The sequence below is a fragment of the Micromonospora sp. NPDC048830 genome (assembly GCF_043198215.1).
Classification (GTDB): Bacteria; Actinomycetota; Actinomycetes; order Mycobacteriales; family Micromonosporaceae; genus Micromonospora.
In genome coordinates this window covers 54,828-110,766 of sequence record NZ_JBICUP010000019.1, presented here as the reverse complement: position 1 = coordinate 110,766, position 55,939 = coordinate 54,828, and the positions used below count along the sequence as shown (strand labels likewise).

Here is a 55,939-nt window from a genome sequence, read left to right as displayed (position 1 = left end):
CGCAGCGACCGGCCGAGCGAGCGGGCCGCGTCGGGGAGCCGCTTCGCGCCGAAGAGCAGGATCAGCACGACCACGAGTACGGCGATGTGCCACGGCTTGAGGGCACCCATGGGAAGCTCCCGTCCTTACGTCCTTGAGGGGTGTACCGCAGCCCATCGTACGTGCGCGACCGGCCGTTGCCACCCGCCAAGCCGCTGGTGATCGCGGCTGGCCGGTGAAGTCTTGACCAACGCCGCGCATCCCGTCAACCACCTGCCGTAGATCGATCCTGCGCGCTACGGCCCCGGAACGCGCAGGCCGCCGCAGCGGCACCGACCGGAATCGATCAGCCGCCCCGCTTCGCCTTGATCACGGCGAGCCGCCGCTGGGTGACGGCGACCCGGGCCTGCAGGGCCTCGGCCCGCTCCTGGAGCGCCTCGGCGGTGACCCGCAGCGCCTCCGCCTCGGCCTGCCGGTGCTGCAGCCGCACGGCCGCCCGGCCCAGCAGCGGCAGCCGCGCCACCACCGGCCGCACGACCAGGGCCAGCACCAGAAGCGCCAACAGCACCACCGCGACCACGATCCACGTCACCACGGCGGCCAGCCTACCGGCGCGACGCGGACACCGCCGGGTCGGCAGCCGGCGCGCCGTCGGGCACGGCGTACGCCTCGAGGGCCGCGACCGCCGCGCCGCGGACCTGCTCGGCCAGCTCCGCCGGGGCGACCACCGTGACGTCCGGGCCCAGCCCGAGCACGAACCGGCGCGCCCAACCCAGGTCCGTCACCCGCAGCGACACCAGCCACCGGTCACCGTCACCGGCCTCCACGTGCTCGCACGGGTAGTACTCGGTGATCCACCGCTCGCCCCGGCCCACCCGCAGCGTGATCAGCGGCAGGTCCGGCGAGGGACGGAACACCCCCTCGGTGAGGTCGTACGGGCGGGCCTGCGGCGGCACGACCGCCGGCTCGTCCAGCTCCGTCACCGCGTCGATCCGGTCGGCCCGGAACAGCCGGACCGCCTCCGCCCGGCGGCACCACGCCTCCACGTACGCCCGGCCGGCGACCATCAGCATCCGCAGCGGGTCGATCGTGCGCTCGGTGGTCTCGTCCCGCGCCGCCGTGTAGTAGGTGATCCGCAGCGCCCGGCCCCGCTCCACCGCCGCGCTCAGCTGCTCCACCCGCCGGCCGTCGGCCGGGAGCCGCACCTCCACCGGGGCGGCTACCAGGTCACCCGCCGCGCTCTCGATCTTCGCGAGGGCCCGCTCCACCGCCTCCCGGTTGGCCACCCCCGGCGTCTCGGCCAGCATCCGCAGCGCCACCACCAGCGCGAGCGCCTCGTCCGGGGTCAGCCGCAGCGGCCGGTCGATGCCCGCGTCGTAGGTGATGGTCACCCGGTCGCCGTCGAACGCCATGTCGATCAGGTCGCCCGGGCCGTAGCCGGGCAGCCCGCACACCCACAGCAGCTCCAGATCCTCCCGCAGCTGCCGCTCGGTGACCCCCAGGTCGCCGGCCGCCTCAGCGATCTCGATCCCCGGCCGGGCCAGCAGGTACGGCACCAGGTTCAGCAGCCGGGCCAGCCGGTCCGCCGACGCCCGGCCGGCACCCGCGCGGGCGCCCCCGCCCGACCGGACCGCCGGACGGTTGGCCGGGCGGGTCATCGGGCACCTCCGGTCACGGTCAGCTCCTCGTGCCGCGCGGCGATCTCCTTCAGCCGCTGGATGACGGCCTCGCGCGCCTCCGGCGGATCCAGCACCCGCACGTCCGGGCCGTACCCCACCAGTTGGCCGGCGAGGACCTCCGGGTCCGCGTACGGCAGGACCAGCCGGTCGCCGTCCGGCCCCGGCGTGGCGCCCACCGCCCAGCGGCGCAGCCCCGCCGCCCGGCCCGGCGCGACCAGGACCGTCGCCCGCCCCGTCCGCTCCACCGGCCCCGACCAGCGGGCCACGTGGCTGATCAGGTCCACCCCCGCCGGGGGCTCGTAGCCGCCCCGCTCGCCGGTCGCCCGCACCGCGCCCACCACCCGCGACAGCCGGAAGCACCGCGCGGCCTGCCGGTCGAGGTCGTGGCCCACCACATACCACCGGCCCCGCCAGCACACCACCCCCCACGGCTGCAGGCGGCGGCGGCTCGGGGCGTCCCGGTCGGGCACCCGGTAGTCGAAGCTCACCTCGCGGCGGTCCCGCGCGGCGGCCGTCAGCGGCGCGAACGCCGGGTCCACCGTCACCATCGGCTCCAGGCCGAGCGTGGCCTGCGGGTCCACGTCCACCCCGGCGGCGCGCAGCTTCGCCAGCCCCGACGACGCCGCCGCGGCGAGCCCGGCGTGCTGCCACAGCCGCGCCGCGATGCCCACCGCTGCGGCCTCGTCCGGCTCCAGGGGGATGTCCGGCAGCGCGTACTCCCGGGGGGCGATCCGGTAGCCGGGCTCGGAGTCGAAGACGCTGGCCGTCCCCGTCTCCAGCGGCACCCCCAGCTCCCGCAGCTCGGCCTTGTCCCGCTCGAACTTGCGCTGGAACGCCTCATGGTCCTTCGCGTCGTCCGGATCGTGCTCGTAACCGGGCACGGTCGCGGCGATCTGCGCGGCGGTCAGGAACCGTCGCGTCGACAACAGGCAGATCACCAGGTTGACCAGGCGTTCGGTGCGGGTCCGCGACACGTCTGCACGCTAGCAGCCCGCGCCGCGCACGCGTGCACCCACGCGGGCGCGGCGCGCGAACCCGCCGTGTGTCCGGGTCACGACCGCCGCCGCGGCCGGCGCCCGACCGGTCCCGCGCGGCCGGCCGCCGGCCCGGGGGTGCGCACGGCGGAACCCGGCCGCTCGCCGGGCGACGGCCGCCGGGCGGCCATATGGTGACCCCATGTCGGAAGCCGAAGCCAAGGCCGAGAGCGTCGGCACCGTCGTCGTGGCCGGCGCGGCGAACCTCGCCATCGCCCTGGCCAAGCTGGTCGCGGGGCTGATCTCCGGCTCCGCGGCGATGCTCTCCGAGGCCGCGCACTCGGTCGCCGACACCACCACCGAGGTACTGCTCTACCTCGCGCTGCGTCGCGGCGCGCGCCCCGCCGACGTGCACCACCCCTTCGGGTACGGCAAGGAAAGCTACGTCTGGGCGTTCCTCGCCGCGCTGTTCACCTTCGTCGCCGGAGCCGGCTTCGCCATCACCCACGGGGTGACCACCATCCTCGTGCACGAGCACAGCGGTCAGTACCGGGTCGCGTACATCGTGCTGGTCGTCTCCTTCGTGATCGAGTCGGTCTCCCTGGCCAGGGCGGTCCGCCAGGTACGCCGCCAGTCCCGCCGCTGGCGCACCACCCCCCGCCGGTTCCTCCGGCTCACCCCCGACACCACCGTCAAGGCCGTCTTCCTCGAGGACTGCGCGGCCCTGATCGGCATCGTGCTGGCCGGGATCGGCCTGGCCCTGTCCCAGCTCACCGGCGACGAACTCTACGACGGCCTCGCCTCCATCGCGATCGGCCTGCTGCTGCTGGTCGTGGCGGTCGTCCTGGCCAAGGCCAACACCTCGCTGCTGGTCGGCCGGTCGATCCCCGAACGGCTGCGCCACGAGGTCGAGCAGGAACTCGCCGAACTACCCACCGTCGACCGCGTCGACACCCTGCTCACCATGCAGCTCGGCCCCGAGGACATCCTCGTCGCCGCCAAGGTCGACTTCCACAACGACGTCACCGGCGCGGACATCGAGAACGCCGCCGACGAGGCCGAGCGCCGCCTCACCGACCGCTACCCCGAGATCGCGTACGTCTTCCTCGACCCCACCCCGTCGCGCCCCGGCACCCGGGCCCGCCGCACCCGCCACACCCAGGACCCCTCCGCCTGACACCGCACCCGCCGCCGATAGCGTTTCGCACCATGGTGCGATGGCGGTCCGGAACCGTGACAACCCTGCGGCGGGCGTGGACCGGGGCGGTGGAGCTGGACGTACGGCTCGCCGACGGCACGACGATGCGCGCCCTGGCGTACCCGGAGCTGGTCGGCTCGCCCGAGCCCGGCGACCGGGTCCTGCTCAACGCCGGCGCGCTGCTGATGGGCCTCGGCACCGGCGGGTACGCCCTCGTCGTGGCCCTGCCCGACCGGCTGCCCCCCGACCCGCCCCGGGCCGGCGACACCCGCGACGCCGGGCACCTGGTGAAGGCCCGCTACACCCCCCTGCAGCCGATCCTGCTCGGCGTCGACGAGGAGGCCAGCCCGCACCGGGACGTCCTCGCCGCCGCCGACGACCTCGCCGGCCTGCCCGTGGTCACCGCCGACCTGCACTCCGCCCTCCCGGCCATCCTCGCCGGGATCCGCGCCGACGCCCCCGACGCGCGGGTCGCGTACCTGCTCACCGACGGCGGGGCCCTGCCCGCCTGGTTCTCCCGCACCCTCGACGGGCTGCGCGACCACCTCGTCGGCACCGTCAGCGTCGGGCAGGCGTTCGGCGGGGACCTGGAGGCCACCACCGTGCACAGCGGCCTGCTGGCCGCCCGGCACGTGCTCGCCGCCGACGTGGTGATCCTCGCCCAGGGGCCCGGCAACCTCGGCACCGGCACCCGCTGGGGCTACTCCGGCGTGGCCGTCGGCGAGGCCGTCAACGCCGTCGCCACCCTCGGCGGGCGGCCCGTCGGCTCGCTGCGCATCTCCAACGCCGACCCCCGCACCCGGCACCGCGGGGTGTCCCACCACAGCCTCACCGCGTACGGCCGGGTCGCCCTCGCCCCGGCGGACCTGGTGGTGCCCGACGGCCTGGCCCCGGCGCTGGCCCGCGACGTCGATGCCGCCCTCGCGCCGCTCGCCGCCCGGCACCGCCTCGTCCGGGTGCCCACCGACGGGCTCGACGCCGCGCTGCGCGCCAGCGCCGTGCCGCTGTCCACCATGGGCCGGGGGCTCGACGCCGACCACGCGTACTTCCTGGCCGCCGCGGCCGCCGGCCGGCACGCCGCCGCCCTGATCCGCTGACCGGCCCGCGCCTCGTCCGCGCCGACCGCCGGGCGCGCAGGTCCGCGGCCTGCGAACACGCAGGTCCGCGGCCCGGAACCACGCAGGCCCGCGGCCCGGGGGCGGCGACCCGGACCGTCAGGCCAGGAAGATCAACGCCAGCCAGGCGCCGACGATCACCACCAGCGCCACCGCCAACACCCACGTCGGCACCGTGTACTCGCCGCGCCGGTTCCGCTCGACCTCGGCACGGATCTTCTCGCGGCGGCGCTCCACCCAGTTCGGCTTCTCGGTGTTCCGGCCGCGGCCGGGAGGTTCAGACGTCGTCATGGCACGGCCAGCGTACCCGTGCGGCCCCCGCCCGCCGTGATCAGCACCGCGGGACGGGGGCCGCCGACGGTCACATGCTCGCGATCAGCCGCTCCACCCGCTCGTCGTACGCCCGGAACGGGTCCTTGCACAGCACGGTGCGCTGCGCCTGGTCGTTGAGCTTCAGGTGCACCCAGTCCACCGTGAAGTCGCGCCGCTTCTCCTGCGCGTGCCGGATGAACTCACCCCGCAGCCGCGCCCGCGTCGTCTGCGGCGGCGTCTCCTTGGCCTCGAAGATCTCCGGGTCGGTGGCCACCCGATCCACCTCGCCGCGCCGCTCCAGCAGCCCGTACAGGCCACGGCCGCGCCGCAGGTCGTGGTACGCCAGGTCCATCTGGGCCACCCGCGGATGCGACAACGGCAGGTCGTGCTTGCGCTGGTACCGCTCGATCAACCGCAGCTTGGTCACCCAGTCGATCTCCCGGGACACCGGCTCCAGGTCACCGGTCTCCACCGCGCGCAGCACCCGGCCCCACAGCTCCACCACCCGCTTGGCCGTCTGGTCCCCGCCCCGGCGCTCCACGAACTCCGTCGCCTTCGCCAGGTACTCCTGCTGGATCTCCAGCGCGCTGACCTCCTTGCCGGAGGCCAGCCGCACCTTACGCCGGCCCGTGATGTCGTGCGACACCTCGCGGATCGCCCGGATCGGATTCTCCAGCGTCAGGTCCCGCATCACCACCCCCGCCTCGATCATCCGCAGCACGATGTCCGCGGAGCCGACCTTCAGCAGCGTGGTGACCTCGTTCATGTTCGAGTCGCCGACGATGACGTGCAGCCGCCGGTACCGCTCCGCGTCCGCGTGCGGCTCGTCCCGCGTGTTGATGATCGGCCGGCTCCGGGTGGTCGCCGACGACACGCCCTCCCAGATGTGCTCGGCCCGCTGCGACAGGCAGTACACCGCCCCGCGCGGGGTCTGCAGCACCTTGCCCGCACCGCAGATCAACTGCCGGGTGACCAGGAACGGAATCAGCACGTCCGCCAGACGGCCGAACTCCCCGTGCCGGGACACCAGGTAGTTCTCGTGACAGCCGTACGAGTTGCCGGCCGAGTCGGTGTTGTTCTTGAACAGGTAGATCTCACCGGCGATGCCCTCGTCGTGCAGCCGCTTCTCCGCGTCGACGAGCAGCCCCTCCAGGATCCGCTCGCCCGCCCGGTCGTGCGCCACCAGGTCCACCACCGAGTCGCACTCCGGCGTCGCGTACTCCGGATGCGACCCGACGTCCAGGTAGAGCCGGGCGCCGTTGCGCAGGAACACGTTGCTCGACCGGCCCCACGACACCACGCGGCGGAACAGGTACCGGGCAACCTCGTCAGGGGACAGCCGCCGCTGCCCGCGGTAGGTACAGGTGACGCCGTACTCGGTCTCGAGGCCGAAGATTCGCCGCTCCATGATGTGACATTAGCCTTCCGAGGCCCCAGTTGGGCAGCGCTGAACGCACCGGACCACAACGGCCCGTCACGGGCGGGCACGCTCCGCGTGACCGAAAGACGGCGCCCCCTGACCGCCTGAGGTCGAAGAGGGCACGCCTCGGCGTGCCGTCTCCTCTCCCATCAGACGATCAAGGGCGCCGGTCGCGCCCGCGCGGGACGGCGCGGCGACTACTCGGCCTGGCCCTCCAGGTCCGCCGAGCCGGCCGACGTGGTCGGCTTCTTCGCCTCCTCCGTCGGCGTCGCCGGGGTCTCCGGGCGCTCCTGCGCCGACTCCGCCGCGGAGTCGCCGTCCAGCAGCGCGGCCAGCGCCGCCCCGGTGATCCGCCGGAACGCACGCCCCACCCGGCGCCGGTCCAGGACCGCCACCTCCAACTGGTTCGCGGCGATCGTACGGGCCGCCCCGCCCTCGCCGCCGACGCTGCCCAGCGCCTTCACGGCCACCTTGACCGCCTCGCCGAGCGACATGTCGGCCCGGTGCTCCGACTTGAGCACGCCGGAGATCGCCTCGGCCTGCCCGCCCATCGCCATCCGGCCCGGCTCGTCGTTGACCGACCCGTCGTACGTCAGCCGGTACAGCGCGTCCTTCTCCGGCGTCGCGCCCACCTCGGCCACACAGATCTCCACCTCGAACGGCTTCGACTGCTCGGTGAAGATCGCGCCGAGGGTCTGCGCGTACGCGTTGGCCAGCGCCAGACCGGTCACGTCGCGCCGGTCGTAGCTCAGGCCGTTCAGGTCGGCCATCCGGACGCCGGCGCGACGCAGGTTCTCGAACTCGTTGTACCGGCCGACGGCCGCGAAGCCGATCCGGTCGTAGATCTCGCTGACCTTGTGCAGGGTGCTGGACAGATTCTCCGCGACGAAGAGCACCCCGCCCTCGTAGCTCAGGACCACCGCGCTGCGCCCCCGGGCGATGCCCTTGCGGGCCAACTCGGAGCGGTCGCGCATGATCTGCTCGGGCGAGGCGTAGAACTGCATGGCCACGGCGGCGGTTCTCCTTAGGGAGCTGTGCTGACGACTGCTGACAGGGTGCGGACGGGACGGCTCAGCCGCCCGGGTTCTCCATCCGGCCGGCGACCACGGCCTCGGCGATCGCGGCCGTCTCGGCGTCGGTGAACCGGTGGGTGCCCTCCGCCGTCGCCGTCATGACCACCGGGTAGATCCGGCGGGTCAGGTCCGGGCCCCCGGTCGCCGTGTCGTCGTCGGCCGCGTCGTAGAGCGCCTCGACCGCGAGCCGCGCCGCGTCGTCGACCGACAGCCCAGCGCGGAACCGCTTCTTCAGCGCCGACTTGGCGAACAGCGAGCCGGAGCCGATCGCGTCGTAGCCGGTCTCCTCGTACGGGCCGCCGGTGACGTCGAAGCTGAAGATCCGGCCGGCCCTCGCCGGGTCGGCGGCGGCCAGGTCGAAGCCGGCGAAGAGCGGAACGACCGCGAGGCCCTGCATCGCCGCGCCGAGGTTGCCGCGGATCATCGAGGCCAACCGGTTGGCCTTGCCGTCGAGCGAGAGCATCGCGCCCTCGATCTTCTCGTAGTGCTCCAGCTCCACCTGGAACAGTCGCATCAGCTCGATGCCGATGCCCGCCGTGCCGGCGATGCCGACCAGCGAGTACGCGTCCGCCGGGTGCACCTTCTCGATGTCCCGCTGGGCGATCAGGTTGCCCATGGTGGCCCGGCGGTCGCCGGCCATCACCACGCCACCGGCGGCCGAGATGGCCACGATGGTGGTCGCGTGCGGCGCCAGGTCGGCGGCCATGCCCGGCGGCAGCGGCCGGCGGCCGGGCAGCATCTCGGGGGCCACCTTGCTCAGGAACGCTGTGAAGGAGGACGTCCCCGCGTTGGTGAACACATCTGGTAGACGCCCGGATGGATCAAAACCCGCTGCCACGTGGTTCCTCTCAGATACGTGATCGCCCTGGCCAGCCTCGTAGGACTGTCACGGAACTGGCCAAGACCACCGTTGCAGTTGAAGCAGAGTATCCCGCGCACCCAGCCGGTGCGATGATCGTGGTCCACATGTTCCGGATCGGGGTCGCCGCAGACCGCGCAGACGCCGCCCTGCTCGGCGAGGAGCTCCTGGACCTCCTTCTCCCCGATCCCGTAGCGCCGCCGCAGGTGGTACTCGCGAGTGCCGCCGTAGAGCCGCTGCGCCGTCTCCTTGCCACGGGCGTTGTGGCAGGGCTTGCAGTAGCTGTGCCGGCCACTGGCCTTCCTCGTGCGGGGGAAGTCCGCCAGGGGCTTGACCTGGTCGCAGTCCGGGCACCACTTCATCCCGCCGGGCACCGCGACGGCCGCCTTCCTCTGCGGGCCGATCCCGCGCCTGCGGCGGCTCGCCTCTGAGCGGGCCGCCGCGCAGGACTTGCAGTAGAAGGCGAGCCCGTCGACCCGACGCCGGTTGCGATGGAACTCCGTCGTGGGCAACAGGCGCCGGCATTGCGGGCAGGTCTTGTCCGATTCGTTGGGCAAATCGGACATTTGACCCTATTCTCCCCCTTTCTGGACATAGCCCCTCACAAATTCCTCGGCGTTCTCCTCCAGGACGGAGTCGATCTCGTCGAGCAGGTCGTCGACGTCCTCGGTGATCTCGGCGTGCCGCTCGGCGACCTCCGGGTTCGCCTCGGTGGTGACGTCCTCGATCTCCTCGCCCTGCCGGGACTTGCCCGACTGCGACTGCCCGCCGCTGTCACGAGTGGCCATAGCTGCCTCCTCCACGATCGTCTCCGATGAACTTACCTCGCGGAGGCGACGAAAAGCCCGCCCCGCGCCGGCTTCCGGCGCGCGGCGGGCCCCCGTCGGCGACGGCTCAGCCGCCCGTCAGCGTCTCCAGCAGATCCTTGGCGCTGGCGCACCGGTCGAACAGCGCGCCGACGTGCTTGCGGGTGCCCCGCTCGGGCTCCATCATCGGCACCCGCACCAGCGACTCCCGGCCCACGTCGAAGATGACCGAGTCCCAGCTCGCGGCGACCACCTCCGAGGCGTACTGCGCCAGGCAGCGGCCCCGGAAGTAGGCCCGGGTGTCCTCCGGCGGCTCCGTCATCGCGGTGCGGGTCTGCTCGTCGGCCAGCAGCGTCTTCATCGCCCCCCGGGACACCAGCCGGTGGTAGAGCCCCTTCTCCGGCCGGACGTCGGAGTACTGCAGGTCGACCAGTTGGAGCTTGTGCGCGCCCCAGCCCAGCTTCTCCCGCTCCCGGTAGCCCTCCAGCAGCCGCAGCTTCGCCACCCAGTCCAGCTCGTCGGCGCACAGGAAGGCGTCGCGGCCGAGCCGGTCCAGCACGCTCTCCCAGCGGGCGAGCACGTCCACCGTCTGCTCGTCGGCGTCGGCGCCGTACCGGTCGTCCACGAAGGACTTCACCCGTTCGAAGTACGCCCACTGCACGTCCAGGGCCGTCAGCCGGCGCCCGTCGCGCAGCCGCATCAGGTGCTTCAGCGACGGGTCGTGGCTGACCGCGCGCAGCTCCGAGACCGGGTCGGCGATGCCGAGGTCCGGCCCGAGCGCCTTCTCCTCGATCATGGTGAGGATCAGCGCGGTGGTGCCGACCTTCAGGTACGTGGAGATCTCCGACAGGTTGGCGTCGCCGATGATCACGTGCAGCCGCCGGTACTTGTCGGCGTCGGCGTGCGGCTCGTCCCGGGTGTTGATGATGGGCCGCTTGAGGGTCGTCTCCAGCCCCACCTCGACCTCGAAGAAGTCGGCGCGCTGGGAGATCTGGAAGCCGCTCTGGCCGCCGTCCTGGCCGATGCCGACCCGGCCCGCGCCGGCGACGATCTGCCGGGTGACGAAGAACGGCGTCAGGTACGCCACGATGTCGGAGAACGGCGTCTGCCGGCGCATCAGGTAGTTCTCGTGTGCGCCGTAGCTGGCGCCCTTGTTGTCGGTGTTGTTCTTGTACAGGTGGATGGGCTGGGTGCCCGGGATGGTGGCCGCCCGCCGGGCCGCCTCGGCCATCACCCGCTCGCCCGCCTTGTCCCACCGCACGACGTCGAGGGGGTTGGTGACCTCGGGGGTGGAGTACTCGGGGTGGGCGTGGTCGACGTACAGCCGGGCGCCGTTGGTGAGTATGACGTTGGCCAGGCCCAGGTCCTCGTCGGCGAGGGCCTCGGCCGGGTCGTACGCGGCGCCGGAGTAGGTGAAGCCGCGAGCGTCGCGCAGCGGCGACTCCTCCTCGTAGTCCCAGCGGGCCCGGCCGCCGCGGTTGAGCTCGGGGCGCGCCCCGTACGCGTTGACCACCTGCGAGGAGGTGACCATCGGGTTGGCTCCGGCCTGGCCGGGCACGGAGATGCCGTACTCGACCTCGGTGCCCATGATCCGTCTAACGCTCATCGACCTACCGCTCCACTCGCCCGACCCGGTCCCCCCGTCACGTCGAGCGTAGTCGGCGCCACGCGGTGTGGGGGTACGGCGGGCATGCCGGCGACCGGGTGTCGCCGGCGGGCGGCGATGCGACGGGGCCCGCGACGGCGTGGTCGCGGGCCCCGGGCGTGCCGCTGTCCTACAGGTACTGACCGGTGTTGCTGGCGGTCTCGATCGACCGGCCGGCCTCGGCGCCCTTGCCGCCGGAGACGAGCGTGCGGATGTAGACGATCCGCTCGCCCTTCTTGCCGGAGATGCGGGCCCAGTCGTCGGGGTTGGTGGTGTTGGGCAGGTCCTCGTTCTCGCGGAACTCGTCGACGCAGGCGTCGAGCAGGTGCTGCAGGCGCAGCCCCTTGCGCCCGGAGGTGAGGAACTCCTTGATGGCCATCTTCTTGCCCCGGTCAACGATGTTCTGGATCATCGCGCCGGAGTTGAAGTCCTTGAAGTAGAGGACTTCCTTGTCGCCGTTGGCGTAGGTGACCTCGAGGAAGCGGTTCTCCTCGGTCTCGGAGTACATCCGCAGCACCACGGCGTCGATCATGGCGGCGACGGTGGCGTTGGGGTCGCCGCCGTGTTCGGCCAGGTCGTCGGCGTGCAGTGGCAGGCCCGACAGGATGTACTTGGAGAAGATGTCCTTGGCCGCCTCGGCGTCCGGCCGCTCGATCTTGATCTTCACATCGAGCCGGCCCGGGCGCAGGATGGCCGGGTCGATCATGTCCTCCCGGTTGGAGGCGCCGATGACGATGACGTTCTCCAGCCCCTCCACGCCGTCGATCTCGCTGAGCAGCTGCGGGACGATCGTGTTCTCCACGTCCGAGGAGACGCCGGAGCCGCGGGTGCGGAACACCGAGTCCATCTCGTCGAAGAACACGATGACCGGGGTGCCCTCGCCGGCCTTCTCCCGGGCCCGCTGGAAGATCAGCCGGATGTGCCGCTCGGTCTCGCCGACGTACTTGTTGAGCAGCTCCGGGCCCTTGATGTTGAGGAAGAAGCTGGTGTGCTTCTCCTCGCCCCGCTTCTCGGCGATCTTCTTGGCCAGGGAGTTGGCCACCGCCTTGGCGATCAGGGTCTTGCCGCAGCCGGGCGGCCCGTAGAGCAGGATGCCCTTGGGCGGGCGGAGCTGGTGCTCCCGGAACAGGTCGGCGTGCAGGAAGGGCAGTTCCACCGCGTCGCGGATCTGCTCGATCTGCGCGTGGAGGCCGCCGATGTCGGTGTAGTCGACGTCGGGCACCTCCTCCAGGACCAGCTCCTCGACCTCGCTCTTGGGAATCCGCTCGTACGCGTACGCCGAGCGGGGCTCGATCATGAGCGAGTCGCCGGCCCTGATCGGCGAGCCGATCAGGGAGTCGGCGAGGTGCACGATCCGCTCCTCGTCGGAGTGGGACACCACCAGCGCCCGGTCACCCGGGGCGCCGCCGGGGCCGGCGAGCACCTCCTTGAGCATGACCACCTCGCCGACCCGCTCGTAGCCGAACGCGTCGACGATGTTGAGCGCGTCGTTGAGCAGGACCTCCTGGCCGCGCTTCAACTCCGTCGCGTCGAGCGAGGGCGAGACGGCCACCCGCAGCTTGCGACCGCCGGTGAAGATGTCCACCGTGCCGTCGTCGTGCCGCGCCAGGAAGACACCGTAGCCGCTCGGCGGCTGTGCAAGGCGGTCGATCTCCTCCTTGAGCGTCACGATCTGCGCCCGCGCCTCCTTGAGGGTGCTCACGAGCCGTTCGTTGTTCTCGGTCAGCCGCGCCAACTGGGCCTGGGTGGCCGCCAGCCGCTCCTCGAGCTGCCGGACGTGTCTGGGGCTTTCGGTCAACTTGCGCCGCACCAGAGCGAGTTCCTCTTGAAGGAACGCGACCTGCGTGGAGAGATCGTGGGCCTCCTTCTCCCACCGTGCGGCGCGCGAGTCCGCGTCGTCGCTGCGTGCCACGTCCCACCTCCCCGGGGGGCTTGAACGTTCTGCCCTAACACTAGCCGCTGTGAGGCCGATTCGGCCCCACGCAACGCCCTCATCACCGAACCTTGATCGCCGCGGGTGGCCGGAGGGGCTGGTCCGGGCGTTCGGGTACCGTCAGGGCGTGGGACGGGAGAACATGGGGGGTGCGCCGGTGGCCGAGGTCGCGACGGACGAGCTCCAGGTCTGGGTGGATCAGGACCTGTGCACGGGCGACGGGCTGTGCGTGCAGTACGCGCCGGAGGTCTTCGAGTTCGACGTCGACGGTCTGGCCTACGTCAAGGGTGCCGACGGCGAGCTGCGGTTGACCCCCGGCAGCCGGGTGGACGTGCCCGAGCACCTGCGCCTCGAGGTGATCGACTCGGCGAGGGAGTGCCCGGGCGAGTGCATCCACGTGGTGCGCGCCGGCGACGGCGTCGAGGTGGCCGGCCCGGACGCCGAGGACTGATCCGCCCGGGCGAGGAGGCACGCGCCCCTCACCCCCGCCGCCGCCCGACGGCGGGGTGAGCCGTTCAGAGCACCGGACGGCCGACCACCGAGGCGACCAGCCGGGCGAACTCCTCCAGTCGGGCGATCTGCCCGGCCCCGCCGTCGTCGAGGGTCTTGCCGAAGCGCAGCGCGTCGTGTCGGGGCGCGCCGACGACCTCGTCGCCCGGCGGCGCCTCGTCCAGCGAGGTGAGCAGCAGGTACACGTCGATGCTGTCGACGCGGACCGCGCCGCTGTCGGCCCTGGTGAGCCGCCGCCGGCAGCCCACCTCCGTGACGGTGGAGACCGGCACCACCCGCAGCGACGACGTCATCGACCCGGGCGGGCCCTCCCCCGGCGGCACGTCCTCGCCGTGCCAGAGGACGAGGCGGCTGCCGTCGCAGACCACCACCTCCTGCCACACCCCGTTGACCTCGTTGACGAAGCGTTCCAGGGTGAAGCCCAGCACGGACGCGCCGCGCAGCACCCCGCCGAGGGCCTCCAGCGCGATGTCCGGGTCCCGCAGGTACGCCCGCGCCGCCGACTCCAGGTCCTGGTACGGCGACCAGTCGGGAAACACCGCCGGCACGTCCTGACCGCCGTAGCCCGGCTGACTCATGCCGGCACCTCGCTGCGCTCGCTCATGCCGCCTCCCCGGCTCCCGACTGCGGGGCTAGCAACCCCACTCACTCCTCACGCTCACCGCGACATCTTGGTTCGCGCTGCGGGGCCCGCAGAACCCGCTCACCCCCCGCGCTCACGGCGCCACCGGGGGCTCGGCCTCGCCGGCCGGCGCCGCGACCGCCTGCCGGGCCGTCTCGGCCTCCCGCAACGCCTGCCGCCGCTGCGCGTACGCCTCGGCGCCCTTGCTCGGCTTGCGCCGCCGCGGCGGGGCGGTGACGCCGGGGGCGAGCTTGCGGGCGGAGACGAGGAACGCGGTGTGCGCGATCATCCGGTGGTCGGGGCGCACCGCCAGGCCCTCGGCGTGCCAGTCGCGCACCAGCGACTCCCAGGCCCGCGGCTCGGTCCAGCCGCCGCGCTCGCGCAGCGCCTCCACCAGCTCGGACAGTTGCGGGGTGGTGGCGACGTACCCGATGAGCACCCCGCCGGGCAGCAGCGCCCGCTCGACCATGTCGAGCATCTCCCACGGGGTGAGCATGTCCAGGATGATCCGGTCGAAGCCGGTCTCGCGGCACTCGGCGACGTCGCCGACGTGCAGCCGCCACGCCGGGTGGGGCCCGTTGAAGAACGCCTCGACGTTGCGCCGGGCGATGTGGGCGAAGTCCTCGCGCAACTCGTACGAGTGCAGCTCGCCCGTGGTGCCGACGGCCCGCAGCAGGGAGCAGCTCAGCGCGCCGGAGCCGGCGCCGGCCTCCAGCACCTTCGCGCCGGGGAAGATGTCGCCCATTGCCACGATCTGCGCCGAGTCCTTCGGGTAGATCACCTGGGCGCCGCGAGGCATGGACAGCACGTAGTCCGCCAGCAGCGGGCGCAGCGCGAGGAAGGCCGTCCCGCCGCCGGAGGTGGTGACCACGCTGCCGTCGGGCTGCCCGATCAGCGCGTCGTGCTCCAGGATGCCGCGGTGGGTGTGGAACGCCTTGCCCGGCTCCAGGGTGATCGTGTGCATCCTCCCCTTCGGGTCGGTCAACTGCACGCGGTCGCCGGGGCGGAACGGGCCCCGGTGAACGGGCGGCGGCGCCGGGGTGTCGGCGTACGCCGGGGTGCCGGGGTCGGCCGGGAGGGCGGGGGGATGTGCGGTCACGTGTTCGTCTTCCGTCCGGGTTCCAGGAGCTGCGCCAGGTCCGCGATGTGCAGAACGCCGACGACATCTTCGCCTGCCGTCACGACGTACTGTGCGCCCGGGTGGGTCTGCACCGTCTCCATCACCCGCTCGCCGTCGAGGCCGACCGGGAGGGTGGGCAGGCCGGCCAGGGAGCGGGCCACCGCGTCGACCGCGATCCAGGGCCGGCGCGCCGGGGGTACGGCGTCGGCGGCGACCGGGTCGACCAGGGCGACCGGCCGCCCGGAGCCGTCGATGACGGTCAGGGCCGCGTCCGGTCGCCCGCTCTCGGCGCGGCGGCGCTGCGCCTCGGCCAGCGGCGTGCCGGTGGGCACCGGCAGCACCGGGCGGGCCAGCCGCGCCAGGTCGATCAGCGGGAACCGGCGGCTGATCCGGGCGAACCGGATGGACTGCCCGGCGCCGCGCCACAGGGTCACCGCGACCAGCAGCATCAGCGGCAGCGCCAGCGGCGCCAGCACCCGCTCGACGGTGAGGACGACGACCCCGGCGGCGGTGCCGAGCGCGACGGCCCGGCCGACCCAGCCGGCCACCTCGGTGCCGGTGTGCCGGTCCCGGGTGAACGCCCACACGGCGGCGCGCAGCGCCCGGCCGCCGTCCAGCGGCAGCCCGGGCAGGATGTTGAACACCGCGACGATGACGTTGCTCGCCGCGAGCTGGAAGGCCAACTGGTCGGCCACGGTGCGGTCGGGCAGGGCGAGGGTGGCGGCGACCGCGACCGCGCCGAGCGCCGCGGACACCGCCGGCCCGGCCAGCGACACCAGCAGGTCCACCCGGGGGGTGGGAGCGTCGCGGTCCATCTCCGTGTACCCGCCGAGCAGTTCCAGGGTGATCCCGCGCACACCGATGCCGTACCGGCGGGCGGTCAGCGCGTGGCCGAGCTCGTGCAGCAGCACGGAGCCGAGCAGCGAGACGACGAACCCGAGGCCGATCAGGTAGCCGCCGAGCTGGGACAGCTCGAGCTGGCGGCGGGCGAACTCGGCGTACAGGACCGTGACCAGCAGGGTCAGCAGCAGCGTGGAGACGTCCAGCCGCAGCGGCACCCCGAAGACCCGGCCGACGGTGAGGCCGAGGCGCCGCTGCGGTCGGCGGGACGGCCGGGTGGTCTGCTGCTCCATCGTCCCGATGCTACGGACCGGCCGGTGGCGGCCACCGGTCGGAGCGGCGGGTCGGCCGGTGTCGGACCGGTGGCCTAACCTTCCGGGCATGACGGCGGAACCGGCGATCGACCAGCAGCAGGCGCGGGCCACGGCGGAGGCGCCGGCGACGGTCCGGGCGTCGCTGTCGCCGTCGCGGGCGGCGGACTTCAAGACCTGCCCGCTGCTCTACCGGTTCCGCAGCATCGACCGGCTGCCGGAGCGGCCCAGCGTGGAGCAGGCCCGGGGCACGCTCGTGCACGCCGTGCTGGAGCGGCTGTTCGACCTGCCGGCCGCCGCCCGCACGCAGGAGGCGGCCGGCGACCTGGTCGCCCCGCAGTGGGACCGGCTGGTCGCCGAGCAGCCGGAGCTGGCCGCCCTGTTCGACGCCGCCGACGTCGCGGGCACGGCCGAGTTCCTGCGTTCGGCGGCCGGGCTGCTGCGCGGCTACTTCGCGGTGGAGGATCCGCGCCGGCTGGAGCCGGCGGAGCGGGAGGCGCTGATCTCCGCCGTGGTCGACGACGAGCTGTTGATCCGCGGCTACCTGGACCGCCTCGACGTCGCCCCGGACGGCGCGCTGCGGGTGGTCGACTACAAGACCGGCGGCGCGCCCCGGGAGGCGTTCGAGGCCCGCGCGTTGTTCCAGCTGAAGTTCTACGCGCTGGTGCTGTGGCGCACCCGCGGGGTGGTGCCCCGGGTGCTGCGGCTGCTCTACCTCAAGGACGCCGAGGTGTGCGACTACACCCCGGACGCCGAGGAGCTGCTGCGGTTCGAGCGCACGGTGGTGGCGCTGTGGCAGGCGATCGAGGCGGCCACGCAACGGCAGGACTTCCGGCCCCGCCCGAGCCGGCTCTGCGACTGGTGCAGCCATCGGGCGTTGTGCCCCAGCTTCGGGGGCACTCCGCCGCCGTTCCCCGCCGACGCGGGCGCGGCCGACCCGTTGGTCGACGCCCGGTCACGGCCTGCGGTCCCGGGCGCGGACGAATGAGTTCCCTGCCTGTGCAGGAGACGGGGTTCACCGCCGGCTCCGGTGATCCGGCCCCGCCGACGGCTACCGTTGCCCGATGAGCGGAGGGTCCAGTAAGTTGCCGCGTCACGACCAACCTGACCGGGGCGGGCGCGACGGGGGCAGGCGATGACCGGGGGCGTGGGCCCGGCGCGGCCGGTGCGGATCCTGCTCGCCGACGACCAGCCGCTGCTGCGCACCGGCTTCCGGATGGTGCTGGGTTCCGAGGACGACCTGGACATCGTCGCCGAGGCCGGGGACGGGCTGGAGGCGGTGGAGCTGTCCCGCCGGCTGCTGCCCGACGTGGTGCTGATGGACATCCGCATGCCTCGGATGGACGGGGTGGCGGCGACCCGGGCCATCGTCGACGCCCGGCTGCCGGTGCGGGTGCTGATCCTGACCACCTTCGACCTGGACGAGTACGTGGTGGGCGCGCTGCGCGCCGGGGCCAGCGGCTTCCTGGCCAAGGACGTGCCGGCCGAGGACCTGATCACCGCGATCCGCACGGTCGCCGCCGGCGAGGCGGTGGTCGCCCCGCGGATCCTCAAGCGGCTGCTGGACCGCTTCGCCGACGTGCTGCCCGACCCGGCGGCCACCCCGCCGAAGGCGCTCGGCGCGCTCACCGAGCGCGAGCGGGAGGTCCTCGTCCAGGTGGCCCGGGGGCTGTCCAACGCCGAGATCGCCCAGGCGCTGTCGGTCAGCGAGACCACCATCAAGACCCACGTCGGGCACGTGCTGACGAAGCTGGGGCTGCGCGACCGGGTGCAGGCCGTCGTGCTGGCGTACGAGTCGGGCCTGGTACGTCCGCGGGCGTAGCCGGCGCGGCCGCGGCTGCCGCGCCGCGCGTACCACCGGGGTCGCCGGCGGGACGACGCCCGCATTGCCTTCGTCACCTACCGTGACCAGAGACGGTCGGGCGTGGTGTGACCCTGACGTGGCGTCACGCCCTACCGTCCACCGCGGCGGCGGCGCCGCCGTCGCGGGCGGTAGCAGTCGGGGACAACCCTGAGCCGGCATCGGGGCCCACCCGCAGCGGGAAATCCGCCCCCACTCCGCCCGGAGTCGGACGGATCGCACCCGCGCGGCACCGAGGATGAGGACATGGCGCACCGGACCAGCGGGGGCCGGTGCGCGCGACCAGCCAGACACGGAAGAGGTAGATGACTTGACGGCGACGGTAGGCCGGCAGGCGCAGGCCGCGGCCCGGGCCAGCGACGTGTGGAAGGTGTACGGCAGCGGCGAGGCCCAGGTCGTCGCGCTGCGGGGGGTGACCGCCGAGTTCGAGCGGGGACGGTTCACCGCGATCATGGGCCCGTCCGGGTCGGGCAAGTCGACCCTGATGCACTGCCTGGCCGGGCTGGACGCGGTCACCCGGGGCACGGTGTCGATCGGCGACACCACCGTGACGGGGCTGGGCGACTCGGGGCTGACGAAGCTGCGCCGGGACAAGGTCGGCTTCATCTTCCAGCAGTTCAACCTGCTGCCCACGCTCACGGCGAAGGAGAACATCCTGCTGCCGATGTCGATCGCCGGGCGTAGGCCGGACCCGGCCTGGTACGACACGGTGATCGACACGGTCGGGCTGCGGGACCGGCTGGACCACCGCCCGGCGCAACTGTCCGGCGGCCAGCAGCAGCGGGTGGCCTGCGCCCGGGCGCTCGTCGCCCGCCCCGAGGTGATCTTCGCCGACGAGCCGACCGGCAACCTCGACTCCCGCTCGGGGGCCGAGGTGCTGAACTTCCTGCGCAACTCGGTGCGCGAGCACGGCCAGACCATCGTCATGGTCACCCACGACCCGACCGCCGCCGCGTACGCCGACCGGGTGGTCTTCCTCGCCGACGGGCAGATCGTCTCCGAGCTGATCGAGCCGACCGCCGACACGGTGCTGGACACGATGAAGAAGCTCGACACCCCCACCGAGGTGGGTAACTGATGTTCCGGGCGACCCTCAAGAGCCTGCTGGCGCGCAAGGTGCGCCTGATCCTCTCCGGCCTGGCCGTGGTGCTCGGCGTCATGTTCGTCTCCGGCGCGTTCGTGCTCACCGACACCCTCGGCCGCTCCTTCGACGCGATCTTCGCCGAAGGAACGTCCGAGATCGACGTCAACGTCGCGGCGAAGCCGAAGGTGGCGGTCAGCGAACTGGAGGGCGAGCAGGTCGCGAACCCGCTGCCGGCGGCCACCGTCGGCCGGGTGCGGCAGGTGCCCGGGGTGGCCGACGCGGTGGGCGTCGTGGTCGCCGACGGCGCCCGGCTGATCGGCAGCAACGGCAAGGCGGTCACCTCGTTCGGGCCGCCACAGCTGGGCGAGAACTGGACCGGCGAGAGTGACCTGCTGCGGCTGCGCGAGGGCCGCGCCCCGCAGGCCGACGACGAGATCGTCGTCAACAGGGCCCTCGCGGACGCCGCCCGGGTGAAGGTGGGCGAGCGGGTCGGGGTGCTCACCGCGTTCGAGTCGAAGCGGCGGGACTTCACCCTGGTCGGGGTCTTCGGCTACAGCGGCGACCGGGACTCCATCGGCGGGGTGAACGAGGTCATGTTCACCACCCCGACGGCCCAGCGGCTGATGCTCGGCAAGCCCGACGTGTTCAGCAGCGTCACCGTCACCGCCGCCGACGGGGTGACCCCGGAGCGGCTGCGCGACGACGTGGCCGCCGTCCTCGGCGCGGACTTCGAGGTGAAGACCGGCGAGCAGGTCGCCGCCGACCAGGCCGCCGGCCTGAAGGAGGGGCTGACGTTCTTCAACCGGATCCTGCTCGGCTTCGCCGCCGTGGCACTGCTGGTGGGCACCTTCCTGATCCTCAACACCTTCTCCATCATCGTGGCGCAGCGCACCCGGGAACTGGCGCTGATGCGCGCCATCGGCGCCAGCGGCCGGCAGATCATCGGCTCGGTGGTGCTGGAGGCCATCGCGGTGGGCCTGATCGCCTCGGTGCTCGGCCTGGCCGCCGGCGTCGGCGTCGGCGCGCTGCTGGCGTGGCTGTTCGGCCGGCTCGCCGGCGGGCTTCCCCTGGCCGGGCTGGGCGTGCCGCCGGCCGCGGTGATCGGCGCGTTCGCGGTCGGCCTGGTGATCACCGTGGTGGCGGCGCTGCTGCCGGCGCTGCGGGCGTCCCGGATCCCGCCGATCGCGGCGATGCAGGACGTGGCCACCCCGGACCGGCCGCTGACCAAGGTCACCGTCGCCGGTTCACTGGTCACCACCGTCGGGGCCGTGCTGCTCTTCCTCGGCCTCAGCGACAACGCCGGCGACAACGTCCTGCCCACCATCCTCGCCGGCGTCCTGTTCACCTTCATCGGCGTGGCCCTGCTCACCCCGCTGATCAGCCGGCCGGTGGTGAGCCTGCTCGGCGCGATCTTCGCCTGGTCGGTGCCGGGCAAACTCGGCCGGCTGAACTCGGGCCGCAACCCGCGCCGCACCGCGATCACCGCCGCCGCCCTGATGGTCGGCATCGCGCTGGTCACCGGCGTGACAGTGATCCTGGACTCGGCCAAGGGCAGCATCGGCAAGTACTCCGAGGACAACATCCAGGCGGAGCTGGTGATCTCCGGGGCGCAGAGCGGGCCGCGCCCGGCGAGCTTCGACCCAGCGGTGCTCCAGCGGGCCGCGGCCATCCCCGGCGTGCGGATGGTCGACGGCGAGTACGGCGACATGGTGAAGGTGGACGGCAAGACCACCTACGCGAGCGCGCACAGCGACCCGGCCGCACTGCGGCGGATCCTCGGCGCCGAGGCGACCGCCGGCGTCGTCGACCGGCTGGCGCCGGGGCAGCTACTGGTCAGCTCGGACGCCGCCGCGTCCCGCAACCTGTCGGTCGGCTCCACCGTGACCGTGCAGGCGCAGCGGGGTGAACCGCGCACCTACACCGTCACCGGCATCTACGCCAGCTCGTCGCTCACCAGCCCGGTGACGCTTCCGGCCGACGCGGCGAAGGAGTTCCTCGTCCCGCAGCCGATCCGGGGATTCGTCCAGCTAACCCCCGGCGCGCCGGTCGTCACCGTGCAGCCGCAGGTCGAGGCGCTGCTCGCCGATTCCCCCGAGGTGTCCGTCGCCGACCGGAACGCGTTCATCGAGCAGCAGACCAGCCAGCTCGACTCGCTGCTCACCATGATCCAGATCCTGCTGGCGCTGGCGATCGTGATCGCGGTCCTCGGCATCGTCAACACCCTGGCCCTGTCGGTGCTGGAGCGGACCCGGGAGCTGGGCCTGCTGCGGGCGATCGGGCTGCGCCGCGCGCAGACCATGCGGATGATCACCGTGGAGGCGGTGGTGATCTCGGTCTTCGGCGCGTTGCTCGGCGTCGCGGTCGGCACCGGCCTCGGCGCGGCCGTGGTGGAGGCGCTCAAGGACGAGGGGATCACCGACCTGGTGCTGCCCTGGTCCCAGATGGGGACCGTCCTCGGGCTGGCCGCGCTGGTCGGGGTCGTCGCCGCGGTGCTGCCGGCGATCCGCGCGGCCCGGATCAACGTCCTGGGCGCGATCGCCCACGACTGATCAAGCACGGAGTCCTTCACCCGAGATGCTGGGAAGGCCCCCTGTCAACGCCCACGGCGTGGCAGGGGGCCCTCTTGGCACCCGGGGCAGGCTGGCCCGTCAGGCCGGCGGCTCGCCGAGCAGCGCGCAGAGCAGCTCCACGTCCGCGCCGGTCAGGCTCTCCAGCTGGCGTACGCCGTCGGCCGGCGCGATCGGCACCTCCGCCGGCACCGCCAGCACCGCCGCGCCGGCGGCGAGCGCGCTGGCCACCCCCGCCGGGGAGTCCTCGATCGCCACGCAGCGGGCGATCGGCACGTCCAGCAGCCGGGCGGCCGTCAGGTACGGCTCGGGGTGCGGCTTGGCCTCGTCGACCTCGTCGCCGCAGACCACCGCGTCGAAGCTGTCCCGCCCGAGGGTGTCCAGGGCGACCTCGACCAGCGGCCGGACGCTGGAGGTGACCAGGGCGGTCGGGATGCCGGCCGCGCGGACCGCCCGCAGCAGGGCCAGCGCGCCGGGCCGCCAGCGCAGCCCGGTACGGAACAGTCCCAGGATCCGCTCGTGGATCCAGTCGGCGCTGGCCTGCGGGTCCCGGTGCGGCTGGCCCAGGTCGTCGTGCAGCAGCCGCATCGAGTCGGCCATGCTGGTGCCGACCATCGCCCTGCGGGCGGCGTCGGAGAGGTTGCCCCCGTACACCGCCGCGAGCTCCTGCAACGCGACGTCCCACAGCTTCTCACTGTCGACCAGGGTGCCGTCCATGTCGAAGAGCACGGCGGCGGGGCGGTGGCTGCTCAGGGGTCCCTCCTCCGGTGGGCGCACCGGTTGATCCTCCCAGCCGGCCGCGGCCCGCCGTCAGCCGTACCCGGCGAGGGTGACCTGCGGCATCATCCACCGCCGCGGAGGTGCTTCCCGGCCACCGGCTCAGTCCAGGCCGCGCAGGATGTGCGGCTCGCCGTCGTCCTCGCCGAAGCAGCGGTGCAACTCCTGCGCCCGCACCCACAGCTCGAGGCTGCTCGGCGGTTCCGCGACAGCGGAGTCGGCCGGTACGCCGACGATGGTGGCCGTGGCCGGGGCAACCCTGACTGGCACGTTGTCGGCCATCGTCGTTCCTTCCATCTCTCACCTCGTCCGCGTCGGGACGTCCCGACGCCCGTGTCCTCCCGGGCTGACCCGGCGTGGCCCACACCCCCGCGTTTACCCCCGGCCGGCCTCTCGACACCGCGGGCGGCGGCGCGGGCGGGTTCAGCCGAGGCCGCAGGCCGACAGGCCCGACTCGTACCCCCGGAAGAAGAAGTCGGTGCGCTGCTCGGCGGTGCCGTGCGCGCCCTCGGCGAACCACGGCTGGTCGGGGTCGTCGCCGACGGCGAGCAGCCCCTCCCGGAACTCGTCGAGGTCGCCCTCTGCCAACTCCAACTGCCGGGCCTGGACCGAGCCGCCGAGGTACGCCCCGGCCATGCAGTCGGCCTGCAACTCCTGCTGGATGGTGAAGTCGTAGCGGACGCCGAGGCGCACCTGCACACCGTGGGCGTACTCGTGCCCGAGCAGGTAGTACAGGAACGCGTCGCCGACCTGCCGGAACGCCGCCACCGACCATCTGACGTCGTACGCGATGAAGTCGCCGGCCGAGCAGTAGACCGCGTTGTTGCGCGGCACCGGCTGCCCGCCGCAGGAGACCTCGCCCTCCCGCTGGTACGGGATGACCTGTCGGATCGGCTCGAACCGCCGGCCCGAGGCCCGGAACTGTTCGGCCCAGTACAGCTCCGCCTTGTCCACCGCGACCTCGAAGTCCTTGGCGAACTCGGCGACGCTGGTGGTGCCGTCTGCGCGATCGTCCTCGGCGCCGGACGGAGCGCTCGCCCGGGGCTGCTCGGGGCGGGGCCGCCCCGGCTCGTCCTGCTCCGGCCCGCCGACCGCGCAGCCGCCGGCGAGCACCAGCGCGGCCAGCAGACCGGCCAGGGTGGCCGCCGGCCGACGTTGCGAGCGTGCGGTCACAGTCCCCTCCGCGGATCGTCCGTGCCGGACCGGGTACCCCGGCCTGCCGTCGATCATGCCCGTCTGCGGCCTTTCGGGCGAGTATCCGATTGGCCCTACCCGTCGGCCCGGCCCGCGCCTGTCCGCCGCCGGCCCGGCCCGCCCACCGCCCGGCCCGGACCTGCCCCTCGGCCCGGCCCGGACCTGCCCACCGCCGGCCCGGACCTGCGCGCCCGCCGGCCTGGACCTGCCCGCCGCCCGGCCGGTCGACGGCCGGGAGGGGCTCACGGGCTCGCGGCGAGGAAGACGAACGCGGCCAGCAGCACCAGGTGCACGCCGCCCTGCAGCAGGGTGGCCCGGCCCGGCACCACGGTCAGCACACCGGCGACGACGGTCAGCGCCAGCAGGGCCATCTGGGTGCCGCCGAGCCCGAGCAGCAGCGGCCCGTCCAGCCACACCGACGCCAGGGCGATCGCCGGGATCGTCAGCCCGATGCTGGCCATCGCCGAGCCGAGGGCCAGGTTCAGGCTGATCTGCACCCGGTCCCGGCGGGCGGCGCGCGCCGCGGCCAGGGTCTCGGGCAGCAGCACGAGCAGGGCGATGACCACGCCGACGAACGCCTCCGGCAGGTTCGCGGCGGACACCCCGGCCTCGATCGCCGGGGACACCGCCTTCGCGTCGCCCACCACGGCGACCAACGCCACCAGCAGCAGCACCAGGCTGGCCAGGGCGGCCCTGGTCGACGGCGGGTCGGCGTGCCCGTCGCCGTCGGCGTCGACGACCGTCCCGTCGGCTCTGACGGGGAGGAAGTAGTCCCGATGCCGGCCGGTCTGCACCAGCACGAACAGCCCGTACAGGGCCAGGGAGGCGACGGCGGCGAAGGCGAGCTGGGCCGGGGAGAACTGCGGCCCGGGCCAGCGCCTGCGTCTTGTCCCCGCCGCTGATCATCAGGGTGACGATCAGGGCGACCTCGATCACCGTGACCGCGACGGCCAGCACCAGCGACCCGAACGGCTCACCCACCTTGTGGGCGACCACCTCCGCGTGGTGGACCGCCGCCAGCACCGCCCCCGCCAGGAACGCCGCCACGACCGCCACGAGCACCGGGGGCAGCTCCCGACCCCACGTCAGCGCCAACGCCCACCAGGCCAGCCGCCGTCACCCGGCGGCTGGCCTGCCGTCCCGCAAAAGGTGGGCGCAGGCCAGGATCACCTGGCGTTGAAGTAGTTCGCCTCCGGGTGGTGCACCACGATCGCATCCGTGGCCTGCTCCGGCACCAGCTGGAACTCCTCCGACAACTGCACCCCGATCCGCTCCGCGCCCAACAGCTCCACGATCTTCGCCCGGTCCTCCAGATCCGGGCAGGCCGGATAGCCGAACGCGAACCGGCAACCCCGGTAGTCCGTGCGCAGCAGACCCGCCAGGTCCGCCGGGTCGTCGTCGGCCACCGTACGGCCGCCCGGCAGCGTCAGCTCCGACCGGATCCGCCGGTGCCAGTACTCGGCCAGCGCCTCGGTGAGCTGCACGGACAGGCCGTGCACCTCCAGGTAGTCGCGGTACTCGTTGCCGGCGAACATCTTCGCCGTGTACTCGCTGATCGGCTGCCCGACCGTGACCAACTGCAACGCCACCACGTCCAGCGCGTCGCCCCGCGGCCGGAAGTAGTCCGCCAGGCACAGCCGCCGCTCCTGCCGCTGCCTCGGGAACGAGAACCGGGCCCGCTCGGCGCGCCCGCTCTCGTCCAGCACCACCAGGTCGTTGCCCTCCGAGTACGCCGGGAAGTACCCGTAGACCACCGCCGCCTCGAGGACCTTGTCGGCGGTCAGCCGGTCCAGCCAGTACCGCAGCCGCGGCCGCCCCTCCGTCTCCACCAGCTCCTCGTACGACGGGCCCTTTCCGCCCCGCGCCCCGCGCAGCCCCCACTGGCCCAGGAACGTCGCCCGCTCGTCCAGCAGCGCCGCGTACTCCGCCAGCGGCACACCCTTGACCACCCGGGTGCCGAAGAACGGCGGCGTCGGCACCTCCACGTCCACGGCCACGTCGGAGCGCACCGACGCGTCGTCCAACTCCGGAAGCGCCTCCCGGACCACCGCCCGCTGCCGCTCCCGGCGCTCCCGCCGCGCCGCCAGCGCCGCCTCCCGCTCCGCGTCCACCACCGGGGCCCCACCCCGCTTGGCCGTCATCACCCGGTCCATCAGGGCCAGCCCCTCGAACGCGTCCCGCGCGTAGTGCACCTGACCGGGGAACATCGCCCGCAGGTCGTCCTCCACGTACGCCCGGGTCAGCGCCGCCCCGCCCAGCAGCACCGGCCAGCGCTCCGCGACCCCCCGCGCGGCCATCTCGGCCAGGTTGTCCTTCATGATGACCGTGCTCTTCACCAGCAGCCCGGACATGCCGATGGCGTCGGCCCGGTGCTCCTCGGCCGCGTCGAGGATCGCGTTGATCGGCTGCTTGATGCCGATGTTGACGACCTCGTAGCCGTTGTTGGACAGGATGATGTCCACCAGGTTCTTGCCGATGTCGTGCACGTCGCCCTTCACCGTGGCGAGCACGATCCGGCCCTTGCCCCCGTCGTCGGCCTTCTCCATGTGCGGCTCCAGGTAGGCCACCGCCGACTTCATCACCTCGGCCGACTGCAACACGAACGGCAGCTGCATCTGCCCCGAGCCGAACAGCTCGCCGACCACCTTCATGCCGTCCAGCAGCAGGTCGTTGATGATCGACAGCGGGGACCGGCCGCCGGTCATCGCCGCGTCGAGGTCGACCTCCAGGCCCTTGCGCTCGCCGTCGACGATCCGCCGCTTGAGCCGCTCCTCCAGCGGCAGCGCCGCCAGCTCCTCCGCCCGCGACGCCCGCGCCGACGCCGCGTCCACCCCCTCGAAGATCTCGATGAACCGCTGCACCGGGTCGTACCCCTCGCGGCGCCGGTCGTAGACCAGGTCCAGGGCGGCCTCGCGCTGTGCCTCGGGAATCTTCGACATCGGCAGGATCTTGCTCGCGTGCACGATCGCCGAGGTCAGCCCCGCCTGCACGCACTCGTGCAGGAACACCGAGTTCAGCACCTGCCGCGCGGCCGGGTTGAGCCCGAACGACACGTTCGAGATGCCGAGGGTGAAGTTCACCCCCGGGTACCGGCGGGCGATCTCCCGGATCGCCTCGATCGTCTCGATGCCGTCGCGGCGGGTCTCCTCCTGCCCGGTGGCGATCGGGAAGGTCAGCGCGTCGATCAGGATGTCCTCCCGGCGCATCCCCCACCGGCCCGTCAGGTCCTCGATCAGCCGGGCCGCGACCCGCACCTTCCAGTCCTTCGTGCGGGCCTGCCCCTCCTCGTCGATGAGCAGCGCCACCACCGCCGCGCCGTGCTCCCGCACGACCGGCATCACCCGGGCGTAACGGGAGTCCGGGCCGTCGCCGTCCTCGAAGTTGACCGAGTTGACCACGCACCGCCCACCGAGCATCTCCAGCCCCGCCTCGATCACCGCGGGCTCCGTGGAGTCCAGCATGATCGGCAGCGTCGACGCGGTGGCGAACCGGCCGGCCAGCTCCCGCATGTCGACGGTGCCGTCCCGGCCGACGTAGTCGACGCACAGGTCCAGCAGGTGCGAGCCGTCCCGCGCCTGGCCGCGCGCCACGTCCACGCACGCCTGCCAGTCGGCGGCGAGCATGGCCTCCCGGAACGCCTTGGAGCCGTTGGCGTTGGTCCGCTCCCCCACCATCAGCACGCTGGCGTCCTGCGCGAACGGGACGTGGTGGTAGATCGAGGAGAGCCCGGCCTCGGAGCGCGGCTCGCGGACGACCGGCGGCCGGCCCCGCAGGCGCTCCACGAGCACCCGGATGTGCTCCGGGGTGCTGCCGCAGCAGCCGCCCACCAGCGAGACGCCGTACTCGGTGACGAACCGGTCCAGCGCCTCGGCCATCTCCTCCGGGGTCAGCGGGAAGTACGCGCCGTCCGCGGTCAGCACGGGCAGCCCCGCGTTCGGCATCACGGACAACCGGATCCGGGAGTGCTGCGACAGGTGGCGCAGGTGCTCGCCCATCTCGGCCGGGCCCGTCGAGCAGTTCAGCCCGATCAGGTCGACCCCGAGCGGCTCGATCGCGGTCAGCGCCGCGCCGATCTCACTGCCCAGGAGCATGGTGCCGGTGGTCTCGACGGCGACGTGGCAGATGATCGGCACGTCCCGCCCCAGCTCGGCCATCGCCCGCCTCGACCCGACGACCGCCGCCTTGACCTGCAGCAGGTCCTGGCAGGTCTCGATGATCAGCGCGTCCGCCCCGCCCACCATCAGACCCGCGGCGTTCTCCAGGTACGCGTCCCGCAGCGACGCGTACGACGCGTGCCCGAGGGTGGGCAGCTTCGTGCCCGGACCCATCGAGCCGAGGACGTACCGGGGCTGCTCCGCGGTGGCGTACGCGTCCGCGGCCTCGCGGGCCAGCCGGGCCCCCGCCTCGGAGAGCTCCCGGATGCGCCCCGCGATGCCGTACTCGGCGAGGTTCGGCAGGTTCGCGCCGAACGTGTTCGTCTCCACGCAGTCCGCGCCCACGGCCAGGTACGCGTCGTGCACCCCGCGGACCACGTCCGGGCGGGTGACGTTGAGGACCTCGTTGCAGCCCTCGTGCCCGTCGAAGTCGTCCAGGGTCAGGTCGGCCGCCTGGAGCATCGTCCCCATCGCGCCGTCGGCGACGAGAACCCGGTCTGACAGCACATCCAGCAACGAAGTCCGCACGGATTCAGGGTAGTGCGCGAGTCCGCCCGACGGTCGGCCCCGGTTGGCCCTCCCACATTGTGCCGACCCGTGGGCGGCCGGTGCGTGGGCCGCACCGGCGCGGCCGACGGGCCGGGTGCGGCCGTGCCACGTAGGCTGGCGGACGTGAAGGACAACAGGGACGCCACCGTGCACGGCGGGCGGACCACCGGGCCGCAGCCCGGGGCCGCCCTCTACGAGCAGGGTGAGGTGACGGCATGACCGAGTTCGACGGACTGCCGGTGCTGCGGTCCCCCGTGGCCATCGCCGCGTTCGAGGGCTGGAACGACGCCGCGGACGCCTCGACCGCGGCGGTCGAGCACCTCGAGCAGGTCTGGCAGGCGCAGCCGGTGACGGAACTGGACCCGGAGGACTTCTACGACTTCCAGGTGAGCCGGCCCACGATCACGATGGCCGACGGCGAGACGCGGCGGGTCGAGTGGCCCACCACCCGGTTCATGGTGGCCAGCCCGGAGGGCACGGAGCGGGACGTCGTGCTGATCCGGGGCATCGAGCCGAGCATGCGCTGGCGTACCTTCTGCGAGCAGGTGCTGGAGATCTGCCACAGCCTGGAGGTCGAGCGGGTGGTGCTGCTCGGCGCCCTGCTCGCGGACGTGCCATACACCCGCCCGCTGCCGATCAGCGGCAGCGCCTCGGACGCCGACGCGGCGAAGCGGTACCAGCTCACCCCCACCCGGTACGACGGCCCGACGGGCATCGTCGGCGTGCTGCACGACGCCTGCACCCGCGCCGAGGTCGACGCCGTGTCGTTCTGGGTGCACGTGCCGCACTACGCCAACAACCCGCCCTGCCCCAAGGCCACCCTGGCGCTGCTGCACCGGGTGGAGGAGGTGCTGGACCTGCCGGTGCCGATGGCCGACCTGGCCGAGGAGGCCGCCGAGTGGGAACGGCGGGTACGCAGCGCCGCCGAGCAGGACGCCGAGCTGGGCGAGTACGTCCGCGAGCTGGAGGAACGCGTCGGCGACGCGGGCATCACCCCGCTGACCGGTGACGAGATCGCCCAGGAGTTCGAGAAGTACCTGCGCCGGCGGGGCGGTTCCGCCGGCCCCACCGCCGGCTCCTGGTAGCCGACTGCCCAGCGCCGTCGGCCGCCCAGCGTCGAGGGCCCCGGACGTCCGTCCGGGGCCCTTTTCGCGCGCCGGGGTGGCGCGGTCACGCCGTCTGGGGCATCCTAGGAACCTAGCTGTCACGCAGGAGGTCGGGCATGCAGATCAACCCGGGCGCGGCCGAGTTTCCCCACCGGCAGATCGCCGCGCAGCTCAAGGCACAGGTGCGCCGCGGCGACTGGGGGCCCGGCGAGCGGCTGCCGTCGATCCCCGCCATCGCCGAGATGTTCGGCGTGGCGAAGCAGACCGTGCAGCGCGCCGTCGACCAGTTGCGGGTCGAGGGCATCCTGATCACCAAGCCCGGCTCCGGTACGTACGTCCGGGGCACCCGGCGGCGGCTCAACCGCCTCTCGCGCGGCCGGTACGGCGGTTTCCGGGGCTACCACACCGACCTCGCCGCCCGGTACCGGCAGCAGCTCGTCTCCGTCGGACGGGCACCCGCCCCGCCCGAGGTGGCCGACGCGTTCGGCGTCGCCGACGGCACCGAACTGCTGTGCCGGCGGCACCTCGTACGCACCGAGGACTCCCCGGTCGAGGTCGGCGCCTCCTGGTTCCTCCCGGCGGACACCGCCGGCACCTCGCTGGAGCGGGCCGAGGCGTTCGGCCGGCCGCTGTACCAGGAGGCGGAGGAGGCCACCGGACGGCGGTACGTCACCGCGACCGACACCATCACCGCCCGCCAGCCCAGCCGGGAGGAGGCGGAGACGCTCCAGATCCGGCCCGACACCCCGGTGCTGCACCTGCTGCACGTCGCGTACGACGCCCACCGCAAGCCGATCGAGGTGGCCCAGGCCACCTGGCCCGGGCCGGTGACCACGCTCACCGAGGAGTACCGCGTCCCTGCCCCGGCGCCGGAGCCCGACCCCGACCCGGGCCTCGTCCTCGGCTGACCCGACCGGCCCCGGGCCTCGTCCTCGGCCGCTCCTCAGGTGCCCCGGGGCGACGTCAGAGGCGGATGCCGAGGAGGGCGTCGACGGTGTCGGTGACGAGGGCCGGGGCGGAGGAGTCGTCCCCGACGCCCGCGAGGGCCCGCTCGGCCCAGCCGTCGACGGCCGCGAGGGCGCCCGGGGTGTCGAGGTCGTCGGCGAGGCGGGCGCGTACCGCCGCCAGCAGCTCGGCCCCCGGCGGCCCGGCCGGGGCCGCGGCGGCCCGACGCCAGCGCGCCAGCCGCTCCTGCGCGGCGGTGAGCACGTCGTCGGTCCAGGTCCGGTCGGCGCGGTAGTGGCCGGCCATCAGGCCGAGCCGGACCGCCATCGGGTCCACCCGGTCGGCGCGCAGCCGGGAGACGAAGACCAGGTTCCCCCTGGACTTCGACATCTTCTCGCCGTTCAGGCCGATCATGCCCGCGTGCATGTAGTGGCTGGCGAAGGGCGCCCGCCCGGTGAGCCGCTCGGCGTGCGCGGCGGAGCACTCGTGGTGCGGGAAGATGAGGTCGTTCCCGCCGCCCTGCACGTCGATCGTCTCGCCGAGCAGGTTCAGCGCGATCACGGCGCACTCGATGTGCCAGCCCGGCCGGCCGGGGCCCAGGTCACCGCCGGGCCACGACGGCTCGCCCTCGCGGGCGCCCCGCCACAGCAGCGGGTCCAGCGGGTCGCGCTTGCCGGCGCGGTCCGGGTCGCCGCCGCGCTCCGGGAAGATCTCCAGCATCTCCTCCCGCGACATGTTCGACTCGTAGCCGAACGCCGGCGCGGCGCTGATGTCGAAGTACACGTCGCCGCTGCCGTCGTCGAGCCGGTACGCGGCGCCGTCCTTGAGCAGGACCAGGACCTTCTCGGCGATGTCCGGGATCGACTCCACCGCGCCGACGTAGTGATCCGGCGGGATGATCCGCAGCGCCTCCATGTCCTCGCGGAACAGCGCGGTCTCCCGCATCGCCAGGACCTTCCAGTCCTCGCCGTCGCGCTCGGCCCGCTCCAGCAGCGGGTCGTCGATGTCGGTGACGTTCTGCACGTACCGGACACCCAGGCCGGCGTCCCGCCACATCCGCTGCACGAGGTCGAAGCTGATCATGGTGGCGGCGTGGCCGAGGTGGGTCGCGTCGTACGGGGTGATGCCGCAGACGTAGATGGTGGCCGTGCCGTCGGGCGAACTGGGACGGACACCGCGCCGCGCCGAGTCGAACAACATCAGCGCGCCGCCCCTGCCGGGCAGCCGCGGCATCTCGTGCCCCAGCCAAGACTCCATGACCGCCAGCCTAACCAGCCGTCCCGGGTGCCGGAGCCGGCCCCGCAGTGATCAACGTGACACCGACGGGCCGGCGGACGAGCACGGACACCGGCAGACGGCGCGGGCAGGTCACATGGGCGGCCAGGGCACCGCGGGCCAGTCCTGCGACGGCTGCGGGAACCGGTCCGTCTCGCGCAGCCCGTCCACCCGGGCGGCCAACGCCGCCACCTCGCCGATCGTCAGGTGCTCGGCCAACTCGTCACCCAGCGCCCCGCCGAGCTGGGCGCGGAGGCCGGCGAGCATCTCCAGCGCGTCCGGCGGCAGCTCGCGGCCCGCCCAACCCCACAGCACCGTACGCAGCTTCACCTCGACGTGGAAGCTCACCCCGTGGTCGACGCCGTAGATCCGGTCGTCGGGGCCGACCAGCACGTGACCACCCTTGCGGTCGGCGTTGTTGATCACCGCGTCGAGCACGGCGAGCCGGGCCAGGCGCGGGTCGTCGGCGTGAGCGAGGGCGTACGGCGTGCCGTCGTCGTCGCGGGCCGCGGCGATCGGGAGCCAGCGCGGCGGCAGCTCGGCGGCCGGCACGAACCCGACCAGCCGCTCGGCGTCGGACGGCTCGTCGACCCACAGCTGGCAGGATCCCGGCCCGAACGGGCCGTCGCGCAGCACCGTCGGAGGGATCAGATCCCAGCCCGTCGCGCGGGAGACGAGGTACGCCGACACCTCCCGGCCGGCGAGCGTCCCGTCCGGGAAATCCCAGAGCGGCCGCTCGCCCCGCACCGGCTTGTAGACGCAGCGGGCGCTGGCCTCACCCAGGGTGAGCGTGCCGAGCAGGGTGGCGTTGGAGGCGTCCACCAGGCGACCCTCGACGGTCAGCTCACCGTCGCGCAGCAGCCGCAGCGCCGCAGCGCCGTCCTGTCGGGGTCGCAACTCCGACGAGGTCACCGGTGGTAACCGTTGTGCCGCGGGCAGAGGTGCCCGGCGGGGTCCAACGGCTGGCCGCAGAGCGGGCAGGGCGGACGGCCGGCGTTGACGACGCGGCGGGCCCGCTCGATGAAGGCGCGGGTCGCCTCCGGGGTCAGCCGGACGCGCAGCCGGTCGAGGTCGTCGTCCGGCTCCTCGTCGTCGGCGTCCTCGTCGTCGGTGTCGTCGCCCAACTCCACCTCGGCCTCGGCCTCGCCGGCGGCGATCGCCTCGATCACCACGGTCGCGGTGTCCACGTCGAAGGCCAACCCGAGGGTGCCGACCCGGAACTCCTCGTCGACCGGCGTGTCCAGCGGCTCGTTGTCGCCCGTGGTGGCCGGCGCCTCGGGCAGCTGCACCCCGAAGCGTCGCTGCGCCTCGGTGAGCAGCTCCTCCAGCTTCTCGGCGAGCAACGCCACCTGGACCTTCTCCAGCGCGACGCTGACCAACCGGCCCCCGCCGCGCGCCTGGAGAAAGAACGTGCGCTCCCCCGGCGGCCCGACGGTCCCGGCGACGAACCGCTCCGGCGGCTCGAAGGCGTGCACCTGGTGGGTCATACCCATGACCCTATCCGGCCCACCACAACGTCGCGTACCCCACCGACACCGAATCGCGCCCGCCGGCCGCGCCCGCCGTACCCTCCCGCCCGTGCCGGCGTGGTCGCGCGCGCCGACGGTCTCACCGCACCGCCCCCGCTCCCCCGCCGACCGCGGCGTCCGAGTCCGCCGGCTTCGCCGTCCTGCGGCGTCGCTTGCGGGACGGCGGCACGAGCGCGCCCAGGTCGCCGCCGGTGTCGTTGAGCCGGAGCACGAACGGCCGCAGCGGGGTGTACCGGATCGCCGTCACCGACGCGGGGTCGGCCACGATGCGCTGGAAGAGATCGAGGTGTACGCCGAGCGCGTCCGCCACGATGGCCTTGATCACATCGCCGTGGCTGCACGCCAGCCACACCGCCTCCGGTCCGTGCTCGGCGGTGATCCGGGCGTCCCAGGCGCGTACCGCCGCGACCGCGCGGGCGGCCATCGCCGCCATCGACTCGCCCTCGGGAAAGACGGCGGCGCTCGGGTGCTGCTGGACCACGGGCCAGAGCGGCTCCTTCGCCAGCGTCTTCAGCGGCTGCCCCTCCCAACTGCCGTACCCGCACTCGATCAGCCCCTCGTCCACGACCGGGGTGGCCTGCGGCAACGCCAGCTCCAGGGTCTGCCGGCAGCGGACCAGCGGACTGGTCACCACCGCCGCGAGGGGCAGGGCGCGCAGCCGCTCGCCCACCGCCGCGGCCTGGGCCCGGCCCGTGTCGTCCAGCTCCACCGGCCGGCGGCCGGCGAGGCCGCCGTCGGCGTTGGCGGTGGTACGACCGTGTCGCAGGAGGAGAAGTGTCGCCACGCTGACCACCCTAGGTGGTTTCGCCTGCAGGGTGGGGCCGGTGGCCCCCTGGCGGGCTGGACCGGCGCTTCCTGAAGGGTGGGGCCCGCCGTGCCCGGTCCGTCGTTGGTTGCGGTTGGGGTGGGGCCCGCCGTGCCCGGCTCCGGGCGGTCAGGCTTGATCCCTGCGCCGGGCACGGCGGGCCCCACCCGGTTCGCGGGCGGTCGCCGCGTCTTGATCGACTCAATGTCGGCGACATAGGGGTGTCCGGGCACCCCGGATGCCGCCATGTCGGCGACACGGGGGTGAATTCCGACCCGGGTGCGGCGATCGGCCCCGTATGTCCGGTTCGCGGGTGGGGTGTGACCGGCGTCGGGGTGGATTCGTGGCCGGGGCGGGGTCGTGGCCGGGGCGGGGTGGATGTCGGCGTCGTAATCGACTCCATGGTGGCGACATGGGGCTATCCGAGTGACACGGATGCCCCGATGTCGGTGACACGGAGTGGATCACCCCGGCCCCCGGGATGCGGCCATTCGCCACCGTGTGTCCGGTTCGCGGCTGCTGCCGGGTGTGATCGGCGGCATCGTGGGGGCGGAATCGTGGCCGGGCCGGGGTCGTTACACCTGACGCACGACCGAGGACGGCGTCCCGCTTCCGTGACGCGGGTGTGCCGGACCCGGACCTGACGCACGACCGAGGGAGGCGTCCCGCTTCCGTGAGGCGGGTGGGCCGGGCCCGGAATGGTGACGGGCCGCCGGTCGTTGTACATGGTCCCGGCGCCGCGACGAGGCACCCCCCGCCCCGCGGTCGCACCGGCCAGATACTTCCCCTCTTTCGAGCGCCTGACGGTGCTTGCGCACGCCCGCCCGATCCCCCTCGGCGGTGTGCGCCAACCCCCGAATGGAGCTTTGATGATGAACACGATGCTGCGTAAGAGCGTTCTCGGTGTCGCCGGTCTCGCGTTCGCCGGTGGGCTGGCCGCCGGTCCCCTGCACGCCACCGCCGCCCACGCCGCCCCGCCGGTCGAGGCGAAGCCCGTTGCCGTGGCCGTGCAGGCCGACAAGCCCGACAGCGGCAAGCTGATCCCGCACGGGGTGCAGGGCGCGCAGTCCCGCATCGACCTTGACGGCGAGCAGGTGGCGAATGCTAAGGCGATCATCGCCGCGACGAAGAAGGCCGGCCTGCCCGAGCGGGCCGCCGTCATCTCGATCGCCACCAGCCTCCAGGAGTCGAAGCTGGAGAACCTCGGACACCTGGGTGACCGTAACGACCACGACTCGCTGGGCCTGTTCCAGCAGCGCCCGTCGTCGGGCTGGGGCACCCCGGAGCAGATCACGGACCCGGAGTACTCGACGACGGCGTTCCTGAAGGGCCTGAAGCAGGTCGACGGGTGGCAGGACATGCCGCTGACCGAGGCCGCGCAGACGGTGCAGGTGTCGGCGTACCCCGACGCGTACGCCCAGTGGGAGCAGCAGGCCGCCGACCTCGTCGCCCAGCACTGGAACAGCTGACACAGGGACAACAAATGCCGCTGGCCGGCACCCCACAGGACGGGGTGCCGGCCAGCGGCTTTCTCACGCGACCGCGTACCGGATGACGACCGCCACTCACGGGCGGAGGGCGACCACGACGGGCTGGGGGCGACCGTGCCCGGCGTAGGGATCAAGCCTGACCGCCCGGAGCCGGGCACGGTCGCCCCCAGCCCCAACAGCAACCAGCCGCCAACAGCCAGCAGCCAGCAGCCAGCGACCGACAACCAGCTAGCCGCGACGACGGAACCGCAGCGCCAGGTGCGCGACAGACCCCCAGATCCCACGCCGGAACAGCAGCACGACGAGCACGAAGATGCCGCCGGTCACCAGGCCGATCGCCTCGAACCCGGAGAACGACAGCCAGTCCTCCAGGCGGACGACGAGCGCCGAGCCGAGCACGCCACCCCACAGCGTGCCGATGCCGCCGAGCACCACGACGATGACCGCCTTGCCGGAGGTGGTCCAGTGCAGCACCTCGAGCGAGACGAACCGGTGTCCGATGGCGAAGAGCCCGCCGCCGAGGCCGGCGAGGAAGCCGGAGAGCACGAACGCCGTCAGTTTGTAGCGGTGCACCGGGTAGCCCAGCGCCCGCGCCCGGGCCGGGTTGTCCCGGATGCCGACCAGCACCCGGCCGAACGGCGAGTTGACGATCCGCCAGGCGGCGAGCAGGCCGAGCGCCACGATCGGCAGGATCGCGTAGTAGAAGTAGTAGTCGTCGCTCAGGTCCGTACCGAAGAACTCGCGCGGGACGCCCTGCAACCCGTTCTCACCCTGGGTGACCGAGCGCCACTCGTTCGCGATGTAGTAGACCATCTGCGCGAAGGCCAGGGTGACCATCGCGAAGTAGATGCCGGTCCGCTTCACCGCGAGGTACCCGATCGGCACGGCCAGCACCGCCGAGGCGAGCGCCCCGGCCAGCACGGCCGCCGGGAACGGCAGGCCGGCGTGGATGGCCACCATGCCCGTCACGTACGCGGAGGTGCCCCAGAACGCGGCGTGCCCGAAGGACATCAGCCCGGTGAAGCCGAGCAGCAGGTCCACCGAGACGGCGAACAGCGCCCAGCAGAGGATGTCCACGGCCACCGCCGGGTACAGCCCGTTGGGCAGCCACAGCGCGGCCACCGCCGCGACGGCGAGCAGCGCGTACCGGACCCAGCCGGGGGCGCGGGCCACGGCGACCAGCCCGGACGGCGGCGTGGGGCGGGTCGCCTCGGCGGGGGTGTCCACGGCGCTGGTCATGCCGTCACCTCGCTGCGCTCGGCGCCGTCATGACCTGTGGCACCGACCTGGCTGATTCGTTCGCTGCGCTCGCTCATGCCGTCACCTCCGGCGCCGTCATGAGCTGTGACACTGAGCTGGCTGATTCGCTCGCTACGCTCGCTCATGCTGGTGCCTCCTCTCGGCCGAACAGGCCGGCCGGCCGCCACAGCAACACGACGGCCATCACGATGAACACGACGGTCTGGGAGACGAGCGGGTAGTCCGACAGGTACGCCTCGCCCCATGCCTGGACCAGGCCGATGCCGAAGCCGGCGGCGACCGAGCCGAAGATCGAGCCGAGCCCGCCGATCACCACCACCGCGAAGACCACGATGATCAGGTCGGCGCCCATCAGTGGGTTCACCGCGCGCATCGGCGCGGCCAGCACCCCGGCGAGCCCGGCCAGGCCGATGCCGAAGCCGAAGACCGGGGTGACCCACTTTCCCACGTCGATGCCGAAGGCCCGGGTCAGCTCGGGCCGTTCGGTGGCCGCCCGGACGACCATGCCGACCCGGGTGCGGCTGAGCGCCCACCACACGGCGACGCAGAGCAGCACCGTGAAGCCGAGGATGAACACCCGGTACGTCGGGAAGTCGAACAGCCCGAAGTCGACGGATCCTTCCAGCTCGCTCGGCGTGGTGTACGGGCTGGACTGGATGCCGTACCGGGTCTTGACCAGGTCCTGCAGGATCAGCGTCAGGCCGAAGGTGAGCAGGAAGTTGTAGAGCGGGTCGAGCCGGGTCAGCCGGTGGATCACCGTCCGCTCGAGGACCATGCCGAGCAGGCCGAGGGCGAGCGGCATGATCACCAGGGCCGCCCAGAACGGTATGCCCGCCTCGGCGAGCAGCACGTACGCCCCGAACGCGCCGAGCATGTAGAAGGCGCCGTGGGCGAAGTTGACCACCCGCAGCATGCCGAAGATGACCGCCAGCCCGAGGGCGAGCAGGGCGTAGAACGCCCCGCTCACCAACCCGTTGAACGTGTTCTGCAGAAAGCCTGTCACAGCTTGCAGTCCGGCGACGGGGCGCGGAAGGCCTCCGCTGCCGGGATGGTCTTGAGGACCTTGACGTAGTCCCACGGCTCGCTCACCTCGGCCTGCGGCTTCACCTGGGCCAGGTACGCGTCGTGGACCACCCGGTGGTCCTCGGCGCGGATCTTGCCGTTGCGCAGGAAGAGGTCGTTGACCTCCTTGCCCTCCAGGCCCTTGACCACGGCGTCCGCGTCGTCGGTGCCGGCCGCCTGCACCGCCTCCAGGTACTGCATGGCGGCGGAGTAGTTGGCCGCGTGCGCGAAGGACGGCCGGGTGCCGGTCTCCTTCTGGAACCGGTCGGCCCACTCCCGGTTCTGCTGGTCGAAGTTCCAGTACCAGGCGTCGGTGTAGGTGGTGCCGGCCAGCGCCGCCGGGGTGAGCGAGTGGATGTCGGTGATGAACATCAGGCCCACGGCGAGGCCGATGCCCTTGTCCCGCAGCTTGAACTCGTTGTACTGCTTGACCACGTTGACCAGCTCGGCGCCGGCCTGCATGGTGCCGAGCACCTGCGGCTTCGGGTTCAGCGTCGGGGCCTTGAGCAGGAAGGAGGAGTAGTCGCCGCTGGTGTTCGGGAACGGCGCGCCGTCCTTGCCGACCACGGTGCCGCCGGCCGCGCCGATCGCCGTGGAGAAGCTCTTCTCCATGTCCTGACCGAAGGCGTAGTTCGGGTACAGGATGTACCAGTTCTTGCCGACCTGCTGGGTGGTCACCGTGCCGGTGCCGTGGGCCAGCATGTACGTGTCGTACGCGTAGTGGAACGTGTACTTGTTGCAGCTCTTGCCGGTCAGGTCGGTGGTGGCCGCGCCGATGTTGAAGTAGAGCTTCTTCTTCTCCTTGGCGACGTCGGCGACCTTGAGGGCGGCCGAGGAGGTCGGCACGTCGAGGATGGCGTCCGCGCCCTTGCGGTCGATCATCTCCTGCGCCTTGCTGTTGGCCACGTCCGGCTTGTTCTGGTGGTCGGCGGTCTCCACCGAGATGTTCTTGGTCACCGCCTTGTCGCCGTACTTCGCCTTGAAATCGGCGATGGCCATCTCCACGGCCTTGACCGAGTTCTTCCCGGACAGCTCCGAGTACGCCCCGGACTGGTCGTTGAGCACGCCCAGCACGATCTTGTCGCCGGTCAGCTTCTGGTCCCCCGACGACTGGGGGCCACCGCCACCGCAGCCGGCGGCCAGCACCACCGCGGCCGACGCCGCGGCCACACCCACGGTCCTACGCATGTCCGTCCCTCCATCCGCGCACCGCGCGGCTCAGCGTCGACATCAGATTCCGAGGTACGCCAGCAGCTCGCGCTCCCGCGAGCGCACCTCGGAGTTGTCCATCGCCTCCGCGATGCGTCCCTCGGCCAGCAGGTAGTGCCGGTCGGCGACGCCGGTGGCGAAGTGCAGGTTCTGCTCGACCAGCAGCACGGTCACCCCGTGTCGCTTGGCCTCGCGCAGCAGGTCGCCGACCTGCTGCACCAGCAGCGGGGAGAGCCCTTCGGTGGGCTCGTCGCACAGCAGCAGCCGGGCGCCCATCCGCAGCACCCGGGCCAGGGCGAGCATCTGCTGCTCGCCGCCGGAGAGCTGGGTGGCCGCCGAGTCGCGGCGGGCGTACAGGGCGGGGAACGCCTCGTACACCCGCTCCAGCGGCCACGGGTCGGGGCCGACCCGGGGCGGCAGGGTGAGGTTCTCGGTGACGGACAGGGTCGCGTAGCTGCCCCGGTCGTCGGGAACCCAGCCCAGCCCGAGCCGGGCCCGCCGGTGCGCGGGCAGCCGCGTGACGTCCCGGCCGTCGAGTTCCACCGTGCCGCTCTGGCCGGCGTGCAGCCCCATCACGCAGCGCAGCAGGGTGGACTTGCCGGCGCCGTTGCGCCCGACGAGGGTGACCACCTCCCCCGCGGCGACGTCGAGGCTGACCTCGCGCAGCACCCGCGCCTCCCCGTACCAGGCGGAGAGGTTCTCAATGCGCAGCATCGGCGGCTCCCAGGTAGGCGGTGATCACGCGCTCGTCGGCGCGGACCTGCTCGTACGGGCCCTCGACCAGCACCTTGCCGGCCTGCAGGACGGTGACGGTGTCGGCGAGCCGGCCGACCACGCTCATGTTGTGCTCGACCATGACCACCGTCCGGCCCCGCCGGATCCGGGAGATCAGTTCCACGGTGCGGTCGACGTCCTCCAGCCCCATCCCGGCGGTCGGCTCGTCGAGCAGCAGCACCTTGGGGTCGAGGGCCAGCGCGATGGCGAGTTCGAGGGCCCGCTTGCGGCCGTACGCCAGCGCCTCGGCCGGCGCCTCGGCCAGCTCGGCGAGGCCGACCATGCCCAGCAGCTCCTCGGCGCGGTCGCGGTAGCGGCGCATCAGCTTCGCCGAGCGCCAGAACCGCCAGCCCAGCCCGCTGGGCGACTGCAACGCCAGCTCGACGTGCTCCCGCGCCGACAGCTGCGGGAACAGGCTGGTGATCTGGAAGGACCGGGCCACCCCGAGCCGGGCGACCTGCTCCGGGGGCAGGCCGGTGACGTCCCGGCCGGCCAGCTCGATCCGCCCGCCGGTGGGCCGCAGGAAGCCGGTGAGCAGGTTGAACAGGGTCGTCTTGCCGGCGCCGTTCGGGCCGACCAGGGCGTGCACGCTCTCCGGCGCCACGTCGAGGTCGACGCCGTCGACCGCCCGGAAGCCCCGGAAGTCGCGGGTCAGCCCGCGAGCCGTCAGGACCGCTTGCCCGGCCATCGCCACACCCTCCGCAGGTCCGTCGCGACGGCCGGTCGGTGACAGTGGTCACAGGGCCGTCGCGTGCAGGAAACCTACGGCGAGCCGAAGGAGTCGAACCATGTCGATTCCGCACACATTCACCCCGACGGATACGGGTACTGCCGCCATAGGGCGCCCACCCGGGCATCCCTCTCGGCGGCCTCTGCGCGGGATCGGTTGCCGCCGATGGATGCGGACATGTGGCGGCGCCACGGCCGACCGGGCGACCCCGGGCCGCCGGCCGCGGGCAGTCCCGCGCCACCCCCGCGCCCCCCGGGCGCCTTGCCCAGGGCGGCTACCTTGATCAGCAGCTCAGCAAGCCATCCCCCGCGAAAGGCCCCGCACACATGCCGTCCGGCTTCACCCTGGCGATCGTCGTCGCCGTCGCCGCGATCATCGCCGTCGCCGTCGCACTGTTGAACCCGCGCCCGATGGTCCGGAAGCCCGCCTTCCTGGCGGCGGCCGGCGCCCTGGTCGCCGCCGTCCTGCTCACGGTCACGTCCAGCGCCCACTCGGTGCCGATCCGCTCGGTCGGGATCGTCACCAGCTTCGGCAAGCCGACCGGTGAGGTCACCGGCTCCGGGCTGAAGTGGGTCGCGCCGTGGCAGCGGGTCGGCGAGTGGGACGCCGGGCGGCAGAAGTACGACCACATCGGCAGCGACAAGTGCGTCCGCGTGCGCACCAGCACCCTCGCCGACGCGTGCGTCGAGGTGCTGGTGGAGTGGCAGGTCCGGCCCGAGAACGCCGCGCAGCAGTTCATGAACTACAAGGGCGACTTCGACAGCTTCCGCGGTCAGCGGGTCGGCGTCCAGCTCGACAGCGCCGTCAACGACGCCTTCTCCTCCTACAACCCGCTGGAGCGGATCGACTCGAAGACCGGCAACCTGAACGTCGACCTCAAGCCGTTCGCCGAGAGCATCAAGACCAACGCCAAGGGCCGACTGGCCGAGGACGTCGACATCCTGTCGGTCACCATCACCCGGGTCAACCACGACGACAAGACCGAGGGCAACATCAAGGCCTTCCAGGACAAGCTCGCCCAGACCCGCAACCTGGAACAGGACCGCCGCAACGCCGAGATCCAGAAGCAGATCACCGAGACCAACGCCAAGGTGGACAAGGTGACCCGCTGCCTGGAGATCGCCGAGAAGAACGGCAGCTCGCCGGGCCTGTGCATCAACCCGGGCATCATCACCGGCACCGACCGGTGAGCGTCCGCCCACACCGGGTGACCGGCGTGGGCGGCGTCAGGCGGTCAGCGCGTCGAGGGCGAGGTCGACGTCGGCGTCCGTGGTGTACAGGTGGAACGAGGCGCGGACCCGCCCGGCGCGCACCGCCGCCCGGACGCCGGCCCGCTCCAGCCTCTCCCGGGCACCGGGCACCTCGACGGTGACGATCGCGCTGTCCCCGGGCGGCCGGCCCAGGCCGGCGAGGAAGCGGTTGGCCAGCGCCACGTCGTACCGGTGCACCGCCGGCACGCCGATCTCGGCGAGCAGTTCCAGGGCGGGCGCGGCGCCGACCCAGCTGAACCACGCCGGGGAGAGGTCGAACCGGCGGGCGTCGTCGGCCAGCCGCAGCGGCGGACCGTAGTAGGCGGCGTGCGGGTCCGGGGCGGCGTACCAGCTCGCGGCGTCGGGGCGCAGCCGCTCCCGCAGCTCGGGCGCCAGGTACGCGAAGGCGGCGCCGCGCGGCGCCATCAGCCACTTGTACGCCCCGACCGCGACCACGTCCGCCAGGCTCGCGTCGAACGGCAGCCAGCCGCAGGCCTGCGTCGCGTCCACCGCCACGAGCGCGCCGTGCGCGCGGGCGGCGGCCACGATCGCGTCGTGGTCGGCCACGGTGCCGTCGCCGGACTGGACCAGGCTGAACGCCACCAGGTCGGTGTCGGCGTCGACCGCGTCGGCGAGCCGGGCCAGCGGCACCGTCCGCACCTCGACGCCCCGCTCGGCCTGCACCAGCCAGGGGAAGAGGTTGGAGGTGAACTCCACCTCCGGCACCACCACCGTGGCCCCGGGCGGCAGCGCCGCCGCGACCGGGGCGAGCAGCTGGGAGACGCTGCCGCCGATCGCCACGTCGGCGGCCGGGACCCCGACGATCCGGGCGAAGGCCGCCCGGGCGCGCCCGGCCGCGTCGTTCCAGCCCTCCCAGGAGGTACGCCCCACCCGCCAGTCGGCGAGGGCCTCCTGCAGAGCCGCCCACGCCGGTTCCGGTGGCAGTCCGTAACTGGCGGTGTTCAACCAGCCCGGTTCCGGCTGCCACAGCTTCCGCGCCTGTTCCAGCTCCATGGCGTGACGCTAGGACGGCGGGCGCGGGACGGTCAGCGCCCAATTCGCCACCCGTGGCCCGGCCGGCCGCCGGGACATGGTCCGCCCCGCCGCCCCGCCGGGGTCGTCCGGCGGGGCGGCGGGATCATCCAGCGGGGCGGCGGGCGTCCGGATCATCCGGCGGGCGGACCGGGTGGGCGACGCGTTCCGCCGCGGGTGGTCGACCAAGAGCACCGGCCGTGGGCTCGGCCTGGCGCTGGTCGGCCAGGTGGTCCAGCGGTACGGCGGCCGCGCCGAGGTCGGCCGCTCGGTCGACGGCGGGACACTGTTCACCGTACGGCTGCCGGTCCCCGCCCCAATCCGGGCGGTGACGCCGTGACGGACATCCGGGTCCTGGTGGTGGAGGACGAGCCGCTGCTGGCCGAGGCGCACCGCGCGTACACGGAGCGGGTGCCGGGGTTCACGGTCGTCGGGGTCGCGCACACCGCCCGGGACGCGATGGCGGCGCTGCGGCGGCGGGAGGAGCACCCGCTCGACCTCGTCCTGCTCGACTTCCGGCTGCCCGACCTGCACGGCCTGGAGGTGTGCCGGGCGCTGCGCGCCGCCGGCAGTCCCGTCGACGTGCTGGCTGTGACCTCGGCCCGGGACCTGGCCGTGGTCCGCAGCGCCGTCTCCCTCGGGGTGACCTCCTACCTGCTCAAGCCGTTCACGTTCGCGGCGTTCCGGGACAAGCTGAACCGGTACGCCGAGTACCGCCGCCAGGTCGTCGCCGAGGGCGAGGTGGCCGCCCAGCACGAGGTGGACCGGATGTTGGCCACCCTGCGCGGCCCGGCCACGCAGACCCTGCCGAAGGGCCTGGACCAGCAGACGCTGGGGGCGGTGCTCGGCTCGCTGTCGCGCGAGAGCGGCCGGTCCGCCACGGAGGTGGGGCGGCTCGCCGCATCTCCCGGGTCACCGCCCGGCGGTACCTGGAGTACCTGGTGACTGTCGAGCGAGCGGTGCGCGCCTCCCGCTACGGCACCCCGGGCCGCCCGGAGGTGGAGTACCGGACGGCGTGACCGTCGGGCGGGCCGGCCCGACGCCGCCCCGTACGGAGGCGACGGCGGGCACGGGCCGTGACCGCGCTGTCAGCTGACGTTGGCCGGGCCGAGGACGCTCTTCAGGTCGCCCATCAGCGCGGTGGTCGGCGCGACCCGGAACAGTCCCATCCGCCACGTTTCGATCTTGCCACCGCCCTTGAGCAGCTTGACGTGCACCTCGGTGTCGCCGGGGTGCAGCACCAGGGTCTCCTTCAGCCGGTCCGCCAGCGGCGGCGTGAACCGGTGTGCCGGGATGGTGAGGCTGACCGGCTTGCTGGCCGGGTTGCTGGTGACGTCGGGCATCTGCATGTCCATCGCCATGATGCGCGGGGTGTCGTCGCGGCGGTCCACCCGGCCCTTGACCACCACGATGGCGTCCTCGGCGATGTACTGGCCGATCACCTCGTAGGTGTTGGGGAAGAACAGGGTCTCCACGCCGCCGCCGAGGTCCTCCAGGGTGGCCGAGGCCCAGGCGCGGCCCTGCTTGGTGACCCGGCGCTGCACGCCGGAGAGGATGCCGGCGAGGGTGACCACCGCGCCGTCGGGCACGGTGCCCTCCTCGGAGAGGGTGGCGATGGTGCAGTCGGCCGCCGCGCCGAGGACGTGTTCCAGGCCGAACAGGGGGTGGTCGGAGACGTACAGGCCGAGCATCTCGCGTTCGAAGGCCAGCTTGTCGCGCTTGTCCCACTCGCTGTCGCCGATGGTCGGCATCACCGTCGTGGTGGTGGCCGCCTCGGTGTCGCCGAAGCCGGCGCCGAACAGGTCGTACTGGCCGACGGCCTCCTTGCGCTTGACGTCGGCGTACGCGTCGATGGCGTCGGCGTGCACGGCGAGCAGCCCCTTGCGCGGGTGGCCCATGACGTCGAACGCGCCGGCCTTGATCAGAGATTCGATGGTCTTCTTGTTGCAGACCACCGCGTCGACCTTCGACAGGAAGTCGTAGAAGTCGGCGTAGGCGCCCTTCTCCTCCCGGCAGCGCATGATCGCGCTGACCACGTTCGCGCCGACGTTGCGGATCGCGGCGAGGCCGAAGCGGATGTCGGCGCCGACCGGGGTGAACGGCCCGGCGGAGGTGTTCACGTCCGGCGGCAGGACCTGGATGCCCATCCGCCGGCACTCCGACAGGTACAGCGCCATCTTGTCCTTGTCGTCGCCGACGGAGGTCAGCAGCGCCGCCATGTACTCGGCCGGGTAGTGCGCCTTCAGGTACGCCGTCCAGTACGACACCAGGCCGTACGCGGCGGAGTGCGCCTTGTTGAAGGCGTACCCGGCGAACGGGACGAGGACGTCCCACACGGCCTGGATCGCCTCGTCGGAGTAGCCGCGCTCGCGGCAGCCGTCCCGGAACGGGATGAACTCCTTGTCGAGGATCTCCTTCTTCTTCTTGCCCATCGCCCGGCGCAGCAGGTCGGCCTGACCGAGGCTGTAGCCGGCGAGGATCTGCGCGGCGCGCTGCACCTGCTCCTGGTAGACGATCAGCCCGTACGTCGGGGCGAGGATCTCCCGCAGCGGCTCCTCCAGCTCCGGGTGGATCGGGGTGATCTCCTGGAGGTTGTTCTTGCGCAGCGCGTAGTTGGTGTGCGAGTCCACACCCATCGGGCCCGGCCGGTACAGGGCGAGGACGGCGGAGATGTCCTCGAAGTTGTCCGGCTTCATCAGCCGCAGCAGCGACCGCATCGGCCCGCCGTCGAGCTGGAACACCCCGAGGGTGTCGCCGCGGGCCAGCAGCTCGTAGGCCGCCTTGTCGTCCAGCTCCAGGGCCAGCAGGTCCAGTTCCTTGCCGTGGTTGAGCTGGATGTTCTTGACGGCGTCGTCGATGATCGTCAGGTTGCGCAGGCCGAGGAAGTCCATCTTCAACAGCCCGAGCGACTCGCACGTCGGGTAGTCGAACTGGGTGATGATCACCCCGTCGGAGTCCCGGCGCATCAGCGGGATGTGCTCGATGATCGGCTCGGCGGACATGATGACGCCGGCGGCGTGCACGCCGGTCTGCCGGATCAGCCCCTCGATGCCCTTCGCGGTGTCGATGACCTTGCGCACGTCCGGGTCGGACTCGTACAGGCCCCGGATCTCACCGGCCTCGGCGTAGCGGGGGTGCTTCGCGTCGAAGATCCCGGACAGGGGGATGTCCTTGCCCATCACCGCCGGCGGCATCGCCTTGGTGATCCGGTCACCGACCGCGTACGGGTAGCCGAGCACCCGCGCCGAGTCCTTGATCGCGGCCTTCGCCTTGATCGTGCCGAACGTGGCGATCTGCGCGACCTTGTCCTCACCCCACTTGTCGGTGACGTACTTGATCACCTCACCGCGCCGACGCTCGTCGAAGTCGATGTCGACATCCGGCATCGAGACCCGCTCGGGGTTCAGGAACCGCTCGAAGATCAGCCCGTGCGGGATCGGGTCCAGGTCGGTGATCCCCAACGCGTACGCCACCAGGGAGCCGGCGGCCGACCCACGCCCCGGACCCACCGCGATCCCCTGGCTCTTCGCCCACTGGATGAAGTCGGCGACCACGAGGAAGTACGACGGGAAGCCCATCTGCACGATGACGCCCAACTCGTACTCGGCCTGGACGACGTGGCCCTCCGGGATGCCGTTCGGGAACCGGCGGGCCAGCCCGGCGAACGTCTCCTTGCGGAACCACGACTCCTCCGTCTCCCCCTCGGGGGTCGGGAAGCGCGGCATCAGGTTGTGGAACGTGAACATCCCCGCCGGGTCGACCTTCTCGGCCACCAGCAGCGTGTTCCGGCAGCCCTCGAGCCAGGCGTCGGAGTTGTCGACCGCGCGCATCTCGTCGGCGGACTTGATGTAGTAGCCGTTGCCGTCGAAGCGGAACCGGTTCGGGTCGGCGACGTTCGCCGCGGTCTGCACGCACAGCAGCACGTCGTGCGACTCCGCCTGCGCTTCGTACGTGTAGTGGGAGTCGTTGGTGACCACCGGCGGGATGCCCAGCTTGTGGCCGATCTCGAGCAGCTCGGTCCGGACCCGGTGCTCGATGGGAATGCCGTGGTCCATGATCTCCAGGAAGTAGTTGTCCTTCCCGAAGATGTCCTGGTACCTGGCCGCGGCCTTCAGCGCCTCGTCGAACTGGCCCAGCCGCAGCCGGGTCTGCACCTCGCCGGACGGGCAGCCGGTGGTCGCCATCAGCCCGTCCGCGTGCTCGGCGAGGACCTCGGCGTCCATCCGGGGCCACTTGACGAAGAAGCCCTCGGTGTATGCCCGGCTCGTGAGCTTGAACAGGTTGTGCAGGCCGGTCTTGTTCGCCGCCCAGATCGTCATGTGCGTGTAGCCGCCGCTGCCGGAGACGTCGTCGCTCTTCTGCTCCGGCCGCCCCCAGCGCACCCGCTGCTTGTGGAAGCGCGACTCCGGCGCCACGTACGCCTCGATGCCGAGGATGGGCTTCACACCCGCGTCCATCGCCTGCTTGTAGAAGTCGTTCGCGCCGTGCATGTTGCCGTGGTCGGTCATCGCCACCGCCGGCATCCCCTGACGGCTGACCTCGGCGAACAGGTCCTTGAGCCGGGCCGCCCCGTCGAGCATCGAGTACTCGGTGTGCACGTGCAGATGCGCGAACGATTCGCCCATGCAGAGCCCCCCCGGGTCGAAATCATGGTCGGCCGGAACCGGCCGGGCACCACCCTACCGAGGTCACCGGAGTGGCTCCACCGGCGCGCCGAGGTGTGGTGCGTCTCGCCGGAGACCCCGCGTGTCCGGCACAGCGCCGCCCCACACCAGGGCGTCCAAGATCCGAACAACTTCAGGGAAAGCGTCGCCTCGAAGCGCGCGCCAGGCCACATCTTCCAAGGAGTTGCGCGCGTTCCGCAGCCTCGCCGAGGGTCAGCAGGGGACCGTGTCCCAGCCCTCCGGAAGCCGGGGCACCGGCCAGTCGGGGTCGGGGCACCAGCGTGCCCAGGCCGGGTCCCACCACCGCCGCCCCGCGTCGAGCAGCGCGGCGATCCGGTCGCCCTCCGCCCGGATGGCCTCGGCCATTCCCGGGTAGCGCCCCTCGACCAGGCGCTGGGCGAACATCTCCACGTCCTTGAAGACGTACCGGTCGGCGTCCGCCGCCCACCACAGGTCCAGCTCGTGGTCCAGGGTGTCCACCCCGATCGGGGTACGCCGCACCGGGTCCTGGAGGTTGAAGTACCAGCCGGCGAACTCCCGCCCCGGGCCGGTCCAGAACACGTCGATCGAGTGGGCCTCGCCGGGCCGGTGCAGCATCAGCTTGCCGTGCCCGTGCCACCGGCTGCGCCCCGCCGTCTGCCACGGGTGCCGCCCGCACGGGAAGCTGCCCCGCTCGGGGAACCCGAACTCGGCGCCGGGCGGCAGGTAGAGCGCGAGCAGGCCGGGCGAGTCCTCGACGCAGATCGTCGGCACGGCGAACCAGACCTCTCCGCGCAGCACCTCCCGCCGAACGACCACGTCGCCCGGCGCGAACCGCCGCCCGGCCGCCCGTCTGCCCGTTGCGCCCACCCGTTCCGTCCCGTCATCTCGCCCGGCACCAGAGACCTCCGGCCGCGCCTCGTCAGGGACGTCGAACGCGACGGGATCACCACCGCCCGGATTACCGCGCGGGCCGGAAGGGCGGCGTGATCTGTGCGAGGATCGCCAACCATGAGTGCGCCGGACCCAACGTACCTGCTCGCCCTCGCCGAGGAATGCGTGGGCCTGGTGTCCCGGCAGTTCGGCCGGCTGCTGGACTGGTCGCCGGAGAGCCTGTCGACCCTCGACGAGGTGTGCGCCGACCTGCTCGCCGACGGGCCGCTGGCCGACGAGCGCCTCGACCTGTGGTGGCGGCTGGTCGGCGCCTACACCGGCGAAGTCACCGTCCGGGCCTACGGTGGCGAGTGGGTCGAGCACGAGAGGTCGCCCGGCGCCCCGGCGGTCTCGGCGCTCGGCGTGACCGGGTTCCCGTTCGGGCTGGCCGCGCGGGTCCTCGACGGGGAATGGCGATCAGGCCGCGGGCCGCCAGATCCGACCACCGCGGATCGACCTGACGACGGACCATGCGGACCAGAGCGCTCGTGTCGACCAGGTACTTCACCGGTCAAGCTCAGTGAGCCGCTCGAAGTGGAATCCCCCCTCGTCGGCAACCTCCTGAAGGTCGACCAGGGCCCGCTGCCGACGCTCGCGGCTGGACTTCACGACCTGCCGGAGGGCCCCGTCACCGTCTCCTTCTTGGTAGCGGTGCCGAGAGCGGCCGTCGCTTCTGCCAGAAGATCCTCATCGAGATCCAACAGCGTCTTGGCCATGAAATACACCTCCCGGACGATGATATATCCGGGAGGTGTAGATATCCATGGTCAGCCGACGGCCGCCATGATCTCGTCACTGACGTCGAAGTTCGCGTAGACGTTCTGCACGTCGTCGCAGTCCTCCAGGACGTCGATCAGCTTGAAGATCTTGCGCGCGCCGTCCTCGTCCAGCGGCACGTTCACGCTGGGGATGAGGGAGGACTCGGCGGACTCGTACTCGATGCCGGCGTCCTGCAGGGCGGTGCGGACGGCGATCAGGTCGCCCGGCTCGGAGACCACCTCGTACGCCTCGCCGAGGTCGTTGACCTCCTCCGCCCCGGCGTCGAGGACGGCCAGCATCACGTCGTCCTCGGTCGTGTCGCCCTTCGGCACGATCACCACGCCCTTGCGGGAGAACATGTACGACACCGAGCCGGCGTCGGCGAACGAGCCGCCGTTGCGGGTCAGCGCCGTGCGCACCTCGGTGGCGGCGCGGTTACGGTTGTCGGTCAGGCACTCGATCAGCAGCGCCACGCCGTTCGGGCCGTACCCCTCGTACATGATCGTCTGGTAGTCGGCGCCGCCGGCCTCCAGGCCGGAGCCGCGCTTGACCGCCCGGTCGATGTTGTCGTTGGGGACTGAGTTCTTCTTCGCCTTCTGGATGGCGTCGTAGAGCGTCGGGTTGCCGGCCGGGTCGCCGCCGCCGGTGCGGGCCGCGACCTCGACGTTCTTGATCAGCTTGGCGAACATCTTGCCGCGCTTGGCGTCGATCACGGCCTTCTTGTGCTTGGTGGTCGCCCACTTAGAGTGGCCGGACATCTCCTACCTCCGTCTGTTGATCACGCCTGCGTCGACTGCCCGCGCCGGATCCACCTCTCCACCGGCGAACGCGATGGGCCGGTCGGTCGTTCCGTGGAAGGCCGCGGCGGGCGCTGGGCCCTGCCGAACCGCGGCAATCCTACCGAGGCGGCGCCGGTCGGCGTCACACCCGTCACCCGGCACGTCCCGCGCAGGGCGCCCTTCCCGGTACGGAAAGGGCCGCGCCGCCGCTCAGGCGCCGCCGCTCAGGCGGCGCGGACCAGGTCCACGAAGTAGCGGTGCAGCCGCAGGTCGGCGGTCAACTCCGGGTGGAACGAGGTGGCCAGGAGGTTGCCCTGCCGGACCGCGACGATCCGCCCGGCGGCCGGGCCCTCGGTCACCTCGCCGAGAACCTCCACCCCGGCGCCGATCCGCTCGACCCACGGCGCCCGGATGAAGACCGCGTGGAAGGGCTCGCCCTCGACCCCGGCGATCGCCACCGGGGCCTCGAACGAGTCGACCTGCCGGCCGAACGCGTTGCGCCGGACGGTCATCTCGATGCCGGCGAAGCCGCGCTGGTCGGGGCGGCCGTCGAGCACCTCGGTGGCCAGCATGATCATGCCGGCGCAGGAGCCGTAGACCGGCATCCCGGCGGCGATGCGCTTGTCGATCGGCTCGCGCATCTCGAAGATGTCGGCCAGCTTGCTGATCGTGGTGGACTCGCCGCCGGGGATGACCAGACCGTCGACCGCGTCCAGCTCCTCGGGGCGGCGTACCGGGCGGGCGTGGGCGCCCGCGCCGGTCAGGGCCGCGACGTGCTCGCGGACGTCACCCTGGAGCGCGAGCACGCCGATAGCGGGTGCCGTCACGTGTGTCACCTCTCGAAGCTTCCGTTTCCGCTCGATGCCCTGCTACGCGGGCGGGGCCCCGGCGTCGGCCGGGGCCCCGCCCCACGTCACCAGCCGCGCTCGGCCAGGCGGTGCGGCTGCGGGATCTCGTCGACGTTGATGCCGACCATCGCCTCGCCGAGGCCGCGGGAGACCTTGGCCAGCACGTCCGGGTCGTCGTGGAAGGTGGTGGCCTTGACGATCGCGGCGGCCCGCTGGGCCGGGTTGCCGGACTTGAAGATGCCGGAGCCGACGAAGACGCCCTCGGCACCGAGCTGCATCATCATCGCGGCGTCGGCCGGGGTGGCGATGCCGCCGGCGGTGAACAGCACCACGGGCAGCTTGCCGGTCTCGGCGACCTCCTTGACCAGCTCGTACGGCGCCTGCAGCTCCTTGGCCGCGACGAACAGCTCGTCCTCGGGCAGCGACTGCAGGCGGCGGATCTCCTGGCGGATCTTCCGCATGTGCGTCGTCGCGTTGGAGACGTCGCCGGTGCCGGCCTCGCCCTTGGAGCGGATCATGGCCGCGCCCTCGGTGATCCGGCGCAGCGCCTCGCCCAGGTTGGTCGCCCCGCAGACGAAGGGGACGGTGAACGCCCACTTGTCGATGTGGTTGGCGTAGTCGGCGGGGGTGAGCACCTCGGACTCGTCGACGTAGTCGACGCCGAGCGACTGCAGGATCTGCGCCTCGACGAAGTGGCCGATCCGGGCCTTGGCCATCACCGGGATGGAGACGGCGTTGATGATGCCGTCGATCATGTCCGGGTCGCTCATCCGGGAGACGCCGCCCTGGGCGCGGATGTCGGCGGGCACCCGCTCGAGCGCCATCACGGCGACGGCGCCGGCGTCCTCAGCGATCTTGGCCTGCTCGGGGGTGACCACGTCCATGATCACGCCACCCTTGAGCATCTCGGCCATGCCGCGCTTGACGCGGGCGGTGCCGACGACGGGGGTGGCACTGGCGTTCTGGGGGGTGGTTTCGGGCACGGGTCATCGCTCCTCGGCGTGCTCGGGGCTGGCTCGTTCGAATGTTACGACGGGGTCAACGCGCCACCGACAGCCAATCAGACCCAAGGTGGCCTGATTTGTGGCGGTCCTCACCCCGGCGGCGGACCTCAGGCCGGCACGTCCGCCGGCAGTTCCAGGGTGGGGTCGTCGATGTCGAAGTAGCGCGGCCACGGGTGGCGGCGCCCCATCCGCAGCAGCCGCACCAGCGGCCTGCCGCGCACCGCGCGGGCGTCCCGGACCAGGTCGGTGTGCACCTGGCGGGCCAGCGCCAGCCGCCGGCTCGCGGCGATCACCGCCGCGCAGTCCGCGTCGGCCGGGTCCAGCGGCACCGCGCGCAGCTGGCGGGTGAGGTCGTTCTCGGCCGCCTCCCGCCCCTCGGACTCCGCGTCCAGGGCGATGCGGGCAGCCGCGTACAGCTCCACGCCGTAGCGCCGCTCGGCCAGCACCGCGGCGGCCGCCGCCCGGCGCAGCAGGTGCGCGTCGAGGGCCCGGGCCGCCGACTCCGCCCGGACGCGCAGCCGCTCGACCCGACCGGCCGTCCAGACCAGGTACGCCACGACCAGCCCGACGACCAGGGTCGCGCCCACCACCCACCACATGCCCGGCATCGTAGTGCCGCCTCCTCCCACCCGGACGGGTCGGCGGTTCCGCGCGGCGCGCCCCGGCGGGGGACGGCCCGTGCCGGCGTCGCCCGTCACGGCGGCCCCGGAGGCCCCGGCAGTCACTCCGGCCCGCCCGGCTCCGCCCACTCCTGGTCGATGACCCGCCCGTCGGTCGCCTCGATCGCCGCCGCGTACACCTCCAGCACCCGGCGCGCGACCACGGGCCAGTCGAACTGCGCCACCACCTGGTCGCCGCAGGCGGTCAGCTCGGCCCGCCGCGCGGGGTCGTCCAGCAGGTCGACCAGGGCGTCGCGCAGCGCCGCCGCGTCCCCGGTGGGGAACAGCCGCCCGGCCCGGCCGCCGTCGAGCACGCGGCGGAACGCGTCCAGGTCGCTGGCCACGACCGTGGTGCCGGCCGCCAGCGCCTCGGTGAGGATCATGCCGAAGGACTCGCCGCCGGTGTTCGGGGCGACGTACAGGTGCACGCTGCGCAGCATGCGCGCCTTGTCCTCCTCGGGCACCAGGCCGAGGAAGGTGACCCGGTCGCGCAGGTCGGCGGGGAACTGGTCGAACAGGTCGTCCGGGTCGCCCGGCCCGGCCACCAGCAGCCGCAGCCCCGGGCGGCGGCGGGCCAGCTCGACGAAGGCGTCCCGCAGGATCGGGAAGCCCTTGCGGGGCTCGGTGAACCGGCCGAGGAAGCCGACGGCACCGCCCACGCCGGGCCCGCACTCCCCCGGCCAGCCGGGCAGCGGCGCCACCCCGGTGAACTTGGCGACCGTCACGCCGTTGGGGATCTCCACCGCGCCGCCGTCCAGGTGTTCGACCTGCACCTTGCGGGCCAGCGCGCTGACGGCGATGCGGGCGGTGATGCGCTCCAGCACGATCTGCAGCGCGCCCTGCGCGGCGGCGAGCACCCGGGACCGGGTGATCGCCGTGTGGAAGGTGGCCACCACCGGGCCCCGGGCCGAGAGCACGGCGAGCATGGACAGGCTCAGCGTCAGCGGCTCGTGCACGTGCAGCACGTCGAAGTCGCCCCGCGTGATCCAGCGCCGCACCCGCGCGGTGGAGACCGGGCCGAACGCGATGCGGGCGACGGAGCCGTTGTACGGCAGCGGCACGGCGCGGCCCGCGGGCACCACGTACGGCGGCAGCGGGGAGTCCTCGTCGGCGGGGGCCAGCACGCTCACCTCGTGCCCGAGCCCGATCAGCGCCTCGGCCAGGTCCGTGACGTGGTTCTGGACCCCGCCCGGCACGTCGAACGAGTACGGGCACACGATGCCGATCCGCACCTCAGAACCGGCCCTCGTCCGCGGGCCGCCGCCGCGCCGCGCTCCTCGTGCCCACCACGCCTCCCCGCCTCAGACCGTTCCGTCGGTGGCCGGGGGCGCGGGGGCGTGCGGGGCCCCCACGTCGACCGTGCCGCGCTGGTCCAGCCACATCCGCTGCAACATGTGCCAGTCCTCCGGGTGCCGGGCGATGCCGGCCGCCAGGGCGTCCGCGATCCGCTGGGTCAGCGCCCGGGCCCGCTGGTCGAGCGGTCCCTCGGTCGGGTCGGGCAGGGGCAGCGGCCCCTCCAGGGCGGCGCACGCCGCGTCCGGCTCGTACCACATGTGCGCCACGTAGAGCGGGGCGCCGGTGCGCAGGGCGAGCAGCGCCGGGCCGGGCGGCATCCGGGTCCGCGCGCCGAAGAAGTCGACCTCCACGCCCCGGGCGGAGAGGTCCCGGTCGGCCAGCAGCGGCACCACCGCGCCGGCCCGCAGCCGGTCCAGCAGTACGTCGAACGCGGGCCGGTCGCCGCCGGAGGTGGGCAGGATCTCCATGCCCAGGCTCCGGCGGAAGGCGAGGAACCGCTGGTAGACGCCCTCGGGCTTGAGCCGCTCGGCGACGGTGGTGATCGGCCAGCCGGTGGCCGCCACCCAGGCGCCGGCGGCGTCCCAGTTGCCGGCGTGCGGCAGCGCCACGACGGCGCCCCGGCCGGCGGCGACGTCGGCGGCGAGGTGCTCGACCCCCGCCGGGTCGAGCCGGAACCCGGCGAGTAGCTGCTCCCGGCTCAGCGCCGGCAGCCGGAACGCCTCCATCCAGTACCGGGCGTACGAGCGCAGGCCACGCCGGACCAGGTCGTCCAGCTCCGCCTCGGGCAGCTCGGGGCCGACCACCCGGCGCAGGTTGGCGCGCAGTCGGGCCGTACCCGAGCCGCCGGAGCGGTACGCCCGGTCGGCGCCCGCCCGGAACGCCGCGGCGGCCACGGGCCGGGGCAGCGCGCGGACCAGCCGCCAGCCGGCGACGTAGGCGAGCTCGGTGAGGTTCACCCCGGTCGCCCGCTCGGGGTGACCTCGCGTGCCTGCCGGTACACGTGCAGCATCCGCTGCCCCACGGTGAAGATGGAGACGGCGGCCAGCAGCCAGAGCGCGATCTGGAGGGCGTACGGGACGCCGAGGCCGGTGAGCAGCCCGCCGACGCCGACGATGAGCAGCCGCTCGGTGCGCTCGGCGATGCCCACGTTGCAGGTCATCCCCAGGCCCTCGGCGCGGGCCTTGACGTAGGAGACCAGGCCGCCGACGGCGAGGCAGAGCAGCGCGGCGGCGACGCCGGCGTGGTCGCCCTCGGTGGCCAGCCAGTACGCGACCGCGCCGAAGACGGCGCTGTCGGCGATCCGGTCCATGCTCGAGTCGAGGAACGCCCCGAACCGCGTCGACCCGCCGCTCATCCGGGCCATCGTCCCGTCGAGCAGGTCGGTGAGCGCGAAGACCGTCACGACGAGGGCACCGGCGACCAGGTGCCCGCGGGCGCCGAGGCCGAGCGCCCCGACGAGCACCCCGAGGGTGCCCGTCACGGTGACCGCGTTGGGGGACACGCCCGCGCGGAGCAGGCCGCGCGCGATCGGCTCGACGACGCGGGTCATCCCCGCGCGGGCCGACACTTGGAAGATCTTCGCCATGGCGGTCCCACGATAACGGCCGGCCGCCCACGGCGGTACGCCACGGTCGTCGCGCCGCCCGAAGTCTTGTGCGCGCTGCGTTACGGGTGTGAGATCGAGCGTGGGGGTGATGCAGGTCACCCGTCCGCCCGTCCCGTATTCGCTGTGCAGCAGATCACCGGAGGATATCGCCGCGGAACCCGCCCCGGGCCGCTCCCCCGTCGCGCGCGGCGGTCGCCACCAACCACCGGCTGAGGGAGGTGCGCCCCATGGCGCAGAAGAGTCAGGAGAAGGGTGTCACCGGCGGCGCGCCGGTGGTGACCGAGCCCGGCAGGGTTCGCAACGTGGTGCTCGTCGGGCACTCCGGTGCGGGCAAGACGACCCTGGTGGAGGCGCTGCTCACGG

At 72.9% G+C, this 55,939-nt stretch carries 54 protein-coding genes and 1 pseudogene (2 of these 55 only partly in view); 14 read left to right on the top strand and 41 right to left on the bottom strand.

Features of this window, described 5'->3' with window-relative positions:
- The 4 genes from tatA to ACGFIZ_RS18125 all read right to left on the bottom strand — a co-directional run.
- Positions 1-110 carry the 5' end (the start) of a Sec-independent protein translocase subunit TatA gene (gene tatA, locus ACGFIZ_RS18140; protein WP_347671312.1) on the bottom strand. The gene continues 190 nt to the left of window position 1, outside the view, so only the first 110 of its 300 coding nucleotides appear in the window; it begins with the start codon at positions 108-110; the stop codon falls past the left edge of the window.
- Between the two features lie 215 nt (positions 111-325).
- Positions 326-574, bottom strand: coding sequence for a hypothetical protein (locus ACGFIZ_RS18135; RefSeq protein ID WP_393420577.1), 249 nt, complete (start codon positions 572-574; stop codon positions 326-328).
- Positions 575-584: 10 nt separating this feature from the next.
- A complete protein-coding gene (locus ACGFIZ_RS18130) occupies positions 585-1,637 on the bottom strand; it encodes a helix-turn-helix transcriptional regulator (RefSeq protein ID WP_393420575.1) in 1,053 nt (350 codons plus the stop codon).
- On the bottom strand, positions 1,634-2,632 hold the full coding sequence (locus ACGFIZ_RS18125) for a helix-turn-helix transcriptional regulator (RefSeq protein ID WP_393420573.1): 999 nt from the start codon (positions 2,630-2,632) through the stop codon (positions 1,634-1,636). The genes ACGFIZ_RS18130 and ACGFIZ_RS18125 overlap by 4 nt, the downstream gene beginning before the upstream one ends.
- A 202-nt stretch (positions 2,633-2,834) precedes the next feature.
- Here ACGFIZ_RS18125 and ACGFIZ_RS18120 point away from each other — a divergent pair, with 202 nt between their 5' ends.
- Together ACGFIZ_RS18120 and ACGFIZ_RS18115 are read left to right on the top strand one after the other, a co-directional pair.
- Positions 2,835-3,809: a cation diffusion facilitator family transporter gene (locus ACGFIZ_RS18120; RefSeq protein WP_393420571.1), complete on the top strand. Its 975-nt coding sequence runs from the start codon at positions 2,835-2,837 to the stop codon at positions 3,807-3,809.
- 32 nt (positions 3,810-3,841) lie between these two features.
- Positions 3,842-4,927: a DUF3866 family protein gene (locus ACGFIZ_RS18115; RefSeq protein WP_393420570.1), complete on the top strand. Its 1,086-nt coding sequence runs from the start codon at positions 3,842-3,844 to the stop codon at positions 4,925-4,927.
- A gap of 117 nt (positions 4,928-5,044) precedes the next feature.
- Here ACGFIZ_RS18115 and ACGFIZ_RS18110 read toward each other — a convergent pair whose 3' ends face one another.
- The 8 genes from ACGFIZ_RS18110 to arc form a co-directional block, all read right to left on the bottom strand.
- A complete protein-coding gene (locus tag ACGFIZ_RS18110) occupies positions 5,045-5,236 on the bottom strand; it encodes a hypothetical protein (RefSeq protein ID WP_393420568.1) in 192 nt (63 codons plus the stop codon).
- Positions 5,237-5,306: 70 nt separating this feature from the next.
- Entirely contained in the window at positions 5,307-6,665 is a 1,359-nt protein-coding gene (gene pafA / locus ACGFIZ_RS18105) for a Pup--protein ligase (RefSeq protein WP_347670774.1), read from the bottom strand.
- A 209-nt stretch (positions 6,666-6,874) separates the two neighbouring features.
- The gene (gene prcA, locus ACGFIZ_RS18100; protein ID WP_393420565.1) at positions 6,875-7,687 is read right to left on the bottom strand and encodes a proteasome subunit alpha; all 813 of its coding nucleotides are present in this window, start codon (positions 7,685-7,687) and stop codon (positions 6,875-6,877) included.
- Between the two features lie 61 nt (positions 7,688-7,748).
- On the bottom strand, positions 7,749-8,588 hold the full coding sequence (gene prcB, locus ACGFIZ_RS18095; protein ID WP_393420563.1) for a proteasome subunit beta: 840 nt from the start codon (positions 8,586-8,588) through the stop codon (positions 7,749-7,751).
- Positions 8,507-9,175 carry an endonuclease VII domain-containing protein gene (locus tag ACGFIZ_RS18090; RefSeq protein ID WP_393420561.1) on the bottom strand — a complete coding sequence of 223 codons (669 nt, stop codon included), beginning with the start codon at positions 9,173-9,175 and terminating at the stop codon, positions 8,507-8,509. Before ACGFIZ_RS18090 ends, prcB begins: the two co-directional genes overlap by 82 nt.
- Before the next feature lie 6 nt (positions 9,176-9,181).
- Positions 9,182-9,397 (bottom strand): ubiquitin-like protein Pup, encoded by a 216-nt coding sequence (locus ACGFIZ_RS18085; RefSeq protein WP_088993750.1) that lies wholly within the window; start codon positions 9,395-9,397, stop codon positions 9,182-9,184.
- Positions 9,398-9,503: 106 nt separating this feature from the next.
- Complete coding sequence (gene dop, locus ACGFIZ_RS18080; protein ID WP_393420559.1) at positions 9,504-11,021, bottom strand: depupylase/deamidase Dop; 1,518 nt, start codon at positions 11,019-11,021, stop codon at positions 9,504-9,506.
- Positions 11,022-11,190: 169 nt separating this feature from the next.
- Positions 11,191-12,972, bottom strand: a complete 1,782-nt coding sequence (gene arc, locus ACGFIZ_RS18075; RefSeq protein WP_145776163.1) for a proteasome ATPase — start codon at positions 12,970-12,972, stop codon at positions 11,191-11,193.
- A 178-nt stretch (positions 12,973-13,150) separates the two neighbouring features.
- On the opposite strand from arc, the gene ACGFIZ_RS18070 reads away from it, so the two are divergent.
- A complete protein-coding gene (locus tag ACGFIZ_RS18070) occupies positions 13,151-13,444 on the top strand; it encodes a ferredoxin (RefSeq protein WP_393420601.1) in 294 nt (97 codons plus the stop codon).
- Positions 13,445-13,508: 64 nt separating this feature from the next.
- On the opposite strand, the gene ACGFIZ_RS18065 is transcribed toward ACGFIZ_RS18070, so the two are convergent.
- The 3 genes from ACGFIZ_RS18065 to ACGFIZ_RS18055 all read right to left on the bottom strand — a co-directional run bounded on the left by ACGFIZ_RS18065 (position 13,509) and on the right by ACGFIZ_RS18055 (position 16,378).
- Complete coding sequence (locus tag ACGFIZ_RS18065; protein ID WP_347670769.1) at positions 13,509-14,081, bottom strand: hypothetical protein; 573 nt, start codon at positions 14,079-14,081, stop codon at positions 13,509-13,511.
- Between the two features lie 138 nt (positions 14,082-14,219).
- A complete protein-coding gene (locus ACGFIZ_RS18060) occupies positions 14,220-15,224 on the bottom strand; it encodes a tRNA (adenine-N1)-methyltransferase (protein WP_393420556.1) in 1,005 nt (334 codons plus the stop codon).
- Entirely contained in the window at positions 15,221-16,378 is a 1,158-nt protein-coding gene (locus ACGFIZ_RS18055) for a M50 family metallopeptidase (protein ID WP_393420554.1), read from the bottom strand. Before ACGFIZ_RS18055 ends, ACGFIZ_RS18060 begins: the two co-directional genes overlap by 4 nt.
- An 88-nt stretch (positions 16,379-16,466) precedes the next feature.
- Between ACGFIZ_RS18055 and ACGFIZ_RS18050 the strand changes: the two genes are divergently transcribed.
- The 4 genes from ACGFIZ_RS18050 to ACGFIZ_RS18035 all read left to right on the top strand — a co-directional run bounded on the left by ACGFIZ_RS18050 (position 16,467) and on the right by ACGFIZ_RS18035 (position 21,890).
- A complete protein-coding gene (locus ACGFIZ_RS18050; RefSeq protein WP_393420552.1) occupies positions 16,467-17,384 on the top strand; it encodes a RecB family exonuclease in 918 nt (305 codons plus the stop codon).
- 147 nt (positions 17,385-17,531) lie between these two features.
- Complete coding sequence (locus ACGFIZ_RS18045) at positions 17,532-18,218, top strand: response regulator (protein WP_393420550.1); 687 nt, start codon at positions 17,532-17,534, stop codon at positions 18,216-18,218.
- A gap of 349 nt (positions 18,219-18,567) precedes the next feature.
- Complete coding sequence (locus ACGFIZ_RS18040) at positions 18,568-19,335, top strand: ABC transporter ATP-binding protein (RefSeq protein ID WP_393420548.1); 768 nt, start codon at positions 18,568-18,570, stop codon at positions 19,333-19,335.
- Positions 19,335-21,890 carry an ABC transporter permease gene (locus ACGFIZ_RS18035; protein WP_393420546.1) on the top strand — a complete coding sequence of 852 codons (2,556 nt, stop codon included), beginning with the start codon at positions 19,335-19,337 and terminating at the stop codon, positions 21,888-21,890. The genes ACGFIZ_RS18040 and ACGFIZ_RS18035 overlap by 1 nt, the downstream gene beginning before the upstream one ends.
- A 99-nt stretch (positions 21,891-21,989) precedes the next feature.
- On the opposite strand, the gene ACGFIZ_RS18030 is transcribed toward ACGFIZ_RS18035, so the two are convergent.
- From ACGFIZ_RS18030 to metH, 5 genes and pseudogenes are all read right to left on the bottom strand, one after another.
- Entirely contained in the window at positions 21,990-22,637 is a 648-nt protein-coding gene (locus ACGFIZ_RS18030; RefSeq protein WP_393420599.1) for an HAD family hydrolase, read from the bottom strand.
- A 150-nt stretch (positions 22,638-22,787) separates the two neighbouring features.
- The gene (locus ACGFIZ_RS18025; protein ID WP_347670762.1) at positions 22,788-22,967 is read right to left on the bottom strand and encodes a hypothetical protein; all 180 of its coding nucleotides are present in this window, start codon (positions 22,965-22,967) and stop codon (positions 22,788-22,790) included.
- A 141-nt stretch (positions 22,968-23,108) separates the two neighbouring features.
- The gene (locus tag ACGFIZ_RS18020) at positions 23,109-23,858 is read right to left on the bottom strand and encodes a neutral zinc metallopeptidase (protein ID WP_393420544.1); all 750 of its coding nucleotides are present in this window, start codon (positions 23,856-23,858) and stop codon (positions 23,109-23,111) included.
- Between the two features lie 263 nt (positions 23,859-24,121).
- Positions 24,122-24,989: pseudogene (locus ACGFIZ_RS18015) on the bottom strand (calcium:proton antiporter).
- Between the two features lie 56 nt (positions 24,990-25,045).
- Positions 25,046-28,561 (bottom strand): methionine synthase, encoded by a 3,516-nt coding sequence (gene metH / locus ACGFIZ_RS18010; RefSeq protein ID WP_393420542.1) that lies wholly within the window; start codon positions 28,559-28,561, stop codon positions 25,046-25,048.
- A gap of 236 nt (positions 28,562-28,797) precedes the next feature.
- On the opposite strand from metH, the gene ACGFIZ_RS18005 reads away from it, so the two are divergent.
- Together ACGFIZ_RS18005 and ACGFIZ_RS18000 are read left to right on the top strand one after the other, a co-directional pair.
- A complete protein-coding gene (locus tag ACGFIZ_RS18005) occupies positions 28,798-29,667 on the top strand; it encodes a PAC2 family protein (protein WP_393420540.1) in 870 nt (289 codons plus the stop codon).
- 137 nt (positions 29,668-29,804) lie between these two features.
- The gene (locus ACGFIZ_RS18000) at positions 29,805-30,596 is read left to right on the top strand and encodes a GntR family transcriptional regulator (RefSeq protein ID WP_393420538.1); all 792 of its coding nucleotides are present in this window, start codon (positions 29,805-29,807) and stop codon (positions 30,594-30,596) included.
- A gap of 55 nt (positions 30,597-30,651) precedes the next feature.
- Here the strand turns inward: ACGFIZ_RS18000 and mshC are convergent, their stop codons facing one another.
- The 4 genes from mshC to ACGFIZ_RS17980 form a co-directional block, all read right to left on the bottom strand.
- Positions 30,652-31,890 (bottom strand): cysteine--1-D-myo-inosityl 2-amino-2-deoxy-alpha-D-glucopyranoside ligase, encoded by a 1,239-nt coding sequence (mshC, locus tag ACGFIZ_RS17995; RefSeq protein ID WP_393420536.1) that lies wholly within the window; start codon positions 31,888-31,890, stop codon positions 30,652-30,654.
- Positions 31,891-32,001: 111 nt separating this feature from the next.
- Entirely contained in the window at positions 32,002-32,820 is an 819-nt protein-coding gene (locus tag ACGFIZ_RS17990) for an SCO1664 family protein (protein WP_393420534.1), read from the bottom strand.
- Entirely contained in the window at positions 32,817-33,395 is a 579-nt protein-coding gene (locus ACGFIZ_RS17985; protein WP_347670752.1) for a DUF3090 domain-containing protein, read from the bottom strand. The genes ACGFIZ_RS17990 and ACGFIZ_RS17985 overlap by 4 nt, the downstream gene beginning before the upstream one ends.
- 121 nt (positions 33,396-33,516) lie before the next feature.
- Entirely contained in the window at positions 33,517-34,230 is a 714-nt protein-coding gene (locus ACGFIZ_RS17980) for a histidine phosphatase family protein (RefSeq protein WP_393420532.1), read from the bottom strand.
- Between the two features lie 884 nt (positions 34,231-35,114).
- Between ACGFIZ_RS17980 and ACGFIZ_RS17975 the strand changes: the two genes are divergently transcribed.
- A complete protein-coding gene (locus ACGFIZ_RS17975; RefSeq protein WP_393420597.1) occupies positions 35,115-35,711 on the top strand; it encodes a hypothetical protein in 597 nt (198 codons plus the stop codon).
- Between the two features lie 249 nt (positions 35,712-35,960).
- Here the strand turns inward: ACGFIZ_RS17975 and ACGFIZ_RS17970 are convergent, their stop codons facing one another.
- Genes ACGFIZ_RS17970 through ACGFIZ_RS17945 form a run of 6 tightly spaced genes read right to left on the bottom strand, consistent with a single transcriptional unit; the run spans position 35,961 to position 40,725 of the window.
- Positions 35,961-36,971 (bottom strand): branched-chain amino acid ABC transporter permease, encoded by a 1,011-nt coding sequence (locus tag ACGFIZ_RS17970; RefSeq protein WP_347669151.1) that lies wholly within the window; start codon positions 36,969-36,971, stop codon positions 35,961-35,963.
- The gene (locus ACGFIZ_RS17965) at positions 36,968-37,117 is read right to left on the bottom strand and encodes a hypothetical protein (RefSeq protein ID WP_393420529.1); all 150 of its coding nucleotides are present in this window, start codon (positions 37,115-37,117) and stop codon (positions 36,968-36,970) included. Before ACGFIZ_RS17965 ends, ACGFIZ_RS17970 begins: the two co-directional genes overlap by 4 nt.
- The gene (locus ACGFIZ_RS17960) at positions 37,114-37,995 is read right to left on the bottom strand and encodes a branched-chain amino acid ABC transporter permease (RefSeq protein WP_347669152.1); all 882 of its coding nucleotides are present in this window, start codon (positions 37,993-37,995) and stop codon (positions 37,114-37,116) included. Before ACGFIZ_RS17960 ends, ACGFIZ_RS17965 begins: the two co-directional genes overlap by 4 nt.
- A complete protein-coding gene (locus tag ACGFIZ_RS17955; protein ID WP_393420527.1) occupies positions 37,992-39,242 on the bottom strand; it encodes an ABC transporter substrate-binding protein in 1,251 nt (416 codons plus the stop codon). Before ACGFIZ_RS17955 ends, ACGFIZ_RS17960 begins: the two co-directional genes overlap by 4 nt.
- A 42-nt stretch (positions 39,243-39,284) precedes the next feature.
- Positions 39,285-39,977: an ABC transporter ATP-binding protein gene (locus ACGFIZ_RS17950; protein ID WP_347669154.1), complete on the bottom strand. Its 693-nt coding sequence runs from the start codon at positions 39,975-39,977 to the stop codon at positions 39,285-39,287.
- Positions 39,964-40,725 carry an ABC transporter ATP-binding protein gene (locus tag ACGFIZ_RS17945; protein WP_347669155.1) on the bottom strand — a complete coding sequence of 254 codons (762 nt, stop codon included), beginning with the start codon at positions 40,723-40,725 and terminating at the stop codon, positions 39,964-39,966. The genes ACGFIZ_RS17950 and ACGFIZ_RS17945 overlap by 14 nt, the downstream gene beginning before the upstream one ends.
- Before the next feature lie 368 nt (positions 40,726-41,093).
- Here ACGFIZ_RS17945 and ACGFIZ_RS17940 point away from each other — a divergent pair, with 368 nt between their 5' ends.
- Entirely contained in the window at positions 41,094-41,957 is an 864-nt protein-coding gene (locus ACGFIZ_RS17940) for an SPFH domain-containing protein (protein WP_393420524.1), read from the top strand.
- Between the two features lie 36 nt (positions 41,958-41,993).
- Here ACGFIZ_RS17940 and ACGFIZ_RS17935 read toward each other — a convergent pair whose 3' ends face one another.
- The gene (locus ACGFIZ_RS17935; protein ID WP_393420522.1) at positions 41,994-43,031 is read right to left on the bottom strand and encodes an aminotransferase class V-fold PLP-dependent enzyme; all 1,038 of its coding nucleotides are present in this window, start codon (positions 43,029-43,031) and stop codon (positions 41,994-41,996) included.
- Positions 43,032-43,107: 76 nt separating this feature from the next.
- Between ACGFIZ_RS17935 and ACGFIZ_RS17930 the strand changes: the two genes are divergently transcribed.
- Together ACGFIZ_RS17930 and ACGFIZ_RS17925 are read left to right on the top strand one after the other, a co-directional pair.
- A complete protein-coding gene (locus ACGFIZ_RS17930; RefSeq protein ID WP_393420520.1) occupies positions 43,108-43,389 on the top strand; it encodes an ATP-binding protein in 282 nt (93 codons plus the stop codon).
- Positions 43,386-43,994, top strand: a complete 609-nt coding sequence (locus ACGFIZ_RS17925) for a response regulator (RefSeq protein WP_393420518.1) — start codon at positions 43,386-43,388, stop codon at positions 43,992-43,994. The genes ACGFIZ_RS17930 and ACGFIZ_RS17925 overlap by 4 nt, the downstream gene beginning before the upstream one ends.
- A gap of 143 nt (positions 43,995-44,137) precedes the next feature.
- Here the strand turns inward: ACGFIZ_RS17925 and dnaE are convergent, their stop codons facing one another.
- The 10 genes from dnaE to pgsA all read right to left on the bottom strand — a co-directional run bounded on the left by dnaE (position 44,138) and on the right by pgsA (position 55,555).
- Positions 44,138-47,674, bottom strand: a complete 3,537-nt coding sequence (dnaE, locus tag ACGFIZ_RS17920) for a DNA polymerase III subunit alpha (RefSeq protein WP_393420516.1) — start codon at positions 47,672-47,674, stop codon at positions 44,138-44,140.
- 252 nt (positions 47,675-47,926) lie between these two features.
- On the bottom strand, positions 47,927-48,562 hold the full coding sequence (locus ACGFIZ_RS17915; RefSeq protein WP_393420514.1) for a DUF402 domain-containing protein: 636 nt from the start codon (positions 48,560-48,562) through the stop codon (positions 47,927-47,929).
- A gap of 668 nt (positions 48,563-49,230) precedes the next feature.
- Positions 49,231-49,341, bottom strand: a complete 111-nt coding sequence (locus ACGFIZ_RS17910) for a type II toxin-antitoxin system VapB family antitoxin (RefSeq protein WP_393420512.1) — start codon at positions 49,339-49,341, stop codon at positions 49,231-49,233.
- A 51-nt stretch (positions 49,342-49,392) separates the two neighbouring features.
- A complete protein-coding gene (locus tag ACGFIZ_RS17905) occupies positions 49,393-50,142 on the bottom strand; it encodes a YebC/PmpR family DNA-binding transcriptional regulator (protein ID WP_347669164.1) in 750 nt (249 codons plus the stop codon).
- Positions 50,143-50,387: 245 nt separating this feature from the next.
- Positions 50,388-50,990 carry a pyridoxal 5'-phosphate synthase glutaminase subunit PdxT gene (gene pdxT, locus ACGFIZ_RS17900; RefSeq protein WP_393420510.1) on the bottom strand — a complete coding sequence of 201 codons (603 nt, stop codon included), beginning with the start codon at positions 50,988-50,990 and terminating at the stop codon, positions 50,388-50,390.
- A gap of 86 nt (positions 50,991-51,076) precedes the next feature.
- Positions 51,077-51,994 (bottom strand): pyridoxal 5'-phosphate synthase lyase subunit PdxS, encoded by a 918-nt coding sequence (pdxS, locus tag ACGFIZ_RS17895; RefSeq protein ID WP_347669166.1) that lies wholly within the window; start codon positions 51,992-51,994, stop codon positions 51,077-51,079.
- A 128-nt stretch (positions 51,995-52,122) separates the two neighbouring features.
- Entirely contained in the window at positions 52,123-52,623 is a 501-nt protein-coding gene (locus tag ACGFIZ_RS17890; RefSeq protein WP_393420508.1) for a hypothetical protein, read from the bottom strand.
- 113 nt (positions 52,624-52,736) lie between these two features.
- A complete protein-coding gene (locus ACGFIZ_RS17885; RefSeq protein WP_393420506.1) occupies positions 52,737-53,906 on the bottom strand; it encodes a glycosyltransferase family 4 protein in 1,170 nt (389 codons plus the stop codon).
- 69 nt (positions 53,907-53,975) lie between these two features.
- Positions 53,976-54,926, bottom strand: a complete 951-nt coding sequence (locus tag ACGFIZ_RS17880) for a phosphatidylinositol mannoside acyltransferase (RefSeq protein ID WP_393420504.1) — start codon at positions 54,924-54,926, stop codon at positions 53,976-53,978.
- Positions 54,923-55,555: a phosphatidylinositol phosphate synthase gene (pgsA, locus tag ACGFIZ_RS17875; RefSeq protein WP_393420502.1), complete on the bottom strand. Its 633-nt coding sequence runs from the start codon at positions 55,553-55,555 to the stop codon at positions 54,923-54,925. The genes ACGFIZ_RS17880 and pgsA overlap by 4 nt, the downstream gene beginning before the upstream one ends.
- A 248-nt stretch (positions 55,556-55,803) precedes the next feature.
- On the opposite strand from pgsA, the gene ACGFIZ_RS17870 reads away from it, so the two are divergent.
- Positions 55,804-55,939, top strand: partial view of an elongation factor G-like protein EF-G2 gene (locus ACGFIZ_RS17870; RefSeq protein ID WP_393420500.1) — the 5' end (the start) only. It continues 2,027 nt past the right edge of the window; 136 of the gene's 2,163 nt are visible here — the first part of the coding sequence; the start codon lies at positions 55,804-55,806; the stop codon falls past the right edge of the window.

What these genes read in the sequence shown, in the direction of transcription:
- ACGFIZ_RS18130 (WP_393420575.1), bottom strand. Translation starts at nt 1,637, where the DNA reads ATGACCCGCCCGGCCAACCGTCCGGCGGTCCGGTCGGGCGGGGGCGCC.
- ACGFIZ_RS18120 (WP_393420571.1), top strand. Translation starts at nt 2,835, where the DNA reads ATGTCGGAAGCCGAAGCCAAGGCCGAGAGCGTCGGCACCGTCGTCGTG.
- ACGFIZ_RS18115 (WP_393420570.1), top strand. Translation starts at nt 3,842, where the DNA reads ATGGTGCGATGGCGGTCCGGAACCGTGACAACCCTGCGGCGGGCGTGG.
- ACGFIZ_RS18110 (WP_393420568.1), bottom strand. Translation starts at nt 5,236, where the DNA reads ATGACGACGTCTGAACCTCCCGGCCGCGGCCGGAACACCGAGAAGCCG.
- pafA (WP_347670774.1), bottom strand. Translation starts at nt 6,665, where the DNA reads ATGGAGCGGCGAATCTTCGGCCTCGAGACCGAGTACGGCGTCACCTGT.
- ACGFIZ_RS18090 (WP_393420561.1), bottom strand. Translation starts at nt 9,175, where the DNA reads ATGTCCGATTTGCCCAACGAATCGGACAAGACCTGCCCGCAATGCCGG.
- ACGFIZ_RS18085 (WP_088993750.1), bottom strand. Translation starts at nt 9,397, where the DNA reads ATGGCCACTCGTGACAGCGGCGGGCAGTCGCAGTCGGGCAAGTCCCGG.
- dop (WP_393420559.1), bottom strand. Translation starts at nt 11,021, where the DNA reads ATGAGCGTTAGACGGATCATGGGCACCGAGGTCGAGTACGGCATCTCC.
- ACGFIZ_RS18065 (WP_347670769.1), bottom strand. Translation starts at nt 14,081, where the DNA reads ATGAGTCAGCCGGGCTACGGCGGTCAGGACGTGCCGGCGGTGTTTCCC.
- ACGFIZ_RS18055 (WP_393420554.1), bottom strand. Translation starts at nt 16,378, where the DNA reads ATGGAGCAGCAGACCACCCGGCCGTCCCGCCGACCGCAGCGGCGCCTC.
- ACGFIZ_RS18050 (WP_393420552.1), top strand. Translation starts at nt 16,467, where the DNA reads ATGACGGCGGAACCGGCGATCGACCAGCAGCAGGCGCGGGCCACGGCG.
- ACGFIZ_RS18045 (WP_393420550.1), top strand. Translation starts at nt 17,532, where the DNA reads ATGACCGGGGGCGTGGGCCCGGCGCGGCCGGTGCGGATCCTGCTCGCC.
- ACGFIZ_RS18035 (WP_393420546.1), top strand. Translation starts at nt 19,335, where the DNA reads ATGTTCCGGGCGACCCTCAAGAGCCTGCTGGCGCGCAAGGTGCGCCTG.
- ACGFIZ_RS18025 (WP_347670762.1), bottom strand. Translation starts at nt 22,967, where the DNA reads ATGGCCGACAACGTGCCAGTCAGGGTTGCCCCGGCCACGGCCACCATC.
- ACGFIZ_RS18005 (WP_393420540.1), top strand. Translation starts at nt 28,798, where the DNA reads ATGACCGAGTTCGACGGACTGCCGGTGCTGCGGTCCCCCGTGGCCATC.
- ACGFIZ_RS18000 (WP_393420538.1), top strand. Translation starts at nt 29,805, where the DNA reads ATGCAGATCAACCCGGGCGCGGCCGAGTTTCCCCACCGGCAGATCGCC.
- mshC (WP_393420536.1), bottom strand. Translation starts at nt 31,890, where the DNA reads ATGGAGTCTTGGCTGGGGCACGAGATGCCGCGGCTGCCCGGCAGGGGC.
- ACGFIZ_RS17985 (WP_347670752.1), bottom strand. Translation starts at nt 33,395, where the DNA reads ATGACCCACCAGGTGCACGCCTTCGAGCCGCCGGAGCGGTTCGTCGCC.
- ACGFIZ_RS17975 (WP_393420597.1), top strand. Translation starts at nt 35,115, where the DNA reads ATGAACACGATGCTGCGTAAGAGCGTTCTCGGTGTCGCCGGTCTCGCG.
- ACGFIZ_RS17970 (WP_347669151.1), bottom strand. Translation starts at nt 36,971, where the DNA reads ATGACCAGCGCCGTGGACACCCCCGCCGAGGCGACCCGCCCCACGCCG.
- ACGFIZ_RS17965 (WP_393420529.1), bottom strand. Translation starts at nt 37,117, where the DNA reads ATGAGCGAGCGTAGCGAGCGAATCAGCCAGCTCAGTGTCACAGCTCAT.
- ACGFIZ_RS17955 (WP_393420527.1), bottom strand. Translation starts at nt 39,242, where the DNA reads ATGCGTAGGACCGTGGGTGTGGCCGCGGCGTCGGCCGCGGTGGTGCTG.
- ACGFIZ_RS17950 (WP_347669154.1), bottom strand. Translation starts at nt 39,977, where the DNA reads ATGCTGCGCATTGAGAACCTCTCCGCCTGGTACGGGGAGGCGCGGGTG.
- ACGFIZ_RS17945 (WP_347669155.1), bottom strand. Translation starts at nt 40,725, where the DNA reads ATGGCCGGGCAAGCGGTCCTGACGGCTCGCGGGCTGACCCGCGACTTC.
- ACGFIZ_RS17940 (WP_393420524.1), top strand. Translation starts at nt 41,094, where the DNA reads ATGCCGTCCGGCTTCACCCTGGCGATCGTCGTCGCCGTCGCCGCGATC.
- ACGFIZ_RS17935 (WP_393420522.1), bottom strand. Translation starts at nt 43,031, where the DNA reads ATGGAGCTGGAACAGGCGCGGAAGCTGTGGCAGCCGGAACCGGGCTGG.
- ACGFIZ_RS17930 (WP_393420520.1), top strand. Translation starts at nt 43,108, where the DNA reads ATGGTCCGCCCCGCCGCCCCGCCGGGGTCGTCCGGCGGGGCGGCGGGA.
- dnaE (WP_393420516.1), bottom strand. Translation starts at nt 47,674, where the DNA reads ATGGGCGAATCGTTCGCGCATCTGCACGTGCACACCGAGTACTCGATG.
- ACGFIZ_RS17910 (WP_393420512.1), bottom strand. Translation starts at nt 49,341, where the DNA reads ATGGCCAAGACGCTGTTGGATCTCGATGAGGATCTTCTGGCAGAAGCG.
- ACGFIZ_RS17905 (WP_347669164.1), bottom strand. Translation starts at nt 50,142, where the DNA reads ATGTCCGGCCACTCTAAGTGGGCGACCACCAAGCACAAGAAGGCCGTG.
- ACGFIZ_RS17890 (WP_393420508.1), bottom strand. Translation starts at nt 52,623, where the DNA reads ATGCCGGGCATGTGGTGGGTGGTGGGCGCGACCCTGGTCGTCGGGCTG.
- pgsA (WP_393420502.1), bottom strand. Translation starts at nt 55,555, where the DNA reads ATGGCGAAGATCTTCCAAGTGTCGGCCCGCGCGGGGATGACCCGCGTC.